The sequence below is a fragment of the Butyricicoccus sp. OF27-2pH9A genome (assembly GCF_027693185.1).
Lineage (GTDB): Bacteria > Bacillota > Clostridia > Oscillospirales > Butyricicoccaceae > Agathobaculum > Agathobaculum butyriciproducens.
The window spans coordinates 1-48523 of sequence record NZ_JAQEXK010000018.1 but is presented as its reverse complement, the minus strand read 5'-3'; the positions used below and the strand labels follow the sequence as shown (position 1 = coordinate 48523).

Sequence of the window (48523 nt, the reverse complement as noted above, 5' to 3'; positions counted from 1 at the left end):
GTTCGGCGGAGCACAGACGTACTTATATGTGCAGTTCGGCGGCTCGCTCATCATCATTGCGTACAATATGGCGGCGGCCGTGCTGCGCTGTCTGGGCGACAGCAGAACACCGCTGTTTGCGATTATCGCGGCGAGCTTTGCTAATATTGCGCTCGACCTGCTGTTCGTGATGGGCTTTGGCTGGGGCATTTTCGGAGCTTCGTTCGCAACCGTGCTGGCGCAGTTGATTGCGTTTCTGCTGTGTCTGCGTTCTCTGCGGCGGCTGCCGTTCGTGCAGCTGACAAAGGCTGACTGGAAGACCGACCCTGCCATTCTGCTGCACCTGTGCCGCCTCGGTATTCCGACCGGTCTGCAGATGAGCATGATCACACTGGGCGGCATGGTGCTGCAGTCCGTATTGAACGGCTTCGGCGTGGTGTTCGTAGCGGGCTATACGGCGGCAAATAAGCTGTATGGCATACTCGGAAGTGCATCGGTGGCGTTTGGCTATGCCATGACAGCTTATATGGGTCAGAACCGTGGGGCACGCAATGCCGCACGCATTGATGCGGGCATTCGGGCGGTGCTGGTACTTTCCATAGGATTTACTGCCGCTATTGTGGCGACCATGCTGCTGGCTGGCAAGCCGCTGCTGGGACTGTTCCTCTCGACTGAGGAAGCGGGCGCAGCAGATGCGCTTGCGGTGGCACACCGGTATCTTATGGTGCTGATGGCGTTTTTGTTTGCACTGTTCGTGCTGCAGGCGTATCGCTCCTCTCTGCAGGGGGTGGGCGAGATGACTGTGCCGACGCTCTCCGGCTTTGCGGAAATGCTCATGCGCATGGGCGCGGCGCTCGTGCTGCCGGTTTTCATTGGAAAGAGCGGTGTGTTTTTCGCGGAAGGCGTAGCATGGGTGTGTGCGGCGGCGCTCAATCTGGTCTGGTATTATATGCGGATTGGGAAGATCAAACGGGAGATGATGCAATAGCCTCTCGATCGAAACTGCACTTTTGATCGAAGCTCGATGAAAAGCCGCGCCCTGCGGGCGCGAAGGCTTTTCGACAAACCAAAAGACAGCGAGAGCTGTCTTTTTTGTTTGCAGAGCGGGTGATCGGTCTGGTCAGCCCTGCTCCTTTACGGAACAGCGCAGGGAAAACGACAAAAGGATGCCCTGCGCACGCATTGCGATACGCAGGGCATGAAAAAATGGGAATAGATTCAGGCAGAAACCATTTAGTAGATGGACGGCTTTTCCATCAGCTCGATCGCTTCCGGCTTGCCGGTCTGGCGGGAGAGAATGAGTGCATCGCCGGTGACACAGGCAACGTAGCCATCCCATGCGGACGGACCGTCCGGTGCACCGTTCAGCAGAGCCTTGGCCCATGCATCGAACTCAATGTCATACGCTTCGATAAAACGCTGCGACCAGTCGGTCATGATCGGGAAGCTGCAGGCTGCGCCCGAGCGCTTGACCACAGCCGACGGATCGGGCAGGCTGACCGTGCCGTCCTCACCGACTACCTGACACTGGATATCATAGGCATATGCGCCGTCGGTCTGTACCTCTACATCGATGCGCTGTCCTGAACGGGTGGTCAGCATCATGATCTGCGGGTTGAGCCAGTCCCCCTGCGTGTTTTTGCTTTGACGGACTGCCAGCACCTGCGCCTCAGCGTATTCATCGTCCAACAGCCAGCGGGAAATATCAATTTCGTGAATTGCAACACGCGTTACTGCGTAGTCGGTCGCAAAGCCGGGCGCCTGCGACATATTACGATGGCACGAGTGGATCATCAGCGGAGCGCCGATCTCTCCGGACTCGATCGCTTGCTTCATGGCAGCATAGCCGCGGTCATAACGGCGCATGAAGCCAACCTGCACCAGCCGTCTGCCGCCTGCAACCTCTGCGCGGATGATCTCCTCACATTCCTGTGCGGTCTGCGCCAGCGGCTTTTCACAGAATACGAATTTGCCCGCCTTGATGCATTCGAGCACATAGCCCGCATGGGACGGGTCTGCGGATGTGACGAGCACAGCATCTACTTCGGGGAGTGCGATTAGTTCTTCGCCGGTGGCGCAGCAGGTGATGCCGTACTGCTCTGCAACCGCTTGCGCAGACGGCTGATAATAATCCGCAACGGCAACCACGCGCGTTTCGGGAATCGTGTTCATCAGGCGTGCGATATGCTGTCTGCCGATCGCACCGCAGCCGATGACACCGACTTTGATTTCTTTGCTCATGTCAGAGTCCTCCTTCCGGTCTCTTGGGAAACAGAATGAATGGCGGTACCGGGCGGACAGATGCGTTCTCTGCCCGCCCCGTGATGCAACGATGATTATTCGTTCACCAGCATTTCGCCGGTTTCAAAGGATTCCTTGCAGCGGTATGCCGCCTGAGAAACCTTGGTGCCGTCGTAAACGGTAACACCGGGCTTGCGGCCCTCGTTGATGCAGGATACGAACTCCTGGATCTCATTGATATAGGCCTGATGCCAGCGGCTGAGGAAGTCCGGATAGTACTCCTCGCGTGCGCCGGAGCCGTCTACAATCTGAAGCAGGTTCTTTGCGCCGACATTTGCAATGCGCAGCGTGCCGTGCGTGCCGATGATCTCGGTTTCTACGTTGCAGCCTGCACCGTGGGTGCGGTTGGTGAACATGAAGCCCATTGCGCCGTTGTCCAGCTGTACGGTTGCGCAGCAGTTATCTGCGTCGTTCAGCTCACGGTACAGGTCAAACTCGAATACGCCGCCGATCGCCCAGACGCGCTTGACCTCTGCGCCGGTAAACCAGCGGATCAGGTCGAGGTCATGCACGCACATATCCAGATACTGGCCGCCGGAGTGCGGTGCAAACTTGAGCGTACCCTCGATGGTGGTGCGGGGGTCCTGCGTGTAGGAGCGGACGAGAACGACCTTGCCGATGTCGCCTGCATCGATGCGGCGCTTGGCCTCTGCGTAGGAATCATCAAAGCGGCGCATGAAGCCGAGCATGAACACCTTGTCCGGATGAGCCTCCACAGCCTTTTCTGCCAACTTGCACTTTTCAACCGTCGTGTCGAGCGGCTTGTCGCAGAAGCAGTGCTTGCCTGCATCCAGTGCGAGCTTGATGTGCTCGGCATGGAACATGGAGGGCGAAACGACAACGATCGCATCCAGATCCGGGTTCTTGACCATCTCAGCTACGTCCGTGTAGGTGTAGGGAACGTTCAGCTCCTCGGCTACCTGTGCTACGCGCTCTGCGTCCGTGTCGCAGATGGCGGTCAGCTCTGCGCCGGTGACATAATTTGCGATATTCTTTGCGTGCTCATAGCCCAGACGACCCAGACCGACCGAACCGATTTTTAAAGTTTTTGCCATGGTAACAGCATCCTTTCTTTGTTTACAGAAATTTCAGTATGTTTTTTGTTGGTGTTTTAGGTTGCCGCCTGTGCACCGCTGTGGAAAACAGTCAGCGGTGCGGGCGGCTCTATCTCATCACCCGGCAAGACCGAGAGGAGAGAACAGCAGGTAAACGCAGCACATCAGGCACAGTGCGCCGATGGCAGCAATCTTGCGGTATTTCCACGGTGTCAGATCGACAGCGCCGACATCCTGCATGACGTACGGCGTTGTACGCGGGCTGATCTTGCCGATCAGCAGCATGACCGCAACATTCAGTACGAACAGTACCGCAAGAACGTACAGGTAGTGCACATTCTGGAGTGCAGGGATGAATTTGGAAATGGAGTACAGAACAACGTGCATCACGATCGATACCTTGGCGGCACGAGCGGGAACGTTTCTGGTGAACAGACCGACGATGACCGCCGCCAGAATCGGCACGTTGAAGAATCCGAAGCAGGACTGGAGGAAGTCATACAGACCGGAGGGAGCAAAGCTGACGACCGGTGCCACGCAGATCGAAACGATGGCAAGCACGGTGCCGAAGATTTTGCCGATGCGAACCAGCTGTGCGTCCGTTGCCTGCGGATTGAACAGCGGGCGGTGAATATCCAGCGTGTACAGCGTGACCGAAGAATTGAGCGCCGAGTTAAAGGACGACAGGATCGCACCGAACAGCACGGCTGCGAAGAAGCCGAGCAGCGGCTTGGGCAGGACGTTCAGGATGAGCGTCGGATAGGCAAGGTCGCCGTTCTGTGCCAGATTTGCGATGTGCTCCGCGGAGAAGAAGCCCTCGGTGTGGTCCATCGACATACGGTAGCAGATCAGGCCGCAAATGGTGATGAAGAACGGGCCGCAGCACTTGAGGAAGCCTGCAAAGATCGCACCGCGCTGTGCTTCACGCAGGTTCTTTGCACCCAGCGTTCGCTGAATGATCGCCTGATTGGTACACCAGTAGAACATATTGTTGACGACCATGCCGGTAAAGAGCACCGGCCATGGGATCATCGGCGCCATTGCGTTGGCCGGATTGATGGCGTTGAACTTTTCTGCCGGTACGACCGAGATCAGATCGCGCAGACCGGCGAGGAAGTGGTCATTGCCGAGTAGCAGCAGACCGAAGATCGGGATCATAAAGCCGCCGATGATCAGTCCGATGCCGTTGATGGTATCCGATACCGCAACCGCCTTCAGGCCGCCGAAGATGGCGTAGCAGGCGCCGACGATACCGATGGCAACAGCTGTGATGATAACACCCTGCATCTGCGATACACCCATGCGCTTATCGACCTCGAAGATCTGGTTGAATACCAGTGCGCCCGAATACAGAACGGTCGGCAGATAGGTGAGCAGGTAGCCGAGCAGGAACATGATGGAAACGATACGCTTGGTTGTGCTGTCGTAGCGGTTTTCGAGGAATTCCGGTACGGTAGTCAGTCCCATCTTGAGATAGCGCGGCAGGAATACCAGCGCCAGAATGACAAGTGCTGCTGCTGAGGTGACTTCCCAGGCGATCGGTCCCATGTTGGTTGAAAAGCTCTGGCCGGTCTGACCGATCAGCTGCTCGGTGGAAAGGTTGGTCAGCATCAGGGAGCCGGCGATTACCGGTCCGGTCAGGCTTCGGCCTGCAAGGAAATAACCGTCCTGTGTACTCAGGTCATCGTCGCGCGTGCGCCACCATGCAATGACAGCGACGAGCGCAGTGAACGCAATGAAGGTTACAGCAGTAAAAAGCATATGTTGATCTCTCCTTCTTTCTCTACAATTTTACGCTTTATTATTTTGTGCTTACTCTTTTCGCCGCCTCGCAGTCTTTCTCAGGAAAATTTTATAGGCGCTTGCGACTGCGTATTTGTTTGGGGTCCTCCTTTCCGCTCCGGCGACAGATAGCTTTTTAATATTAGAAATATAAAATTAATAGGGATTTACGATATGATTTTTCTGCTTACAAACACATTCTATCATATTATTTTTCAATGTCAAGCAAGATGATTCTTGTGAAAAATGGCGAGTTTTCATACGAAATAACTCCGATCAAGGGCGCGATTCAGCGAAAGAACGGTAAAAAACAAACTTTTATGCAGATTATTGAGATTTAATATTAAAAAACTTTGGCTAATTCGTACATTTTCCTAATACTTTAATATAAGATTTACCGATACATAATATGATAAAAGCGCAATAGTAATCGGTAGCTGCGCAGAAATCCGGTCGCAGTACCGATAAACAACACGCGGGAACCGCAGATCCGTATCCACGGCGGCAGGATCCGTCTGCGGTTTGGATGCCCCTTGACATCAGCGGCACAATACTTTAATATGAAAGTGACCTGATAACGGTTTTACTTTTTCAAACAAATGGGGAATGCGTCATAGCAAAGGTTACACTCAAACAAATCGCGGAGCGGGCAGGGGTTTCCATCAATACCGTATCGCTGGCACTGCGGGATATGCCAAACGTCAATCATGATACGCGCGCAAGGATTTGCGGCATTGCGGCAGAGCTGGGGTATTATGCGCATAAAAGTCACCGCACACCGTCCCAAAAGCTGGGGCTGATCTCGACCGGCGCACATCTGAAGGATTCCTACTTCTATATGGCGTTCCAGAAGCTATTTCTGGGGATGGCGTATGAGCACGGCTATCAAATGATGGTTTTTGATAACGAATACTGGGATCGCGATTCGCAGGCACTGCGTCGGTGGCTGACGGAAAGCGAGATCAGCGGTGTTTTGATCCTCGGTGACATGGAAGAAACGCTGGCGGCCAATATCGTATCGTGCGGGCTGCCGGTCGTAGCGGTGGGAACACGCTATCATAGCTTGCGTGTGTGCACCTATATTGAGGACAACACAGAGGCGGCCTATCAGGCGGTGCAGTATTTGTATACCTGCGGCTGCCGCAAAATGGGTTTTATCGGTGATCCGATGTATTCCACGGCATTCGGAGAACGGTATGACGGCTTCTGCAGCGCCTTGCGGCGGTTCGGTCTGCCGTGTGATCCGCAGCACCTGCTGCTGACACCCAGAGCGGATGACGCGGATATTCCGCGGACGATTGACCGTGCACTGGATCAGGTGGACGAGTTGCCGGATGCGTTCTTCTGTGCGAACGACTATCTGGGCGTCGGTGCGGCAAAGGCGCTGTTCCTGCGCGGGGTTTCGGTGCCCGGCGAGGTTTCGCTGGTTGGCGTGGATAATAATCCCCTTGGAAAAATAGCACTGCCGTCCCTGACTTCGATTGATGTGCACTGCCGTCAGCAGGCAGAGCTGAGCATCCGCAAGCTGATTTCGTTTGTCTGCGGAGAGGAATACGATCCGCTGCGCTTTCTGGTTCCCACCGAGCTGGTGCAGGGGGATTCGGTGAAGCAGGCGTAATCAACGCAAAAACGACAGACAGGAGCGCTGTTTTCTTTGGAAAACAGCGCTTTTTTCATAGGATTCAATCCAGATGTCACCGTACACAGTACGTCACCTCATACCCGCCCTGATGACCGGAGCGCGGACGCGGAAAGGTCATTTTCAGCGGTGCATCTGAGGCTTGTGATGCGGCGGGAAGCACCGGATCCGTGCAGGACTCTCGGCCGGCGGTGAGGAAAACATCCAGAGAAATATAGGTCTTGTTCTCGTCTGCATCCACAACGATGCGGTTCACCAGCGCCTTGGACATTTCACGCGAAAAGCCGCAGTTCGCCTGCCACTGTTCCTCGATCGTGCGGCGCAGATTTTCCACACGCCGGATGCGTTCCGCAAGGGTTTGCTCTGCGTTCTGCAGGGAGCTGCGCCGCTCCTCGAGTGCGGCAAGCTGCTCGTTGCAGACTTCGTTGCGCTGCTTGAACTCCTCATTTGAGAGCGCTCCCGCAAGCACCAGATCGAGCAGCTTGTCCTTGCGCTTTCCGAGTGCCGCCATCTCCTGCTCGACTTGGGCGAGGGCGGGGCCGCTGTCCTGCCGGGCGGCAAAGGCATGGAGCGTGTCGATGTATTCCTGCACGGCGGCGGACTGTTCCTCGGTCATCAGCGCAAAGACACGCGCGAGAATACGGTCCAGCTCGTGGCTGTAAACCGTAGGAGAGTTACAGCCGCCGGTTGGCCTGCTCCCACAGCGCCTCCGACACGATGGCGGGGATGCGGTCATCCTCGTGTACGAGCCACTTGTCCTCACTCAGGCGGTAGCTGCGCTTGTCACGGTAATCACGGGAGGCGTACCGCCGTCCGGCATAGCAGCCCTTGTATTTCGGGTTGCGGATCATGCCGTACAGGGTGGAATAATGGAACGGACGGCCCTGCCGTCCGCGTATGCCGCGGCTGTCCAGGTCGTTGGCGATCGCCCGCAGACCGAGTTCTCCGGCGGCGTAGCGCTCGAATACCTCACGGACGATGGCGGCTTCCAGCTCAATGATTTCCAGCCGTCCATCTGTCTTGTTGTAGCCGAACAGGTTGTTCTGTCCGAGCAGAACGCTGTTCTCCTGCGCCCGCTTGAATCCGAAGCGTGTGCGTTCGGACAGCTTACGCACCTCATCCTGTGCAATCGAGGACATGATGGTGAGCCGCAGTTCGGCGTCCTTGTCGAAGGTGTTGATGTTGTCGTTCTGGAAGTACACGCCCACGCCGAACCACAGCAGCTCGCGCGTGTAGCGCAGACTGTCAAGCGTGTTTCGGGCGAAACGGCTGATCTCCTTGGTGATAATGAGATCAAATGTTCCGCGTTTGGCATCCTCGATCATCTTGAGGAACTGCTCGCGCCCCTCGACCGACGTGCCGCTGATACCCTCATCCACATAGCCGCCGGCAAACCTCCAGTGCGGATTTTCGGCAATGCAGTCCTCAAAATAGCGTTTCTGGTTGCTCAGACTGTTGATTTGCTCGTCTTTGTCGGTCGAAACGCGGGCATAATATGCCACGGCAAGGTCGGTGTCGAAAATGCTGCGGCCCTGCGCCTGCATTTCGTCCAGTCAGCGAATTTCAATAGCCCGCGCTAATAGCCCCATCCTGCTTTTGGATGAAGCAACAGCATCTCTTGACATTGAAAATGAGCTTGCCGTAAAGCAGGCCATCGCCAATCTGTTAAAAGAGAAAAAGACAGTGGTAATGATTGCTCATACCCTTTCCATTGTCAAAAATGCAGACCAAATCCTTGTAATGGGTGATGGTGGGATTGCTGAATCGGGAACCCATGAAGAATTGCTTGCGAAAGGCGGAAAATATGCTGCTATGTGGAACGCAGAGCAAAAAATATCAGCTTAATAGGAGCTAAAGAAGAATAATTGCATAGCGCATGAACCTGCCCCGACTACGGGGAAAGAAAAAAACCGCTGGCTGGGGCAGGTGATTTTGCGCGCTCATTTTAAGTTATTACCCTAACGGTGGTTTTGAGAAATCAGAGCCGCCGTTTCTTTGCGTTTACACAAACCAATGACGACTTGCAGGGACACGGTAGCCGATTGGAGGTTATTTTGCCGTGTCCTTTTCTCTTTTTCGCAGTATCCATGATCGGCACCAGTTAAAAAAAGCGTAGCACCTCCGTCGGAGTCGTCCGGCTTTGAATATGAACTATACCATGTAAGCAATCTTCTTTATAAAACATTTCTGCGTCCAGCAGGTCCGTTGCGACTTGCTGGGCGCTTTTTGCTGTTTTCCGAGGACAAGCCCGCCTCGAAAAAAATTTTTAAGAAATTTTCAAAAAGGAAGCTTTTAGCGGGTAGCGAGCGGCTTTGCGTTCGCCTTGTTAGCGGAAAGGGAGAAACCCACCTCATTCCCCCAAGAAAGGGGGTGAAAAGATGGATATGATCCCCCACAATAACTATGGCGAGCGGTGCCAGTTCGATGCTTACTGCAAGCTGGTACTGTACCATGAGGCAATCGACTACCTTCGGGAAATGCAGAGGCGCCGTGACAGGGAACTGTCATTCAGCGACCTTCCGCAAATGGAGATGGACAAGCTCTGCGTTGTAGATCATTACCCCAGTGACAGATTTACATTCTCGTCCCACGGGTATGACCTACATATTGAAAATGAGCTTGTGGCTGATGCCTTCGCCGGTTTGTCCGTTCAGGAGCAGAGTATTTTGATCCTGCATTTTGTTCTGGACCTGCCAGATCAGGAGGTTGGCAGCCTTGTTGGAATGTCTCGCAGCGCCGTTCAGCGGCGAAGGGCAAAATCACTCAATGAGCTGCGGATCAAGTTGGCCGCACTCATGCCGAAGGGAGGTTGAAGGTATGAAGAACCCCACTTACAAGGGCAAGGAGCTTCTTCCTCTTTCGGTGATCGACGCCGCCCGTAACGGGGACTCTCAGGCTGTGGATCAGGTACTCCGGTATTATGAGGGCTATATCAATAAGCTCTGCACCCGGACGCTTTACGATCCTGACGGTCAGCCCCATGTTCGGGTGGACGAGTACATGAAGCGCCGATTGGAGATCAAGCTCATTCATTCCATTGTCAGCATGAGTTGACAAGCCCGGTCTGAAAGCGGAAACAGCTTACCCTTTCCCTGTTTCTCTCTTTCGTAGCCGGAGGCAGCACCTTGACAAAGAAAGCCCGTTGGGAGACCAACGCCGCAGTATAAGGCAAACGGATACATTCCTGTTTGTGCCGAGCCATACGACCGGTGCGCCATGACCTCGTTTCAAGTCCGCAGGACGGGACCACTGTAACGGGCGAGCGAACAGCACCAGGCCGCAAAGCAAGCGTGGCGGCTTGCGGGCGATGACACACGGGCAGGGTCAAAGATACTCGCGCATTGAACGCCCACAAAGCATTGTGCGCCGCACCCATCAGCATGGGCCGGGGTTAGACTCCCGTGGAGCTGTGCCAGCAGCCGTCCGTAAGCCTACTTTTCTTTTTTGAAAGTTTATGGATAGATCGTAAACTTTTCAATTAGCAGCAGACAAGCACGGAGCAGCACGGTAAAATAATAGTGGAAGTTATATTACCCACACATATTCGTGCTGTTCCTTTTCATAACTGAAAGGGGGTTCTCATGTCTCAAACATGGAACGGCACGAAGAAAGAAACCCCTGAAAGAAGGACGTATACGGTAGACGATATTGCTCAAATCCTGGGCATCGGAAGAACTTCCGCATATATCCTTGTAAAAGAAGGGCACTTCAAAATCGTGCGAATTGGTAACGCTATACGAATTTCCAAACGGTCATTTGATGAGTGGCTGGATTCTCTTGACCTGTGATCGGAGAAGGGAAGTAATACTATGGCATCTATTATCAAGCGCAAGAAAAACTATTCCGTCATTTACAGCTATGTAGACGAGAACGGAGAAAATAAACAGAAGTGGGAAACATATCATACCCACAATGAAGCTTTGAAGCGCAAGGCGGAGATTGAAAATCAGCAGTTCACAGGAACTTTTCTTTCGCCGAGCAATCAGATTATCACAGATTTTCTGCGTGATTTTGTACATCTGTATGGTGAAAAGAAGTGGGGCGTATCTATGTATGACGGACAGACGTCGCTCATCGCAAATTATATCAATCCGATTATCGGGAATATGCAGGTGCAGGAGATTACGCCGCGTGTAGTTGACGGTTATATCCAGACCTTACAGAAAACCAAGTCGGTGTCTACCAAGACCCGAAAGGCCGTTACCACCTATGTCAGCGACAAGACCATTGAAAAGATCATCAAGCTCCTGCGGTGTGCGTTTAAGCAGGCAGTACGATGGGAAATCATTGCAAGAAATCCCTTTGACAATGTGATCCTCCCGAAAACGGAGTATGCGAAACGGGATATCTGGACAGCGGATATGATCCGTCTTGCCCTGGACAAATGCACGGACAGCAAGCTCTATGTAGCAATGAATCTTTCCTTTGCCTGCTCTCTGCGTATGGGTGAAATCCTGGGGCTGACCTGGGAGAACGTCCATATTTCCGATGAAGATATTGCTGCGGATAATGCCTATGTCTACATCGACAAGGAGCTGACACGGGCTTCCAAACGGGCGATTGAAACACTGGGTGAGAAGGATATCTATTACATCTTCACTCCGCTCATGCCGAACACCAGCACAAGAATTATTCTGAAAAAGCCGAAAACCGATTCCAGTATCCGTAAGGTGTGGCTGCCAAAAACACTGGCTTACATTCTGCGGGAATGGAAGAAGTCCCAGGACGAGCTGAAAGGCTTCCTGGGCGACGAGTATCAGGACTTCGATCTGGTTGTGGCACTTCCCAATGGACGGCCCTGCGAGGATCGTATCATCAACAAGGAGTTTGAAAAGCTGCGCGAGAGTACAGGTCTGCCGAAGGTTGTTTTTCACTCGCTCCGTCATTCGAGTACCACCTATAAGCTGAAACTGAACCACGGCGATCTGAAAGCGACACAAGGCGATACGGGACATGCCGAAACTGACATGATTACCAAGGTATATGCTCATATTCTGGACGAGGATAGAAAGGTCAATGCGCAGAAATTTGAAAAAGCGTTTTATTTCGCGCGTGACCTTCATAATGTTCGTCCGCCGGAAGAATCGGCAAAATCTGAGCCTGCAGCACCGGATATTGCAAGTCTTGTGGAGCAGCTGCAGAAATCACCGGAGCTGGCAAGTGCACTTGCAGCCCTGATAGCAGCGCAAGCCCCGGCAAAGTGATCCGAAAAATCGAATTAGCAAAACGCAGAATTTTCTTAGCAAATTTCTGAAAAGCGTTCGAGTCCAATTAGCAAATATACATCATGCGGCGCATAAAAATCTCCCGGTAACGGAAGTGAAATTACCGGGAGAAGGAGGAACAAAAAACGCTGCAAACCCCGAAAAAAGGCTTGCAGCGGTGCTTTCTGGCGTCCCAGAGAGGATTTGAACCTCCGACCCCACGCTTAGGAGGCGTGTGCTCTATCCAGCTGAGCTACTGAGACATTTATAAGTTTTATGCAATTTTCAAGGCTCGAAGGAATCGAACAATCTGCCGCTTAGGAGGCGAACCCTCTATCCAACTGAGGTACTGAGACAAATGAAAAAAATATGAAGTTTTCACAGGAAAAAGAACAAGAAGCATCCGATAATTAGGAGGCGTGTGCTCTATCCAACTGAGCTACTGAGACATAAAAAACAAAAGTTTTTGCGAGCGGCTCCTTCGCGCAGAGTCGCAACACGCGATATATCTATCTTACTGCATTGGAGCGAAAAAGTCAATTCCGAATGCGGTGAAAAAAGTAAAGTGCAGCTGTGCAAAATTAGAAAATCATAATCTTGCAAGCGGGTGCAGAAAGTGATATGATACAATTATATATATGGGGTTAATGAGGGGAATCACGACACCCATTTATTTCCCGAAGGAGGGGGCATACTTGTGAAACAAATGCACATCACCGAAACGGTGCTGCGTGACGCGCAGCAGTCGCTGATTGCGACGCGAATGCCGTTTGAGGATTTCGAGGGCATTCTCGATGAGATGGATCGGGCCGGCTATCACTCGATTGAGTGCTGGGGCGGTGCGACCTTCGATTCTTGCCTGCGCTATCTGCATGAGGACCCGTGGGAGCGTCTGCGCAAGATCAAATCTCACATGAAGAACACCAAGCTGCAGATGCTGCTGCGCGGTCAGAACCTGCTCGGCTATCATCACTATTCGGATGATACCGTGCGCCGTTTTGTCCGCAAGTGCATCGAGAACGGCATGGATATCATCCGTATTTTCGATGCGCTGAACGATCTGCGCAACATCGAGACCGCTGTGGACGAATGCCTCAAGGCAGGCGGCCATGCACAGGGCTGTATCTGTTACACACTGAGTCCGATCCACAATCTGGAGATGTTCGTTTCGCTCGGCAGGCAGATCGAAGCCATGGGCTGCAACTCGCTGTGCATTAAGGATATGGCGGGCATCATGTCTCCGCAGGAGTGCTATGACCTGGTTACCGCACTCAAGCAGAACATCAAAATCCCGGTTTATGTGCATACACACGCGACCACCGGTCTGGGTTATATGACTTATCTGAAGGCAGCGGAAGCCGGTGCGGACGGCATCGACTGTGCGACCTCGTGCATGTCGGGCGGCACCAGCCAGCCGGCAACCGAGTCCATGGTCTACGCGCTCCAGCAGATGGGCTATGACTGCGGCGTGGATTCCAAAACGTTGCATGAGATCAACGAATTTTTCGTGCCGGTCAAGGACAAGTTCGCGGCGAGCGGTATGTTCGACCCGTATGTCCTGTCCACCAAGACCGATGCGCTCGTGTACCAGATCCCGGGCGGCATGCTGTCCAACCTGGTAGCACAGCTGAAGGCACAGAACGCAATCGACCGTCTCGACGAGGTACTCGCCGAAACGCCGCGCGTGCGTGCCGATATGGGTTATCCGCCGCTGGTAACGCCGCTTTCGCAGATGGTCGGCGTACAGGCAACGGTCAACGTTCTCCTCGGCGGCCGTTACAAGTCGATCGGCAAGGAGATCAAGAGCTACATCCGCGGCGAATACGGCAAGGCACCGGGCGAAGTCAATCCCGAGCTCGCCAAGCAGGTGCTCGGTGACGAGCAGCCGATGACCGGCCGCTTTGCCGATACGCTCGAGCCGGAATTTCCGGCTGCACGCGAGCATCTCGGCACGCATGCCCGCAGTGAAGAGGACGTCCTGTCCTATATCGCATTCCCGCAGCAGGCAGAGCAGTTCTTTGAGCGTCGGGAACAGACCTTCACCGCAAGCTATTCGTTCAAGGAGGTTAAGTGAGCATGGTACACGATCCGATCAGCGTACTGGACGCGCTCATGATCGCCCTGTCCGGTATCGTTATTGTATTTTTGATGCTGGCACTTCTCTGGGGTGTCATCGCTGTTATTTCCCGTGTGATGGGCGCGCTCGAAAAGCACACCGCGCATCCGGCTTCGGTCAGTGCAGCGGCTCCGGCGGCTGCGGCTCCGGCAGCAGCACCTGCACCGGTTCCGCAGGTCAAGCTGGAAGGCGTCAGCGAGGTGGAGGCGGCCTGCGTTATGGCTATTGTCAGCCACGAAACGGGCATTCCGCTCGATCAGCTTGTATTTAAGTCCATCAAGGCGGTTTAAGGGGAGAAAGAAACATGAAATATCAGGTATCGCTTAACGGAAAGCAGTTTGAAGTAGAAGTAGAAAAGGGGTCGGTAAGCGCAGTTCCGACCGGCGCGGCTCCCGCACCGGCACCGGCTGCAGCAGCGCCGGCACCCGCGGCAGCGCCGGCTCCGGCAGCAGCACCCGCACCCGCAGCAGCGCCTGCAGGCGGCGAGACCGTTGCAGCGCCCATGCCGGGCACCATTCTGGATATCCGATGCACGGCAGGTCAGGCCGTTAAGGGCGGCGATGTGCTGTTTATTCTCGAGGCCATGAAGATGGAGAACGAGATCTGCGCACCGCATGACGGCACGGTCGGCTCTGTCTGCGTACAGAAGGGCTCTTCCGTACAGACCGGCGCAGCACTCTGCACGATGTAACGGGAGGCACGTACTATGCAATTTTCGTTTTTCGGTGCATTAGGCAGCATTCTGGCAAGCTCGGGCTTCGCGTCCTTTGCGGAGGATCCGCGCAGCCTGATCATGATCATCATTGCATGCGTGCTGCTGTACATGGGTATCGGCAAGAAGTTTGAGCCGCTGCTGCTCGTTCCGATTGCATTCGGCATGCTGCTGGCCAATCTGCCGCTGACCGGTTTGCTCAACGCACCGGTTGACGGTTCCAGTCCCGGTATGCTGTGGGTGTTCTATCAGGGCGTCCAGCATGCGATTTATCCGTCCATCATTTTCCTCGGCATCGGTGCCATGACCGACTTCGGCCCGCTGATCGCGCGTCCGTCCTCGCTGCTGCTGGGTGCAGCGGCACAGCTCGGCATCTTCTCCGCATTTCTGCTCGCGCTTGTGCTCGGCTTCCCGGGCAAGGTTGCGGCAGCCATCGCCATCATCGGCGGTGCGGACGGCCCGACCTCCATTCTGGTCGCATCCCGTCTGGCAGCGGATTATCTGCCCGCCATCGCTATTGCGGCGTACTCGTATATGGCGCTTATACCGCTTATCCAGCCGCCGATCATGCGTCTGCTGACCACCAAGAAGGAGCGCGAGGTCAAGATGGAGCAGCTGCGTCAGGTCTCCAAGACCGAGAAGATCGTATTCCCGATCGCAGTTGCCATCATCGTTATCCTGCTGATTCCGGATACCGCTCCGCTGATCGGCATGCTCATGCTGGGCAACCTGCTGCGTGAGTGCGGCGTGACCGACCGCCTGAGCGACACCGCGCAGAACGCGCTGTGCAACATCGTCACCATCTTCCTCGGTCTGTCGGTAGGCTGCAAGGCGATTGCGTCCACCTTCCTGACCTGGGAGACAATCAAGATCATCATCCTTGGCCTGATCGCGTTCACGTTCTCGACCGTCGGCGGCCTGCTGTTCGGCAAGGTTATGTATAAGCTGACCGGCGGCAAGGTAAACCCGCTGATCGGCTCGGCCGGTGTATCTGCCGTTCCGATGGCAGCCCGCGTTTCGCAGGTTGAGGGCCAGAAGGCCAATCCGGCAAACTTCCTGCTCATGCACGCGATGGGCCCGAACGTAGCCGGTGTTATCGGCTCCGCTGTTGCCGCAGGCTTTGTCCTCAAGGTATTCGGCGCGTAAGTGCAAAGCAAAAGAACCCGAATTTTCGGGTTCTTTTTTTACGCTTTTTGGTTGAGAAGAATTGAAAATAATGGCCGTCTATTTGTAACGGTATGCATACGATATCCCGCAGGGAGAGCACATTGTGCTCCCACGCAAAGGTAAAACATCACGCTGATTCTACATTTTCCATTCTCAATTTTTTATGCTTTCTTGACAATTTATGTCGCCCTGTTTTATAATAAATGTAAGAAATGAACGGGTGGTCCTTATTGTGCAGGTACTAAAAGACGAACTTCGACACAAAATTCTGCTCGAATCCGAGCATTTATTCCTGCAGCGTGGGTACGACCGCACCTCACTGCAGATGATCGCGGACAAGGTAAATATCAGCAAGAGCAACCTCTACCACTACTTCAAAAACAAGGAGGAGCTGTTCTACGAGCTGACCGACAGCGCTGCAGACGGCCTGAAGCGCATGATCCTGCGCTTCCGCAGCATGCGGTTTGACTTGAACATGGACGCGCAGGAATTCCGGATGCTGCTCACCGAGGAGGTACTCTCACTGCTGCTGGCGGAGAAATACGGCCTTCTTCTTATCATGGAGCAGGCCAACGGCACTCGATATGAAAACCTGCGGCCGGTAATGATTGAGCTGATTGCGTCCAAGATCGTGCCCATGCTGGCTGACGAGGAGAACAGCCCGATGATGGCGCAGATCATGGCACGCAATCTGGTGGACGGGACGGTACATATCCTCAAGAACCGCGTTCGCCCGAGCGAAGTCCGTGCCGGACTGAATCAGCTGATCACCTATCACACACAGGGAATGCACGCGCTGCAATAGCAGCGCTGAGGCTGTCGCGAAACTACAGTTTCGCCGACAAGCAGGAACGGACCGTGGGCCGTTCCAAAGTCGTCCGAAAGTTCCTATACAGAAACTTTCTCCCTCCAGAAGTTCAAAAAGGGTGATACATGCTCACCCTTTTTGAGCATTTGCAGAGCAAATGCTGTTTCGTGCGCGCTGCCGCGCGAAATGCTGACTATACGACTTTTTCGACAGACTGCGCGCTGCAATAGCAGCGCGTTTTCTTTTGCCCTTAAACGGATACAAATGCGTTCTAACCGTCCCCGAATCCACATACACTGTCACAGATGAAACCTCATCAGGCAGGAGGGAAACAGCGGTGAAGGGCTTACCGGAGGAGCGCACGATCCGTCTGGCGCAGTACATGATCGAGCAGAAGGCCACCGTGCGGCAGACTGCGGCACGGTTCGGAATATCCAAGTCAACCGTACATAAGGATATCACAACGCGCCTGCAAAAGCTGAATACCGAGCTGTATGAGCGCGTACAGACCGTTCTGCAGGTGAACAAGCAGGAGCGGCACATACGCGGCGGCAGAGCAACACAGGCGAAATACCGCGCCGAAGCGGCACAGCGACGCGGTGAAAAATAAAAAAACCGACTTTCCAAGCGGAAAGTCGGCAAACAGAAGCAGCGTGACAGTGTTGCTATGTAAAGGCTTAAAGCAGGCCGAGCTCATGCGCGCAATCGCTGCAGACATTCTTACCCTTGAAGTGGATAATGTCCTTTGCGTTACCGCAGAATACGCAGGACGGCTCGTACTTCTTGAGGACGATATGATCGCCGTCAACGTAGATTTCCAGAGCGTCCTTTACTTCGATGCCCATAGTGCGGCGCAGCTCAATCGGGAGCACGATGCGACCAAGTTCATCAACCTTACGAACAATACCGGTGGATTTCATTTTCAACACACTCCATTTCTTTATCATAAAAAATGTATTACCAAATCCCACTCACTCGGGATGTTGGACGGAAGGGGGGGAACACGATATGCTGTCCGTTATCTGGACGGTGTTCCTTTGTATGGCGCTGCTATGCGGTGCGGTCACGGGCAGGCTGGCAGAGGTTACGGCAGCGGTACCCACAGGGGCTGCGGAAGCGATCACGCTGGCAATCAGTATCACCGGGCTGATGTGCTTCTGGAGCGGTGTGATGGAGCTGCTGCAGGCTTCCGGACTGGCAGAGCGGCTGTCCCATCTGATGGCTCCTGTTCTGCGTCCCTTGTTCGGAAGCGCATCGCAGGATAAACAGGCGATGGAAGCAGTAAGCGCCAATGTAACGGCAAATTTGCTGGGGTTATCCAACGCGGCAACGCCGTTGGGATTGCGTGCGTCAGAGCGGCTGTATGTTCTTGCAGGGCGGAGCGGAGCGCCGGATACCGTGCTGACGCTGATCGTGCTGAACGCAACCTCAATTCAGCTGATTCCGTCTACGGTGGCGGCGGTTCGTGCGGCTTGCGGAGCACACGCGCCATTTGATATTATGCTGCCGGTGTGGGGAGCTTCTGCGGCTTCCGTTGCGGCGGTGCTGCTCAGCAGCAAGCTGCTGCGTCCTTTTTTTCCGGATGGGGAATAGCGGGACAGGTAAGTGCGCCTTACAAGTAGTATTATCACACATGAAAAGCAAGAAATTTGTCGAATAAGCAAACAATCATCAAAAAATTTCCAAGCAAGGGAAATAATACAAGGAGGGAGATTGTTGCAGATTTTGCAGAACGCGCTCATTCCGGCACTTTTGGCGGGAATCAGCCTGTATGCGCTGTGCAAAGGCGTGGACGTATTTCCAACTTTTCTGCGCGGTGCAGCCGTCGGTTTGAAAACCGCGGTGCAGATACTGCCTGTTATGGTCGGGATGCTGACAGTCGTGTTCATGCTGCGCGCCTCAGGTGCCGTTGATATTGCGGCAAGCGTGCTCGCGCCCGCACTGCGTATACTGGGCATACCGAAAGAATGCACAGCCCTGACCCTGCTGAAGCCGATCAGCGGAGGAGGAGGACTGGCAATGGGCAGTGAAATTATACGACGCTGCGGACCGGACAGCTATGCCGGACGCGTGGCCGCAGTGATGCTGGGAGCCTCGGAAACCAGCCTGTACACAATCAGCGTGTACAGCGGGCACCTTGGTTTAAACCGAACCAGATATGCTGTATTTGCGGCATTGTGCGGTGATCTGGCAGCATTTACCGCCTCTGCAGCATTGGTTAGAATATATTTCCCATACAGTTAATATTATATCGTGTATGTTAAAAAATTACCATAGCTTATGTCAAAAATTAGCGAATTAAATAAACATTACTTGTATTCTTTGTGCAATATGCAAAAAATACAGGCTGAGAAAATAAAAAGCATCTATGCCGAAGCACAGATGCTTTTCATATTGCAAAGCGATTACTTCTTTACGATCTCCTTGCCGAAAGGACCATCATAGTCGAAGAAGCCCTTGCCGGTCTTAACGCCCAGCCAGCCGGCACGAACCATCTGACGCATCAGCGGATGCGGACGGTACTTCGGATCGCCGGTCTCGCGGTACAGCGTCTCCATGATTGCGAGGTTTACATCGTGGCCAACAAGGTCAGCGGTGTGCAGCGGGCCGGACTTCATGCCTGCGCCAAGCTGCATAGCAACGTCGATATCAGCAGGGGAAGCGATGCCATCAGCAACGATACCCATTGCCTCGTTCATCATCGGGATCAGGATGCGGTTTACAACGAAACCGGGACCTTCCTTAACGGCAACCGGGGTCTTGCCCAGGGATGCCATCAGGTCAAATGCGGTCTGGAAGGTTTCGTCCGAAGTCTGGATCGCGCGGGTAACCTCAACCAGCTTCATGATCTGAGCCGGGTTGAAGAAGTGGCAGCCGATGAACTTGTCCGAACGGTGCGGGATGCAGGCAGCCATCTCGGTGATGGACAGACCGGAAGTGTTGGAAGCGAAGATGGTGTGAGCGGGGCAGATCTTGTCCAGATCCTCCAGCAGGTCCTTCTTCAGATCCATGCGCTCCAGAATAACTTCCATGATGAAGTCAGCATCGGCAGCGTCCTTGCGGTCAACCGAGGTCTTGAGGGAAGCGAGCAGCTCGTCCTTGCGCTCTGCGGTCATCTTGCCCTTGCTTACGAGGAACTCGTAATCGTGTGTGATAACGGTCTTGCCGCGCTCGGTGAACTCCGGCTTGATGTCGATCATGGTAACGTCATGACCTGCGTTCAGGAATACCTCAGTGATGCGTGCGCCCATGTTGCCAGCGCCGAATACACAAACTTTCATGCTAAATTAACCTCTCTCTCACTCTTTGCGGATGGATGAACAGGTATTGCGAATATTGATTAGTCAAAACCGCACAATCTGGTTTTGAATTGTGCGGTCCGACTGTCTCAATGCTTACTTATTCTTGAATTCCTTAGCCGGCTTGTCGCGGTTCTTGTCCAGGAAGTAAGCCATGCCGTACTTCTGATCCTCGGTAGCGAAGCACTGTGCGAAGCAGTTGCCCTCGAACTTCAGAGCGGAGTTCAGGTCGGTCTGCATGCCAACGTTTACAGCTTCCTTAACCAGAGAAACAGCGATCGGAGCCTGAGCAGCGATCTCCTCAGCCAGCTTTACAGCCTCATCGAGCAGGTTCTCCAGCGGATATACGTAGTTAACCAGGCCCATGTCCAGAGCGTCCTGAGCGGTGTAGTTAGCGCGAGCGGTGTACAGCATTTCCTTAGCCTTGCCTGCGCCTACGAAGCGAGCCAGACGCTGGGTGCCGCCGCAGCCCGGGGTGATGCCCAGACCAACTTCAGGCTGACCGAAGGAAGCGTTCTCGGAAGCGAGACGGATGTCGCAGGACATAGCCAGCTCGCAGCCGCCGCCGAGGCAGAAGCCGTTGATGGCAGCGATAACCGGACGCTTGAAGTTCTCGATCTTCCAGCAAACGCGGTTGGACTCGTTGCCGAACAGCTTGCCTTCTGCACAGGTCTTGGTAGCCATCTCGGAGATGTCAGCGCCTGCAACGAAGGAGTTAACGGTCTTGCCCTTCTTGTTAACGGTGGAAGAACCGGTCAGAACTACTGCATAAACGTCGTCCAGATCCTTAGCCAGCTCGTCGAATGCCTCTTCCAGCTGTGCGTACATGTCGGTGGACAGAGCGTTCATAGCCTTCATGTGCTCGATCTTAACGATCGCAACATGACCCTTTTTTTCGATTACTACGTCAGTCATTTTTAAGACTTCCTTTCAGAATATGTGCTATGAGCGTAAAACGCTCAAAAGCAATCTCCGTTCGGAGATTACCAAACATCCAAAGGATGTTTGCAGTCAAAATAGAACAGAAGCGAGCTTCTGTTCGTAAAAACCGGGGGCGTGTACCTCGGTTTTTACACCTCGACTCAGCCGCCTTGGGCGGCGTCATTCGGGTATCACACTTCAGTTTCTACGGAACTGAAGTGTGTATCTAGGGGACTTTTGAAGTCCCCTAGAGTGCAAGGCGAAGTTACTTGCACAATTCGTCGCGCTCAACGATGATAGCTTCGCCCATACCGCCGCCGATGCACATGGTAGCCAGACCGATGGTCAGGTCGCGCTTGATCATTTCGTGGATCAGGGTGGTGGTGATGCGGCAGCCGGCTGCACCGATCGGGTGACCCAGAGCGATTGCGCCGCCGTTTACGTTAACCTTGTCCATATCAAAGCCAAGCTCACGGTTAACAGCAGCAGCCTGTGCAGCAAATGCCTCGTTGGACTCGATCAGGTCGAGGTCAGCAACGGTCAGACCTGCGCGGGACAGAGCCTGACGGGTGGACTCGATCGGACCTACGCCCATGATGGACGGATCGCAGCCTACAGAGCCCCAAGCACGAACCTTAGCCAGCGGCTTGAGGCCGTTTGCCTTAACGAACTCCTCGGAAGCGATGATCATTGCAGCGCCTGCATCGTTGATGCCGGAAGCGTTGCCTGCGGTTACGGTGCCGCCGTCCTTCTTGAATGCCGGGCGCAGCTTGCCGAGAATCTCCAGAGTGGTGTTCGGCTTTACATGCTCGTCGGTATCAAAGATAACGGTTTCCTTCTTCTTCTTAACCTCGATCGGAACGATCTCGTCCTTGAAGCGGCCGTTAGCGATGGCAGCAGCTGCCTTCTGCTGGGAAGCGAGAGCGATCTCGTCCTGCATTTCGCGGGTGATGCCGTACTTTTCAGCTACGTTTTCTGCAGTGATGCCCATGTGGTACTGGTTGAATACATCAAATACGCCGTCGTATACCATCATATCGACCAGCTTCTTGTCGCCCATGCGAGCACCCCAACGGGTATCGCGGGAGATGTACGGAGCACCAGACATAGACTCGCAGCCGCCTACCAGCATCATCTTGTTCTCGCCGGAACGGATGATCTGGGTGCCGAGGGAGATGGCACGCATGGAGGAAGCGCAAACCTTGTTCAGGGTCATAGCCGGGGTGGTGATCGGCAGACCGGACTTCAGGCAAACCTGACGTGCTACGTTCTGGCCTACGCCGCCCTGCAGTACCTGACCGAACAGAACCTCGTCGATTGCTTCCTTGTCAACGCCTGCACGCTCGATAGCTGCCTTTGCAGCAGCGGTGCCAAGCTCGGAGGAGTGTACATCGCGGAGGGTGCCGCCGTAAGTGCCGATTGCGGTACGGGCAGCGGAACAGATGTAAACGTTCATTTAGCTGTTTCTCCTTTTCTACTGATGCGGCGAAAAAACTATGCCGCCGCATGGTGATGGAAACTCGATTTTCTTGAGTTCGTTAATATTTTATCAAACTATTCTGCAGAATGCAAGGGGAATTGGTCGATTCTGTAAAATTATATGAAAAGTCCAGTTCCCGTTTGCGTAATCTGCACAAATAGAATTGATTAGTCGTTAGCCAGACCCATCAGCTCGTCACGGAAGATGCGAGCGTCCATGGTCTTGATCTCGTCAGCCATCTTCGGAACGAATTCCATCTGGTCGAGGATCTGGGTCTGCAGGTCGATGCCCGGAGCGATCTCGGTCAGGGTAACGCCTTCCGGACGCAGCTCAAATACGCAGCGCTCGGTGATGTACAGAACCGGCTGATGTACTTCGTTAGCGTAATCGCCGGAGAAGGTGATGTGCTCAACCTGCTTAACGAACTTCTTCTTAGCGCCTTCCTGGGTGATAACGAGCTTGCCGTCCTTGCACTCAGTCTTGAGGCCCTTTGCAGTGAAGGTGCCGCAGTAAACAACCTTCTTGGCGTTCTGGGTGATGTCGATGAAGCCGCCTGCACCTGCCAGACGGGTGCCGAACTTGGATACGTTCAGGTCGCCGTTCGGAGCAGTCTCAGCCAGGCCGAGGAATGCAACGTCAAGGCCGCCGCCCTGATAGAAGTCGAACTGTACGTTGTGCGGGATGATGCACTGTGCGTTAGCAGCAGCGCCGAACTGGGTGCCGCCGTACGGTACACCTGCGATGGAGCCTGCCTCAACGGTCAGGGTCATCTTGTCGGAGATGCCTTCTTCAGCAGCTACGTTAGCGATCTTCTCCGGTGCGCCGGTGCCGAGGTTTACGATAGCGTCCTGCGGCAGCTCCATAGCAGCGCGGCGGGCGATGATCTTCTTAGCGTCCATCGGGATCGGCGGGATAGCGTCAACCGGGATGCGGAACTCGCCGGTCAGCGCGCCGTCGTACGGCATGCCGAGGCACTGCATGTTCTCCTCCTCGGTGCCGACTACAACAGAGTCAACATAGATGCCCGGGATAGCAACCAGCTTCGGGTCCAGAGAGCCGCCCTGTACGATCTTCTCAACCTGAACGATTACCTTGCCGCCGGAGTTCTTGCAGGCCTGAGCCATAGCAGTTACGTCCAGAGGACCGATCTCACGATGTACGGTGCAGTTGCCGTACTCATCGCAGTAGGAAGCACGCAGGAATACAACGTTGATCGGGAAGCCCTTGTACAGCAGGCGCTCCTGACCCTCGATGTTAACGATCTTTACCAGATCTTCCTTGGTAACGTCGTTCAGCTTGCCGCCGCCGTTGCGCGGGTCAGCGAAGGTCTTCAGGCCAACGTGGGTGATGGTGCCGATGTTGTGAGCAGCGATATCGCGGTACATGTGCGAAATAACGCCCTGCGGCAGGTTGTAAGCCTCGATCTTGTTGTTCAGAGCCAGCTCGCCGAGCTTTGGAGCACGGTCCCAGTGGCCGCCGATAACGCGCTTAACCATGCCTTCATGGCCGTAATGGTCACCGCCGGTGCCATCGCGGTGGCCCTGACCGGCTGCAAAGAACAGGGTCAGGTTCTGCGGGTGGCCGGTCTCAAGAAAACGCTTCTCGAGAGCCTTGGACAGGGTCTCCGGGCAAGCACAGGATACGAAACCGCCGGTAGCAATGGTATCGCCGTCCTGAACCTTCAGAGCAGCTTCCTCCGGGGTGATGATGCTTACTTTCTTCATGTTTATCAATCCTCCTGATAATAGTGCGACCGGTTTTACAGTGGTCACGCCTGTGACGTGAAAGACCTGATTCTATCTATCGCCTGCGGAATCTCATCCGCTGCGGCAACAACAACACGGTGCGCGGCTTCGATCTCCTCATAGAGATACGGGCAGCCGGTGCAGCCGCGCAGGATCAGCAGTACGTCATAAGGAACACCGTCCTCCGGATAGGAGAATGAGGCGGTGTCCTGAAGGGCAGCGCAAATCGCCTTGTAGGCGTCTCCGCGCTCATAGCGCGGATTGCAGCCGCCGCAGAATTTTACCGTGCAGCGCAGCAAGGCGCACAACCCCTTTCAAGATGTTTCCATATGGGAACAGTATGGTATAACGCAAACACAGGCACTCACGGGTGCTCCATGAGTGCCTATAGTTTGCTCAGAGATTACTTGATGCGAGCAATCTTCTTTGCCAGTTCCTTCTTCATTTCAAGGTTGGACTGACGGGCAATCATGATGCGCTGAGCCTGCGGCGAGCCTGCACCGTGCATGGACTCCGGCAGATAGCCGACAGCTGCAGTACCCATGGTCATGTTCTCGATCAGGCGCAGCAGACGCATACGGTCCTCGGTCGGAACGGAAGCAACGCCCTTGAGGTACTTCTCGATGTACGGCTTGAGCTCCGGGTTGCGGTAATCAGCCTCGGACGGCTGGGTTACCATCAGGCCGCCTGCCAGATCCTGTGCCAGACGAGCGATCTCGTACGGGAAGCGGGTAACGTTCTGCTTGCAGACGTTTGCCAGCAGCAGGTCGATCAGGTAGTTGCCTGCCTTGGTCTTGGTGCCCTGAGAGGAGCAAGCGATACCGCAGCAGTACAGGGTCTCGTTCAGGTGGGTCATCTCGATCAGCTTGTCCTTAACGTGGGAAGCCTTGGAGGAGCCAGCCATCTCGCCAGCCAGAGCGGTAGCGCCGATCAGAACGTCGCCTACGCCGACCTTGCAGCCGCCGTAAGACTGACGGTGATAGCCTGCGAAACGCTCTACGATCATGCCGGCAAACTTAACTTCGCCGTTGAGGAAGATGCGGTCGTTCGGAACGAATACGCGGTCGAAGATAACGAGAACTTCGTGGCCGCCGTATACCTTGTTGCCTACGTCGATGTCGTTGTACTCTTCAATCTTGCGGGTGTCGCAGGACTGACGGCCGTAGATCAGGGTGATGCCCTTGGAATCGGTCGGTACAGCGAAGGAGATCGCGTAGTCCTCGTCGCCCTCGCGCATGGAGATGGTCGGCATTACCAGAACCTCGTGAGAGTTTACAAAGCCGGTCTGGTGAGCCTTAGCGCCGGTAACGTATACGCCGTCAGCGGTGCGCTCTACAACGTGCAGGAACAGATCCGGATCAGCCTGCTTGGACGGAGCGAGGGAACGGTCGCCCTTAACGTCGGTCATAGCGCCGTCAACTGCGAGGTCCTCATCCTGCACGCGGGTCAGGAACTTGAGGAAGTTCTCGTGGTACTTGGTGCCGCAAGCCTCGTCGATCTCGTAGGTGGAGGAGAATACAGCGTTCATAGCGTCCATGCCTACGCAGCGCTGGAAGCAGGCTGCAGTCTTCTGACCGAGCAGACGCTGCATCTTAACCTTCTTGATCAGGTCGTCAGTGGACTGATGCATGTGGGTGAAGCGGTTGATCTTCTTGCCGGAGATGTGGGAGGTAGCAGTCATCAGATCCTGATACTGCGGGTCCTCAGCCAGCTCGTAGGTAGCGGCGAAGGAGTTCAGGGAAGGACGGATAACCGGGTCGTCAACCGGATTCTCTACCTTCTTACCGAACATATACAGATTGAGGTTCAGCTTGCGCAGGGACTCAATGTACTGGTCTTTGGTCATCATAAGTGATCAAGTATCCTTTCTCATTACAATTTGGTACACATAACATGAATAAAGAAAATAGGGCGGGGAGACGGGACTCCCCGCCCTATTCAGGCGTTACATGCGGAAATTAGAAGCACTCTTTGTATACGCGCTCGCTGAGCTCGATGCTCCACGGACGGTAAGAGTTGGTGATCAGACGCTGCTGGTTTGCATCAACAGACAGTGCAAATGCCTTAACGTCCTCTTCCTTGAAGCCGTACTCATGCAGCGGCTTCAGGTGCAGAACCTTCTCCAGGGTTACGTTCAGGGTACGCAGAGCGTCGTCCTTGGTGCAGCCCAGGCAACGAGCAACGATTTCCTTGAACTTGCCCAGCTCGCCAGCCGGCTCGTACTCGTCGTACATCTCGAGGATCTTGCCGAACAGAGCGTAGTTGGATTCGCCGTGCGGAACATGGTAGGTGCCGCCGAGCGGGAAGGACATGCCGTGTACGGTTGCACAGCCGGCCTTCAGGAATGCGATGCCTGCGAACAGGGAAGCGTGAACGAACTCGCCGAGGTAATCCATACGAGCGTCCGGGCCTTCCAGAGCGATGCGACGGAAGCCCTCGAGGATCATCTCCATAGCCTTAACGGAGAACATCTCGGAGGTAACGGTCTTGCGGTGCGGGGACAGGAAAGACTCGGTAGCGTGGATCAGAGCATCGATAGCGGATGCTGCGAACGGCTTGTACGGCAGGGTCTTAAGCAGATCCGGAACCAGGCAAACCTTGTTCGGGATGATGTCGTCGGAAACCAGGCCGAGCTTGGTATCGCCGCCGGTCAGCTTGCCGTCCTTCTCGTCCTTAACGATAGCAACAGAAATGTTGGTAACCTCAGAACCGGTACCGCAGGTGGTCGGGATAGCGATAACTTCCTTCTCATGTACAACAGGCTCGCGCTTGAAGTACAGCTCATGTACGGAGGTCGGGCGCTTGCAGCCGAGCAGCTTGCAAAGGTCCATAATAGCACCGCCGCCTACTGCGATTACGCGGTCGTAGGAATCGTACGGAATAGCCTCGTACATGGTCTCGATCATAGCCTCGGAAGGCTCGCCTGCACCGAACTTCTCCTGGAATACGAACTTGCTCTTGAGGCCAAGCTCTTCCATGAAGGGCTTGTAGATGAATTCGTTGGTCAGAACGACGTCGCGCTCGCCCAGCTTGAACTCCTCAGCGAAAGCACCAAAGGTGTCAAACTTGTAAATAGTCGGGGCAATGACGATCTCTCTCTTGTCCTTCATCAGGGAGGCGCTGAAAGCATCCATAGCCATAGTAGAAACATCTCCAATCAAAAATTTTATAAAAGGCCGTGCGGCTTTTTATTACATGATTTTACAGGGTGGTTTTTTCCTGTGTTCTTATTGTAGCAAATTTGCGCCAAAACTTCAACATAAACAAACAATAATTTCATCAAAAATTGACCAACTAAACCTGTACAAAAAGACAATAAAAAGTCCCGCAATCTTATTACGGGACTATTTTAACGTATTTATTGTGATTTGTAAATGGGGTAATGGTGAAAAGTACCGAAAAGTTTTTGCATAATTTTCCGTTCTTTAGCTGTTTTGTGAAAAACGGCTCAAAAATGCGCGGGTTCGCTCGTTATGCGCATTTTCAAATACCTCTGTCGGCGTGCCCTCCTCAACGATGGTGCCGCCGTCCATGAACACGACATGATCGGCCACATCGCGGGCAAACGCCATCTCGTGGGTGACGATGATCATGGTGGTGTGCTGGTCCGCCAGTGAGCGGATAACGCGCAGCACCTCGCCGGTCAGCTCGGGGTCGAGCGCCGAGGTCGGCTCATCGAAGCACAGGATATCCGGCTTGAGCGCGAGCGCACGTGCAATGGCAACGCGCTGCTGCTGACCGCCGGACAGCTGGTGCGGATAGTGGCTCATGCGGCCCTCGAGGCTCATCATCTCGAGCAGCTCGATGGCGCGGTGCTCGATCTGCTCGTGAATCTCGCGCTTGTTCTGCTTGTAGTCCGGGCGTTCCTTGGCCTGCAGCAGGGGAGCGAGCATGACGTTCTCCAGTGCAGTGTACTGCGGGAACAGGTTGAACGACTGGAACACCATGCCGAAGTGCAGACGGTTTTTGCGAATCTGCGCATCGCTCTTGGCGGCATGGTCGGCAGCGTCGAGCAGTGTCTCGCCGTTTACAATGATCTTACCCTCATTCGGGGTTTCGAGAAAATTCAGGCAGCGCAGCAGCGTGGTCTTGCCCGAACCGGACGAGCCGATGATGGCAAGCGCCTTGCCGCGCTCCAATGTAAAGCTGATGTCTTTGAGCACCTTGGTAGAGCCGAAGCTCTTATAAAGGTGCTGTACCTCCAGAATAGGCATAACGGCTCCTCCTTATTTAAAGTAATCCATTTTCTTTTCGATCCAGCCGAACAGCAGGGTCAGAATACCGTTGAACAGCAGGTAGAATACGGCAGTGTAGAACAGCGGCCAGATGATACCGGCGCTCTTGATGAACTTTTCGCCCATCCACAGCACCTCGTATACCGCGATGGTACGCGCCAGTGCGGTATCTTTAACAAGGTTGATAAACTCGTTGCCCATCGGCGGGATAACGCGCTTGATGACCTGCAGCAGCGTTACCTTGAAGAAAATCTGGCTTTTGGTCATGCCGAGCACCTGACCGGCTTCATACTGGCCGCTCGGAATGCCCTGAATGCCGCCGCGGAAGATCTCCGAGAAGTAGCAGGCGTAGTTGATGACAAACGCAACCAGCGCAGCGGTGAAGCGTGGCAGGGAAATATCCCACAGCAGGGCAGGACCGTAGAAAATGATGATGATCTGGAGCATAAGCGGCGTGCCGCGGACGATCCAGACGATGATTTTGATGAGTGCGCGCAGCGGTGTAATGCGGCTCATCGAGCCGAAGCTGATAAGCAGACCGAGCGGCAGAGCGAATACCAGCGTCAGGCAGAAAAGCTGTACGGTGGTAACAAAGCCGCCCATCAGGCTGAGTGTTACATTGGCAAACATGTTGTTTCCTCTTTACCTCTTTTTTACTTTATTTCCTGTGACACATAAGGCAGAAGACGGTAGTCCGCCTTCTGCCTTATATTGAACTGAGGGGATGGGAGATTAAGCCTCCGGATCTACGATTGCTTCCTGTACGCCGTATTTCTGAGCCAGAGCCAGAACCACGCCGTCCTTGTAGGCGCCCTTGTAGAAGTTGTTGAATGCTTCGGTCAGGTCAGAACCCTTGCGGAAGCCTACAACGTAGTTCTCGTCCTCCTCACCGTTGGCCTCGTTGAGGTTTACGGTGTAGGTCAGGTTCGGGTAGCTGGTGCCCTCGCCAATCATAGCGCCTGCCATCAGCAGGTCGATCACGCAGGCATCAGAGGTACCTGCGGCAACCTCCATCAGTGCGTCAGCCTGAGACTGAACTGCGGTTGCATTCAGACCGGCAGCCTGTGCAGCAGCCTCACCGGCAGAGCCGGACTCAACCGCGAAGGTCATATCCTTGATAGAGTCGATGTCCTTGGCAGCGTCCGCCTTGTCGGACGGAACAACAACAACCTGTGCGTTGGTCGCATACGGGTCGGAACAGTTCATGGAGGTCTTGACCTCATCGGTCAGGGTCATGCCGTTCCAAACGGCGTCAACGCCCTTGGAATCCAGCTCCATGATCTTGTTGTCCCAGTTGATCTCAATGAACTCAGCTTCTACGCCGAGGCTCTCGGCGAAAGCCTTTGCCATGTCCGCGTCAAAGCCGACCCACTCGTCCGAGCCGTCTTCCTTATAATCCATCGGTGCGAAATCCGTGATGCCGATGACCAGCTTGCCGTTGCTCTTTACATAATCGATATCGCTCTCAGCGGAAGCTGAGGTGTCAGCCGCATCGGCGCTCGAGTCGTCGGCCTTGGCAGCAGAGCCGCCGCAGCCGGACAGCATGGATACACTCATTGCGCCTGCCATCAGCAGTGCAAGAAGTTTCTTCGTCTTCATTTTTAGAAAACCTCCTGTAATTCAGTTCATATCTTGTTTACTATTATAACACTTTAGCGCAGAAAATCAACCCCTGATTTTCATGCGGATTTTCAGTATTTTTGAAGGATAAATGGGCGGTATTTTGTGCAAAATCTAAAATAACAGGATGAAATATAAGGAAAAGAGGGCGGGGAGCGGTTTGAATGGATTCTCACTCTTTTTTGCGAACCTGTGTTGACCTGTACCCCAAAAGAGATTATAATCATAAGTAAGCATGATTGTTAAAGAATAAACAATGAAGAACAAGTAAGACGGAGGGAATCAGCGTGGATTATACTGCACTGTATCAGCAGAAGCTGACAACGGCGGATGAAGCCGTTAAGGTTGTTAAATCGGGTGACTGGGTAGACTATGGCTGGTGTACGGGTACGCCTGTTGCACTGGACAAGGCACTTGCTGCCCGCATGGGCGAGCTGGAGGATGTAAACTTCCGCGGCGGCGTACTCATGCGCCGACCGGCGGTATTCGATATTCCGAATGCAGCCGACAAGATCACCTGGAACTCGTGGCACATGTCCGGCATTGAGCGCAAGGCCTGCATGGAGGGCTTCGGCTTTTACAGCGCACTGCGCTACTCCGAGATGCCGCGCTGGTACCGCGAGAACGTCCGTCATGTCAATGTAGCCATGATTCAGGTGGCGCCGATGGACGCACACGGCTGGTTCAGCTTCGGTCCGCAGGCTTCGCACCTCAAGGCGATCTGCGATGTATCCGATGTTATCATCGTTGAGGTCAACAAGTATATGCCGCGCTGCCTTGGCGGCTTTGAGGACGGCATTCACATTTCGCAGGTGGATATGATCGTTGAGAGCGACACCGAAATGCCGCAGATGGGCGCAGGCGGTGAGCCGACCGAGGTTGATAAGGCGGTTGCAAAGCTGATCGTGGAGGAAATCCCGAACGGCGCGTGCCTGCAGCTGGGCATCGGCGGCATGCCGAATACCGTAGGCTCGATGATCGCGGAGTCCGACCTGAAGGACCTCGGCGTTCATACCGAGATGTACGTTGACGCTTTCGTTGACATTTCCCGTGCAGGCAAGATCAACGGCTCGAAGAAGGCCATCGACCGCGGCCGTCAGGTGTTCGCGTTCGGCGCAGGCACCCAGAAGCTGTACGATTTTGTAAATGATAATCCGGAGTGCATGTCTGCACCGGTATCCTATACTAACGATGCGCGCACCATTGCACAGATCGACAACTTCATTTCCATCAACAATATCGTGGATGTGGATCTGTTCGGCCAGATGAACGCAGAAAGTGCCGGTATCAAGCAGATTTCCGGTGCAGGCGGCCAGCTGGACTTCGTTCTGGGCGCATATCTGTCCAAGGGCGGCAAGAGCTTCATCTGCTGCTCGTCCACCTTTAAGAAGAAGGACGGCACGCTCGAGAGCCGAATTCGTCCGACGCTTGAGAACGGCTCGGTCGTTACCGATGCCCGTCCGTGCGCGCACTGGTTCGTCACCGAGTACGGCAAGGTAAACCTCAAGGGTCTGACTGCATGGCAGCGTGCGGAGGCTCTGATCTCGGTTGCGCATCCGGATTTCCGCGAGCAGCTGATTCAGGAAGCGGAGAAGATGCGTATCTGGAAGCGCTCCAATAAACGCTAAAATGCTGTCGGCGGAACTACAGTTCCGCACGGTGTTTGCTACTGTTTATAAGAAAACGCTCTGTGAAAACAGAGCGTTTTTTCTTATGCAATTATTAAAGTGAAATTCGCAGGATAAACTGCTGATTCTTAACCGAAAAGCTGTACACGCCGCCGTATCGCTCGACAATGCTGCAAATGCTGTGCACGCCGATGCCGTGTCCGGCGCGGTTGGAGACCGGCACGCCGTGGCTGAACTGCACCGGCTGCGTGCAGTCGTTGACAATCTGCAGGAAGAACTTTCCGGATTTTTCGTAGGCCTGCACCTCAATATGTCCGGGAACACCGTCTGCGCGCGCGCTGCATGCGTGAATCGCATTCTCAAGCGCGTTGGAGAGCAGCACGCACAGGTCGCTCTCGGCAAGCGGCAGCTGATTGGGCAGCACGGCATGCACCGCAAGCGGGATGCTCTGCGCCTTGGCGCGGTCGGCAAACGATGAGAGAATCAGGTTTGCGGCCTCGTTTTCGCAGTAAACGGTCACGCGGCTGGCTTCGATTTCCTCGCTGATGGAGTGAATGTACTGCAGTGCCTGCTCATACTGCTTATTCTCGATGCAGGCGGTGATGTACTGCAGATGATGCCGCAGATCATGCCGGTAGGTGCGGGTTTTCTGCTGAGAGATACGCAGTGCTTCAATCTCACGGACGGCCTGATGCACCTGCAGGTCAAGATTGCTTTTCAGCTCCTCCAAATGCAGCCGTGCGTGCTGCTCTCTGGAAATGTGAATCAGGAACAGCAGGTACGCCGCACTGCACACGAACGGCATGAACTCCACGACTACGGCCGAACCGGAGAACAGCAGGTCGGTGTAAACGCGGGTGGCATAGTCAAACGCATAGTACACCGCGGGCACAATGCCGAACTGACACTGCACCGCCCGCGAATACTGCGACACCGACCGGATGGCAGGTGCGGTCTTGAGCAGCAGAATGAGCAGCGGCACGGTGACGATCATTTCCACAGCGTACTGCATGGTGTCTCCGCCGGAGAAGATGGCGACCGCGATCAGCGCCAGCCAGCGCCGCAGCTGACAGCACAGGTACGCCGTCAGCACAGAAATCACCGGCCACAGGCGTTCATGACTGAGCGAGCACAGCGCGAGCACAAGCGGCAGGTGGGTGTGCAGCGGATACAGATAGCGTCCGAAGCCCGGGTCCACACCGAGGTAGGCGATGCCGGACAGGCAGAAGATCATCAGCGTGTACAGCAGCATGCGCTTTTTCGCCTTGGGCGTCCAGTGGATATTGCAGAATGCCGCAGAGAGCGCGATGCCGAACAGCGTAACGGCAACGGAGTTGCAAAGGTCAACAGCGAGTGCGATCATGTCAGGAACACCTGCTCTTTCTGAAAGGCGTGTTCAAGGTACGCATCCTTGATGTCGTTGTAGCGTCCGCGCGGAATGGGCAGCTCGGCGCGGCTGGACATGATGAGCGTTTTCGGCGTGATCGTCTGGATATGCTCTAAATTTACAAGGTAGGAGCGGTGAATACGCAGGAAATTCCTGTGTTCGGCAAGGCTTTCGCACAGGCTGTCCATGCTGCCGGCGGCTTCGAGCACGGTGCCGTCCGTCTTGTGCAGCAGCAGGGAACGGCGGATGACCTCGCAGTATTCCAGCTTGTCCAGTTCAACGCGCGTGATGCCGGTTCTGCAGCGCAGAATCAGGCTGGCGCTGCTCTCACGCGAGCAGGCGGCAATGACCGAATCCATCAGCCGGAAGAAGCTTTCCGGCCAGATCGGCTTGAGCTGATAGAAATACGCGCCCACCGTATACGACTGCACGGCAAACTCTGCGGATGAGGTGAGAAAGATGATCTTCACGTTGGAGTCGTACTGACGGATCTCACGGGCGGCTTCGATGCCGTTTTCGCCGGGCATGAGCACATCGAGCAGCAGAATGTCAAAGCGTGCGCCCTTTTCGATGGACGCCAGCAGCTCGAACGGGCTTTGGAAGGCCGTCGGGGCGATATCGGCGTTGTGTTCCGCACGGTAGCTGCCGAGCAGCTCGTGCAGTTCATCGAGCACGCTGAGATCGTCGTCGCAGAAGCCAATCTGGATCATGGTTCTCATCTCCTTTCTTTTTATATAGGGAACAGATCATTTGTAATCGCGGCGGGTCTTGTCCGGTTCCCAGCCCTCGAGCGGGTAGCGCTGCATGGCGCCGAAAATGCGCTCGCGCACACCGGGCATGGTCTTTTCGAGATTTTTCAGCAAATCCTTGATCTCCTGCCGCTTGGTGTTGCCGTCCGCCGGACACGGATTGTGCACGATCGGCAGCTCATGCCGTTTGGCGAACGAGCGCACATAATGCTCCGGCACATACAGCAGCGGACGAATGAGCGTGATGTCGGCGCGGTCGAGGTAGGTTACCGGCGAAAAGCACGAAATGCGGCCTTCATAAAATAGGGAAAGCATGTAGGTCTCGACCACATCGTCAAAGTGATGGCCGAGCGCAACCTTGCTGCAGCCTGCCTTGCGGGCGGCATCGTGCAGGGCACCGCGGCGCAGCTTGGCACAGAGCGAGCAGGGGTTTTCCTCATGGCGGATATCAAACACGATAGGGCCGATCTGGGTGGGGACACGGATGTACTCGACGCCCAGCTTGTCGCACAGCGTCTGTACAGGGGAGAAGTCCATCTCATCATAGCCCATCTCCAATGTAATAGCCACGACTGTAAAATGGTGCGGATAAAAGCGACTCAGCTGGCTGAGCGCCACGAGCAGCGCGAGTGAGTCCTTGCCGCCGGAAACGCCGACCGCAATCCTGTCGCCCTCATCTATCATATGGTAATGGTCCACCGCACGGCGGACATAGGAAAGCATTTTCTGCATAACAGTCTCCTTTTTGATCGTACATATTAAAATTTATCAGAAAACGCCAAAAATCGCAAATGCAAAAAATGAAATGCAAAGTGAGTATTCGAGAGTATGAGAGAGATTAAAAGAGAAAACAAGAGAATGTGTTGGATTGAAGATATTTTTTCAAAATTTCGCTTGACTTGCGCAAAATGATGTGTTTTAATAAATATGCTCGTTTCGAGCGATCAATCAGTTGTCAAAGTATTTTTGATATATATAAACGGAGGAAAAAACCATGTCTACTTTTATGGCTAAGGCAGAAAATGTCGAGCGTAAGTGGTATGTACTGGACGCAGCTGGCAAGCCGCTGGGTCGTACTGCTGCAACCGCTGCAATGCTGCTTCGCGGCAAGCACAAGACCACGTTCACTCCCCATGTTGACTGCGGCGATTTCGTAATCATCGTCAACGCTGACAAGGCGGTTCTGACCGGTAAGAAGCTCACCCAGAAGTACTATCGTCATCACACCGGCTGGGTCGGCGGTCTGAAGGAAGTTCAGTACAAGACCCTGATGGCTGAGAAGCCGGAGTTCGCTATGCAGCTCGCAGTTAAGGGCATGCTGCCGAAAAATTCCATCGGCCGTCAGTCCGCTACCCGTCTGAAGGTATTTGCTGGCGAGAACCACAATCATCAGGCTCAGAAGCCCGAGAACTGGGAAAAGTAAGGGAGGATTAACTGATGTATACACCTAAGAAGGCATATTTCTATGGCACCGGCAGAAGAAAGTCCTCTGTTGCCCGCGTTCGTCTTTTCCCGGGCGGCACCGGTGAGATCAAGATCAACAACCGCACCATCGACAACTACTTCGGTCTTGAGACCCTGAAGATGGTTTGCCGTCAGCCGTTCGAAGTAACCGGCACCGAGGGCAAGTTCGACGTAGAATGCACCGTAACCGGCGGCGGCTTCACCGGCCAGGCTGGCGCAATCCGTCACGGCATCGCTCGTGCTCTGCTGCAGGCTGATTCCGACCAGTACCGCGCAGCTCTGAAGGCTGCCGGCTTCCTGACCCGCGATCCGCGTATGAAGGAACGTAAGAAGTACGGTCTCAAAGCAGCTCGTCGCGCTCCGCAGTTCAGCAAGCGATAATCGACTGCTCAGACTATATCAAAATGGTTCAAAAAGCCCGGAAAATCAAGGTTTTCCGGGCTTTTGCTATATCTAAACGGGCTGATATGGTTTGACCAAATTTGGCAAAACGAGAGCCGTTTTCACCCAATTTTTAGTGGTTAAATATAGGACAACCGGCAAAAATGGGGTCAAAAAACGGCCTTAGTGGTTAAAAAATAGGACAACCAGAGAGCAATTTCGGGGGTATTTTTGAGGGCGATTTGGCACTCTCAGACACCGGATTTTTCGCTGGAGGGTTTGGCATAATCTGACCAAATCTGAACAATTAAATACGATTCTAATGCAGGCACTCAGTAACAAATAACTGGGTGCTTTTTTCATTTCAGGGAAAAAGATTCCTGCATTAGAAAGGGCCGTCACTTTATGATTTTGAAGTGGCGGCTTTTTCTATTTCCAGAAGCAATAGCAACAATTAGAAATGAGGTGAAGTCAATGAACACGCAAATCATTGCCATTGCCAACCAGAAAGGCGGCGTTGGCAAGACAACGACCTGTGCCAACTTGGGAATCGGGCTGGCGCAGGCCGGAAAGAAAGTCCTGCTGATCGACGGGGACCCGCAAGGAAGCCTGACAATCAGCCTGGGCCATCCCCAGCCGGACAAGCTGCCCTTTACGTTGTCAGACGCTATGGGGCATATCCTGATGGATGAGCCGCTTCGTCCCGGCGAGGGTATCCTGCACCACCCAGAGGGTGTAGACCTGATGCCTGCGGACATCCAGTTATCCGGTATGGAGGTATCCCTGGTAAACGCCATGAGTCGCGAGACTATCTTGCGGCAATATCTGGACACGCTGAAGGGGCAATACTCCCATATCCTCATCGACTGCCAGCCCTCCCTGGGTATGCTCACAGTCAATGCGCTGGCCGCTGCGAACAGGATCATCATTCCCGTTCAGGCGGAGTATCTGCCCGCCAAAGGGCTGGAACAGCTGCTCTCCACGGTAAACAAGGTAAAGCGGCAGATCAACCCCAAGCTCCAGATAGACGGTATCCTGCTGACGATGGTGGATAGCCGAACCAACTTTGCCAAAGAGATTTCCGCGCTCCTGCGGGAGACCTATGGCAGCAAGATCAAAGTATTTGGCACAGAGATCCCCCATTCTGTCCGGGCAAAGGAAATCAGTGCAGAGGGAAAAAGTATTTTCGCCCATGACCCTGGCGGCAAGGTGGCAGAGGGGTATCGAAATCTGACGAAGGAGGTGTTGAAACTTGAAAAGCAGCGCGAAAAAAATAGAGCTGGCCTCGGTAGATGATCTGTTCTCCACCGAAGAAGGCCGTCAGGATGCAAAGCTGGAAAAGATTCAGGAGATTCCGCTGTCTGAACTGCATCCCTTTAAGAACCACCCATTCAAAGTCAAGGATGACGAAGCCATGATGGAGACCGCTGACAGTATCAAGCAGTATGGCGTTCTGGTTCCGGCGATTGCTCGACCGGACCCGGAGGGCGGTTATGAGCTGGTAGCCGGACACAGGCGGCACAGAGCCAGTGAGCTGGCAGACAAGGAGACCATGCCGGTCATTGTTCGGGATTTGGATGATGATGCCGCCACAATCATTATGGTTGACAGCAATCTGCAACGGGAAAGTCTGCTCCCAAGTGAAAGGGCTTTTGCTTACAAGATGAAGCTGGAGGCTATGAAAAGGCAGGCTGGCAGACCGAGTAAAGAAAATTGTTCCCAAGTTGGGAACGATTTTGGGAAGAAGTCCAGCGAGGTTTTGGCAGAGCAAGTAGGTCAGAGTAAAAACCAGATTTTTCGTTATATCCGTCTGACTGAACTGATTCCTGAATTGATGGATATGGTCGATGAGAAGAAAATCGCCCTGAACCCTGCCTATGAGCTGTCCTTTCTCAAAAAGGAGGAACAGGTAGACCTGTTGGACGCGATGGACAGCGAACAGGCTACCCCTTCTCTTTCTCAAGCCCAGCGGCTCAAAAAATACAGTCAGGAGGGGCATCTGACTCTCGATATGATGCGTGTCATCATGGGTGAGGAAAAGAAAAGCGATCTGGACCGAGTGACATTTACCTCTGACACCTTGCGGAAGTATTTTCCTAAAAGCTATACGCCCCAGCGGATGCAGGAAACCATCATCAAGCTGCTGGAGGCATGGCAGAAAAAGCGTCAGAGAGACCAGGAACGATGAAAGGAGCCGCCTATGATGGATATTTCAGCCCGTGAGCTGAAAGGACACAACATTCTCGCCGTAGAGAGGTTTTGGGATAACACCCGCTGGATGATTGAGTTTTCCGTCCTGCGTCCCAGCACAGCTTACGGCAGCCCCGGAGAGGAAATGCGGCTGTTTTTGACCGAGGACGGGTATCAGGCTGCCCTGCAAAGCCAGCAGCGTCGGGAGATTAAGATCAAGCGTTACGCTCGTGTGATTGAGGGACATATCCTCGATTTCAAACCGGGAAAACGCCGCCGCTCATAAACCCATACAACGAAAGGAAAGGAATGACTATGTGTACGGTAAAGGAAATTCAAGAAGCAATCCGGGAAGATTGCAAATCTCAGCATGACATGGAATCAACGGATATTGACCGAGTGATGCAAACACTTCCTTTCGCCCAGGAGGAGCCATTTACAGAGGCGCGTCCTCGAAAGCCGCTGTTTTGGTTCTATGCAAGAAAATTTGAAAAGTGTTGAACACCGCAATTCTTTGGAATGAGGATTGCGGTTTTTTTGTACCCAAAATTCGGAAGGAGTGAGGTCGATGGCCGTTTTTCGCATTGAACGGACCCGTGATTATACCGTGATGAGCAATCATCATTTACGAAATGCAAACCTGTCGTTAAAAGCCAAGGGACTGCTTTCCATGATGTTATCTTTGCCAGAGGACTGGAATTACACCACCCGTGGTCTTGCAAAGATCTGTAAGGAGGGCGTGGATGCCATAGGCGCTGCGTTGCGGGAATTGGAGGCTGCCGGTTACATTGTGCGGCACAAGCTGCGTGACCGGCAGGGACGCATCAGCGATACAGAGTATGTCATATACGAGCAGCCACAGCTTAGAAAACCGGATACGGATTCACCAGATACGGAAAACCCGTATATGGATAAACCGGATACGGAAAAGCCCGCAGAATTAAATATAGAGAAATCAAATACTCAAAAACAAAATATTTATGGATCAAGTACCGATTCCATTCCCTTCCGGGATTGCGCGGCAGATTGTCTGCCGGAACGGAAAGGAAGGGATGCGATGTCACTCACAGAGATAGAGAGTTATCGGGAATTGATTCAGGAGAATATCGGGTATGAATACCTGTGTCAGCAGTATGAAACTTATCGGGAGGATTTGGATGAGATTGTGGAGCTAATCGTGGAAACGGTCTGTGCAAAGCGAAAGACCACCCGTATTGCAGGAAGCGATTTTCCGCATGAAATCGTTCGTTCCAGGTTCTTGAAGCTGGATAACTCGCACATTGAGTTTGTCATGGACTGTTTACAGAAGAACACCACGGAAATTCGCAACATGAAGCAGTATCTTCTGACCGTTCTGTTCAATGCACCGACCACGATAAGCAATCATTACACCTCACAAGTAAATCACGATCTGTATGGCGGCTGGTAAATGGTCGCTTTTTTATTGCCCGGAACTGCCGGGAGAAAGGAGCAAGCATGATGTCTGAGGGAAAGACCATAGGACAGCTGATGGAAGAAATGCGGGCAAAGGCAGGAGCGCAGAATTATCACGGTCATGGATATATGGACCTCCAGCGTTTTGCGGAGGACACCCGGCACATGATTATTTTTGATGTGCTGACGAACGATTCCCCTGTTGGCTGGAAAGGCGAACGAACCCGCCTGTTCCTGTCGGATACCGGTTATAAAAAAGCACTGGATAGTCAGGAAAAGGGGCAGATTAAGATTTTGAGCCACGCAAAGGTACGTCAGGGCAATCTGCACTATGACCGTTCTGACCAGTTACGCTAAGGAGGGCGGTATGAAGCGTTATCTTCTGCGGCGGTTGGTGGTTCCGCCTTAGCAAAAAAAGAGATTCCCTGCAAACTTCGTGGAAAGGAGGCGAGAAAATGCAGGAAGAAGTGGAAAACAGAACTTTGACGCTGGTTGTCAGTGGAACAAAGTTTACCGGCAGAATGTTTAAGGCTGCCATAAGCAAGTACATGGCACATCGCAAGGAAAAGAAGCTGGAAAAACAGAGAAGCCGTGATGCGCCGGTTGTTCCGCATGGAAAACAGACTGTGAAGCAGCTTGTCGGGCAGAATCAGGGAATATCCAATATTGAGATTACAGACCCCTCTATCAAGGAGTTTGAGAAAATCGCCCGGAAATATGGTGTGGATTATGCGGTGAAAAAGGATCGCAGCAGTTCTCCGCCAAAGTACCTGATTTTCTTCAAGGGTCGCGATGCGGATGCGCTGACAGCAGCCTTTACAGAGTACACCAATAAAAAGGTCAAAAAGACAACGAAAACAGAGCGCCCGTCCGTACTGGCAAAACTTAACCAGTTCAAAGAGATGGTTAAAAATGCTGTGGTGGACCGCACCAAGCGAAAGGAGCTGGAACGATGAAAAAGCAGTTTGACATCAAAAAGCTCGTTTTGCTGAATATGCCGTATATCCTGCTGGGGCTGTTTGCTACCAATTTTGGAGAGGCATGGCGAATGGCACAAGGGGCGGATGCTTCAGAAAAGTTTCTTTCGCTGGTTGCGGTTCTGCCTGGGGCGTTGCAAAGTTTCTGGCCAAGCCTGCATCCATTGGACTTGTTGGTAGGGCTGTGCTGCGGTGCTGGTCTGAGGCTGGCGGTGTATCTTAAAAGCAAGAACGCCAAGAAATATCGACATGGTTTGGAATATGGTTCGGCCCGCTGGGGAACCCGTGAGGATATTGCACCTTATGTTGATCCTGTATTTCAGAACAACGTGATTCTGACGAAAACGGAGAGCCTGACCATGAACAGCCGCCCCAAGGACCCCAAGACTGCCAGAAACAAAAATGTACTGGTGATTGGCGGCTCCGGTTCCGGTAAGACCCGATTCTGGCTGAAACCCAACCTGATGCAGATGCACAGCTCCTATGTTGTGACGGACCCGAAGGGAACAATTCTGGTGGAGTGCGGAAAAATGCTCCAAAGGGGTGCGCCCAAGCTGGGGAAGGACGGAAAGCCCATGAAGGACAAGCACGGAAAGGTAATCTATGAGCCATACCGGATTAAGGTGTTGAATACCATCAACTTCAAAAAAAGTATGCACTACAATCCTTTCTCGTACATTCACAGCGAAAAGGACATCTTGAAGCTGGTTACGACGCTGATTGCCAATACCAAAGGCGAAGGCAAGGCTGGCGACGATTTCTGGGTCAAAGCGGAGACGCTGTTGTACTGCGCGCTCATTGGCTATATCCACTATGAGGCTCCGGTGGAGGAGCAGAACTTCTCCACTCTCATTGAGTTCATCAATGCGATGGAAGTCAGGGAGGATGACGAGGAGTTCAAAAACCCCGTAGACCTGATGTTTGATGCACTGGAAGCCGAGAAGCCAAATCACTTTGCGGTGCGCCAGTATAAGAAATATAAGCTGGCCGCCGGTGATATATGCTCTAAGTGACTTCTTAATCATGATTTTGTCATGGTTAGTGAAGCAATCACTTAGAGCATTTTTGTTTCAGGAGGTACAGCTATGAGAAACGAAAAAATCACCCCACTGTACGAGCGCCTGAGCCGGGACGATGAGTTACAGGGCGAGAGCAACTCTATATCCAACCAAAAGCAGATGTTAGAGGATTTTGCCCGCCGGAATGGGCTGCCAAACCCTACGCACTTTACCGATGATGGTATCTCAGGCACCCGTTTTGACCGCCCCGGATTTTTGGCGATGATGGAGGAAGTGGAGGCAGGGCGTGTAGAGGCGATCGTCATCAAGGACATGAGCCGGTTGGGGCGCGACTATCTAAAGGTCGGTCAAGTTATGGAAGTTTTGCGGCAGCGAGGCGTTCGTCTGATTGCCATCAACGACGGTGTGGACAGTCTGAAAGGCGATGACGATTTTACCCCGTTCCGCAACATTATGAATGAATTTTACGCCCGTGATACCAGCCGGAAAATCCGCTCTGTGTTTAAGTCAAAAGGCATGAGCGGCAAGCATCTGACCGGCACTGTGATTTACGGCTACCTATGGGACGAAAAACGGGAGCATTGGCTGGTAGATGAGGAAGCTGCCGAAGTGGTACGCCGTATCTTCTCCCTCACGCTGGAGGGATATGGGCCTTACCAGATCGCTTGCAAGTTGTCCGCAGACCGGATTGAAATTCCTGTCGTACACCTTGCCCGATTCAACGAAGGTGTGAACCGTTCAAAGCCGGTCAAAGACCCCTATGGATGGGGATCATCTACCATCGTGAACATTTTGAAAAAACGAGAGTATTTAGGGCATACCATCAATTTCAAGACCCGCAAGCACTTTAAGGACAAGAAAAGCCACTATGTTTCTGAGGACGAATGGACGATCTTTGAGAATACCCATGAAGCCATTATCGACCAGCAGACCTTTGATTTGGCGCAGAAAATCCGCAGCAATGTACGGCGTTATCCAAACGGCTGGGGCGAAGCGGCTCCCCTCACAGGCTTGCTCTATTGTGCCGATTGCGGCGGCAAGATGTATGTCCACCGCACCAACAATGGCAAGCGGATTTCTCAATATACCTGTTCCAATTATACCAAAGTTCCGTGTGGGACACTATGCCCCACTCAACACCGTATCAATGAGAGTGCCGTTCTGACATTGGTTTCCGACACGCTCCGGGCTATCGCTGAATATTCCAGAAATGACCGGACGGAATTTATTCACACCGTTCAGGAAACGCAGGTTGCCCAACAGAGTGCCGATATAGCGAAAAAGCGCAGGCGTCTGGCTGCTGCCCAAAAGAGAGTCGGAGAACTGGAAAAACTGATTTGCAAAATCTATGAGGACAACGCCCTCGGCAAGCTGCCGGATGCACGATATAGGGCACTTGATGCACAGTATGCCAAAGAGCAGGACGCACTTGAGATTGAAATTGCAGAGCTGGAAAAGGCTGTTACCGGCTACGAGCAAAGCCAGAAATCAGCGGAGAAATTTATAGCCTTGATTGATAAGTACGAGAATTTTGACACTATGACAAACACCATGCTCAACGAGTTTGTAGAGAAAATCCTTGTCCACGAACGCGCCCGAAAAGGCAGTCAGGACACCACGCAGGAAATTGAAATCTACTTCAATTTTTTAGGACGCTATATCCCACCATCCTTACAGCCGGTTCCTTTAACCCCGGAGGAACAGGAAGAATTGCGAAAAAAAGAAGAACGCAAGGACAGGCTCCATCAGAACTATTTGAAACGAAAAGCCAGCGGCGCACAGAAACGGTATGAGGACAAAATCAAGGCGAAGAAAAAAGCGGAAATGGACGCTAAGAAAGCCCTGATTCGGGCTGAGGATATGAAAAAAGGTGTTTTTTCTACTGTCGGGCAGCTACCAAAAAAAGAACCGCGCAAAGGCGGCATAGCAGCCAGCGCAGCAGTCTAATCATCACGGAGCAAAGGAGAATGAATATGAGTAAGTTGACTTACATTCGTTGTGGAGATTATGATATACTCAACCTAAAACTTTCTGAACGGCCGGAAACTTCTATCGGCAAGTACGGCAGGATGAGAAAGTCCTACCTGAAGGAACACCGTCCTATTCTCTACAACCAACTGCTGATGAGCGAGAAGCTGTATCCGCACCTGTTAGAGATTGACCGGACAGCGCAGGAGCGCGTGGACACCATGTTGCCTCAGATGATGGAGACTGCGGGTGTCACGGAAGAACTGAAAGCCTGTGACCCTATGCGCTGGGTGGGGCTGATGAACACATTAACGGCACAGATTGAGGAAATTTTAATCAGGGAACTGATTTGCAGATGAATGGGAGGTGCGGGAAATGCTGACCTTTGAAAAGATTTTGAAAGTGTTTCAGGCATATCTGGATGATGATCCACTGTATGAGGTGGTTCAGACCAGCCACGGTTATACATTGATGGCATGGGAACCCCACCGGAATGACTGGTACAGCGCTGAAATACAGAAAACCCCGGAGGATTTACGGAACGCTTTGTTGGGTACATACGCTAACTTTCTGGAAGATAAGATTACCGGAAATGACCGTGACCTGACTGCGACAGAAACCGCAGAAATCCAGCAGAGGTGCCGGGAACTTTGGGGAAAGTGCCGGGAAACTTGATATAGAAACGCCAGAAGGAGGCCGCGATTATGCGTCCTCCTTCTGCTTCGCAGTCTGTTCCATTTTGAGCGCCCCGTCTATGGCACCTTCAATAATCGGCAGGTATTGTTCAGGACAGAGCTTCAGCTTGTGGCTGACCCGCTGCCGCTGATCGCTTTCTTCCCGCATGATCTCCGGGTTAAAATATCGCTCTACGGGAAGTCCGCAGACCTTAATCAACTGGATCATCACGGGCAGGCTCGGAATCGCACCTTGATTCTCAATGTTGGCAAGATACCGCCATTCAATCCCAACCATTTCTGCCAATGTTTTTCGTGCCAGACGCTTTGCTTCTCGTGCGGCTTTGACATCTGCACCGAAGGTTTCAAAACCGGGACAATCTTCAACCTTTGCCATATAGCATCACCCTGTTACATTGTATAATTCATACTTTGCCCGTGGAATGTTACTATATGCAGGTTGATTGAAGTTTATAATTCATATATTACATCTTATATTTTTCAAGAACAGGAATTACAATAGAAGGGAAATGAAAAAAGTAAAAGAAAAATTTCTAAAGTTAAATCCTTTTGGGTTACTCAGTTGTATATTAAGTGTAAGGCGTTTTACACATGGAAGGCGGTGACACGGTATCGAAGATTTCATACTAATTAAAAAAATCCAGTCGGGTGACACAGATGCATTTGAGATGATTGTCCGAAAATATTATCAGTCAATTTATCTATTTTGTTGTCGGCGATTGAACGGCGATCCAGATACTGCCGCAGATATTACACAAGATGTTTTCTTGAAACTGTTGAAGAATATTCAATCAGTACGAAAGATAGGGAAATTTCAAAACTATCTGCTAACGATTGCTGTTAATACCTGTAACAATTATGCTAAGAAAGCAAAACCCCTGTATATGGATTTAGAAACTCTTGAAGATATAGAAGATACAGATAATGCCTTTGAAAAAGTTGAGCTTAACGAACTTAAAGCGGAAGTTCAATATGCAATCAACACATTACCGGACTATCAAAAAGAGGTCATCATTTTACGATTTTATTATGATTTGAAAATCCGAGAGATTGCAACCATTACAAAAGCTAGTGTTTCTACTGTAAAATCTAGGCTCCAACAGGGGATTAAAAAACTGGAACGATATTTGGCTGATTTTAGAGGAGGCGATAATGTATGACCCAAAAACAAAATGATGTATTAGAATGGTTGCAGAGTTGTGAAACGCCTGCTCCATCTGAACCTAAAATTAAAGCAGTAATCGTAGCTGGAAAAAGTTACATGAATAGTTCTGAATTCAATAAAAATTCAATGCGAGATATTATATTGAACCAACTTCAATTTCTGCCGCTTTCTTTCTGGATTGTTCAAATAATACTCACTATATGTGCAGTATTATTAGCATGTATCCTGGGCCAATGGAGGGTTCCATTTTATTATCCATTGACAATCCTTGCAGTTATGGTTCCATTCCTTGCGTTATTAGGTGCAATAGAAATATCTAAAAGCAACATCTATGGTATGTGGGAAATTGAACAGTCTAGTAGAACAACGCTGGTAAAAATTGTAGCAGGTCGTATGCTGATTATTGGAGTAATCAACCTTTTCCTAATAACAGTCATTTTAATTTCAATGGCATATATTTACCAGAAATCAATGATTGAAATGGTGTTGTATGGTTTGATTCCATTTAATATTTCTTGCACTTGTTATCTTTTTATATGTGCGAAAAGCAGGACAAACGATAGCTTGTATCATTTAATCGCTTGTATGATTTTTCTTTCTGGAACATTTTCTCTTGTACTCCATCAGCGATTTATATTTGAAGCGTCTATGTTCTGGGGATGGATTGGATTTTATGTGTTATCTATTATCCTATTAGGGAAAACACTTCAACTGTACTTGAAAAAAGAAAAAATGATTGGAGAATTGATATGGAACTTACAATAAATGATCTTTCAAAAGAATATGGAAGAAAAAAAGCTGTAAATCATTTCAGCGCAAAATTAACAAATGGTGTTTATGGTCTACTCGGGGCAAATGGTGCGGGCAAGACAACTTTGATGCGAATTATTTGCGATGTCCAAACTGAAACGAAAGGAACCATTTTTTTTAACGGGAAAAACATTCATGATTTGGGCGAGAAATATCGTAATATCTTAGGCTACCTGCCACAAAATTTTGGCTATTATCCTAACTTTACAGCGTATAAATTTTTGATGTATATCTCTGCAATAAAGGGGCTGCCGCCTAAAAAAGCCCATAATCGCACAATGGAGCTGTTGCAGGTTGTTGATCTGCTCACACAGAAAAACGAAAAAATCAAAACTTTTTCCGGCGGTATGAAACAACGCTTGGGAATTGCTCAAGCATTACTAAACGATCCCCGTATTTTGATTTTGGATGAACCTACAGCTGGACTTGACCCGAAAGAGCGGGTGCGGTTTAGGAATCTGATTAGTTCTTTGGCAGAAAATAGAATTGTAATTTTGTCCACTCACATTGTTTCTGATGTTGAATATATCGCAAATGAGATTCTGATTATGAAAAATGGCGAGTTAATTCAACATGGTTCTCCAGAAGAAATTATGAAGCCGATTGAAAAATGTGTTTGGGAATGTGATGTATCTCGAAAAGAGGCCGAAGAATTAGAATTGAACTATGTAACAGCAAATCTGAAACATAATAATGGTGCAGAACGGCTGAGGATTATTTCTCAAGAAGCACCATGCAGAACCGCTTGGAATGTTGATCCAACATTGGAAGATTTGTATTTATACTATTTTGCGGAGGTATCCGAGCATGAATGAAATGATAAAAGCAGAACGAAATAAAATATGTTCGAGAAAGCAAACACGAATGTTGTTTTTAGCTGGTGTGGTTCTTATCGTTGCCTATTTTTTCTTTTTTCAATTTAATTATCAAAATGTTTTCTATGATTATGACCTTGAAAAAATGGCATTAGCAAGCGGTTTTACAGCCATTGAACAACGGAAGGAAGTAGCAGAAATATTTGAAGGAAAACTCTCTCAAAATACATTACTTACTATGCAAGAAAAAATCGACCAAGCAAAACAAGCAACTGTTGGACAAGATGAAAATTCTGCTTTTTCTGCTGTTCATGTTTATCGTGACCAAGCGGCGATTCTGGAATATTTGACAAATTCTGATGGTAGTTTTAAGTCACTCGAAACAGCATATCCAAATAGTCCAACTGTGACTTTAGGATATTGTGATGGCTGGGATAAGCTATTATCTGGAATGGGGAGCATCTTGTCCATAATGATATGTTTAATTGTTGTAATCACTCTATCTCCTGTTTTCTCAGAAGAGTATGCACTTCATACAGATAGCATTATTTATTCGGCTCGGTATGGCCGAACCAAACTCACAACTTCAAAAATTATAGCGGCCTTGGAAGTTGTAATTGGCACATACCTCTTGTATTTACTGCTAAATTTAGTTCTGTATGGCTGTACCTATGGGTTACAGGGGTGGAATGTAAGCATTCAATCTTCATTACATTATGCTTCTTCAATATATAATTTGACCTTTTTGCAAATGTTCTTTATCTCTGTAATATTGAATATTTTTGGGATTGTAGCCTTGACAACTATTACATTGTTTTTAAGTGCTCAAATGAGTTCTCCTGTTACAGCGCTTATTACTTCTTGCGTCATCTGCTTCTTGCCAGTTGTGTTTGATTTTAATGATAGCCTTCCTGTTTTACAAAAAATGCAGGAAATTTGCCCGATTTTTATGCTTCATACAAACGGTATATTTTCTGATATGAAAACATATTTCGGTATGAGCCAGCCGGTCTTTATGATCATCCTTAATGTTGGATTGATATTCGTGTTTTATAGACTAACAAAAAATATATCAAAGAAACATCAAGTTACGGGGTAATTTTGATGAAAGAGACAAGTTGGGTTAGTTGTCCTATATGCCATAATAAAACCCGAATAAAAATACGAATTGACACGGAATTAAGGAATTTCCCCTTGTTCTGTCCAAAATGTAAACAGGAAACGCTCATTCATGTAAAGCAACTGAATATATCCGTTATTAGAGAGCCAGACGCATAGACGCAGAGCCGATAACACGCAGGCTAACATGACTGCTGTTATCGGCTTTTCATATTCTTTTAAACCTGCCCCGCCTAATGGGGAAAGAAAAAAACCGTAGCTGGGCAGGTTGATTTTGTGCGCTTACTCTAGATACCCTGGCGGCGGTTTTGAGAAATCAGAGCCGCCGTTTCTTTTCGTCTACCCTAAACCATCGACGCCCCAACACCGTGTAAATCCACGGCGGCATATAGGAGGATGCCGCCGTGTCTATGTTTGCGTCTTTTCACAGTACCCATGATCTGCACCAGCTAAAAAAAGCCTGCTCCCGGCAGCGGAGCAATGTGGTCAGCAGTATGCACTATACCATGTAACTAAACAGCAAAATATTCTCTATTACGCTCGTATGGCTTTATGCCGTCCGGGCGCTTTTTTGTCCCTATGGAGCCGGAACATCGGGTCAGCATGGCCCGAACTTTATCCCCGGTGCCGTTCTCCGCCGCCCCATTCAGATTTACCCA

General features: G+C 52.0%; 52 protein-coding genes, 1 tRNA gene and 2 pseudogenes. 34 read left to right on the top strand and 21 right to left on the bottom strand.

Annotated features, from left to right (window positions below; all coding sequences use genetic code 11):
- Positions 1 to 967: MATE family efflux transporter (locus PG722_RS12100; protein ID WP_270580686.1), on the top strand; the 967-nt coding region annotated here is incomplete at its 5' end.
- A 245-nt stretch (positions 968 to 1212) separates the two neighbouring features.
- Here PG722_RS12100 and PG722_RS12095 read toward each other — a convergent pair.
- The 3 genes from PG722_RS12095 to PG722_RS12085 form a co-directional block, all read right to left on the bottom strand.
- A complete protein-coding gene (locus tag PG722_RS12095) occupies positions 1213 to 2220 on the bottom strand; it encodes a Gfo/Idh/MocA family oxidoreductase (RefSeq protein ID WP_270580685.1) in 1008 nt (335 codons plus the stop codon).
- 95 nt (positions 2221 to 2315) lie between these two features.
- Positions 2316 to 3335 carry a Gfo/Idh/MocA family oxidoreductase gene (locus PG722_RS12090; RefSeq protein ID WP_118360166.1) on the bottom strand — a complete coding sequence of 340 codons (1020 nt, stop codon included), beginning with the start codon at positions 3333 to 3335 and terminating at the stop codon, positions 2316 to 2318.
- A gap of 117 nt (positions 3336 to 3452) precedes the next feature.
- Positions 3453 to 5096, bottom strand: coding sequence for a solute:sodium symporter family transporter (locus tag PG722_RS12085; protein ID WP_270580684.1), 1644 nt, complete (start codon positions 5094 to 5096; stop codon positions 3453 to 3455).
- 592 nt (positions 5097 to 5688) lie between these two features.
- Here PG722_RS12085 and PG722_RS12080 point away from each other — a divergent pair.
- The gene (locus PG722_RS12080; RefSeq protein ID WP_330674698.1) at positions 5689 to 6735 is read left to right on the top strand and encodes a LacI family DNA-binding transcriptional regulator; all 1047 of its coding nucleotides are present in this window, start codon (positions 5689 to 5691) and stop codon (positions 6733 to 6735) included.
- A gap of 76 nt (positions 6736 to 6811) precedes the next feature.
- On the opposite strand, the gene PG722_RS12075 is transcribed toward PG722_RS12080, so the two are convergent.
- Positions 6812 to 7372, bottom strand: a complete 561-nt coding sequence (locus PG722_RS12075) for a hypothetical protein (RefSeq protein ID WP_270580683.1) — start codon at positions 7370 to 7372, stop codon at positions 6812 to 6814.
- Between the two features lie 58 nt (positions 7373 to 7430).
- A complete protein-coding gene (locus PG722_RS12070) occupies positions 7431 to 8300 on the bottom strand; it encodes a recombinase family protein (protein WP_270580682.1) in 870 nt (289 codons plus the stop codon).
- Between the two features lie 10 nt (positions 8301 to 8310).
- Here PG722_RS12070 and PG722_RS12065 point away from each other — a divergent pair.
- The 5 genes and pseudogenes from PG722_RS12065 to PG722_RS12045 form a co-directional block, all read left to right on the top strand.
- Positions 8311 to 8601: pseudogene (locus PG722_RS12065) on the top strand (ABC transporter ATP-binding protein); the annotation flags it as partial.
- Positions 8602 to 9134: 533 nt separating this feature from the next.
- Positions 9135 to 9569 (top strand): sigma-70 family RNA polymerase sigma factor, encoded by a 435-nt coding sequence (locus PG722_RS12060; RefSeq protein WP_270580681.1) that lies wholly within the window; start codon positions 9135 to 9137, stop codon positions 9567 to 9569.
- Between the two features lie 4 nt (positions 9570 to 9573).
- Positions 9574 to 9810 (top strand): helix-turn-helix domain-containing protein, encoded by a 237-nt coding sequence (locus PG722_RS12055; protein ID WP_270580680.1) that lies wholly within the window; start codon positions 9574 to 9576, stop codon positions 9808 to 9810.
- 527 nt (positions 9811 to 10337) lie between these two features.
- Entirely contained in the window at positions 10338 to 10544 is a 207-nt protein-coding gene (locus PG722_RS12050) for a helix-turn-helix domain-containing protein (protein WP_005541444.1), read from the top strand.
- A gap of 21 nt (positions 10545 to 10565) precedes the next feature.
- Entirely contained in the window at positions 10566 to 11960 is a 1395-nt protein-coding gene (locus PG722_RS12045) for a site-specific integrase (RefSeq protein ID WP_270580679.1), read from the top strand.
- Between the two features lie 186 nt (positions 11961 to 12146).
- On the opposite strand, the gene PG722_RS12040 is transcribed toward PG722_RS12045, so the two are convergent.
- A tRNA-Arg gene (locus PG722_RS12040) sits at positions 12147 to 12223 on the bottom strand.
- A gap of 443 nt (positions 12224 to 12666) precedes the next feature.
- Here PG722_RS12040 and PG722_RS12035 point away from each other — a divergent pair.
- The 6 genes from PG722_RS12035 (at position 12667) to spoIIID (ending at position 17373) form a co-directional block, all read left to right on the top strand.
- Positions 12667 to 14034, top strand: coding sequence for a pyruvate carboxylase subunit B (locus PG722_RS12035; RefSeq protein WP_243105701.1), 1368 nt, complete (start codon positions 12667 to 12669; stop codon positions 14032 to 14034).
- Positions 14035 to 14036: 2 nt separating this feature from the next.
- Complete coding sequence (locus PG722_RS12030; RefSeq protein ID WP_118360156.1) at positions 14037 to 14366, top strand: OadG family protein; 330 nt, start codon at positions 14037 to 14039, stop codon at positions 14364 to 14366.
- Positions 14367 to 14380: 14 nt separating this feature from the next.
- On the top strand, positions 14381 to 14767 hold the full coding sequence (locus tag PG722_RS12025; protein WP_270580678.1) for a biotin/lipoyl-containing protein: 387 nt from the start codon (positions 14381 to 14383) through the stop codon (positions 14765 to 14767).
- Positions 14768 to 14782: 15 nt separating this feature from the next.
- Positions 14783 to 15934 carry a sodium ion-translocating decarboxylase subunit beta gene (locus PG722_RS12020; protein ID WP_110437381.1) on the top strand — a complete coding sequence of 384 codons (1152 nt, stop codon included), beginning with the start codon at positions 14783 to 14785 and terminating at the stop codon, positions 15932 to 15934.
- Positions 15935 to 16187: 253 nt separating this feature from the next.
- Entirely contained in the window at positions 16188 to 16760 is a 573-nt protein-coding gene (locus PG722_RS12015) for a TetR/AcrR family transcriptional regulator (protein WP_158557297.1), read from the top strand.
- Between the two features lie 340 nt (positions 16761 to 17100).
- The gene (gene spoIIID, locus PG722_RS12010; protein ID WP_117492171.1) at positions 17101 to 17373 is read left to right on the top strand and encodes a sporulation transcriptional regulator SpoIIID; all 273 of its coding nucleotides are present in this window, start codon (positions 17101 to 17103) and stop codon (positions 17371 to 17373) included.
- Positions 17374 to 17440: 67 nt separating this feature from the next.
- Here spoIIID and PG722_RS12005 read toward each other — a convergent pair whose 3' ends face one another.
- Complete coding sequence (locus PG722_RS12005; protein WP_110437393.1) at positions 17441 to 17683, bottom strand: AbrB/MazE/SpoVT family DNA-binding domain-containing protein; 243 nt, start codon at positions 17681 to 17683, stop codon at positions 17441 to 17443.
- Positions 17684 to 17771: 88 nt separating this feature from the next.
- Here PG722_RS12005 and PG722_RS12000 point away from each other — a divergent pair, with 88 nt between their 5' ends.
- On the top strand, positions 17772 to 18356 hold the full coding sequence (locus PG722_RS12000) for a nucleoside recognition domain-containing protein (RefSeq protein WP_270580677.1): 585 nt from the start codon (positions 17772 to 17774) through the stop codon (positions 18354 to 18356).
- A 123-nt stretch (positions 18357 to 18479) separates the two neighbouring features.
- A complete protein-coding gene (locus PG722_RS11995) occupies positions 18480 to 19007 on the top strand; it encodes a spore maturation protein (RefSeq protein WP_330417200.1) in 528 nt (175 codons plus the stop codon).
- A 161-nt stretch (positions 19008 to 19168) separates the two neighbouring features.
- Here the strand turns inward: PG722_RS11995 and PG722_RS11990 are convergent, their stop codons facing one another.
- The 10 genes from PG722_RS11990 to PG722_RS11945 form a co-directional block, all read right to left on the bottom strand.
- Complete coding sequence (locus tag PG722_RS11990) at positions 19169 to 20044, bottom strand: 3-hydroxyacyl-CoA dehydrogenase family protein (protein WP_270580676.1); 876 nt, start codon at positions 20042 to 20044, stop codon at positions 19169 to 19171.
- Positions 20045 to 20158: 114 nt separating this feature from the next.
- On the bottom strand, positions 20159 to 20977 hold the full coding sequence (locus PG722_RS11985) for an enoyl-CoA hydratase-related protein (RefSeq protein WP_118286159.1): 819 nt from the start codon (positions 20975 to 20977) through the stop codon (positions 20159 to 20161).
- 271 nt (positions 20978 to 21248) lie between these two features.
- On the bottom strand, positions 21249 to 22439 hold the full coding sequence (locus tag PG722_RS11980) for an acetyl-CoA C-acetyltransferase (protein ID WP_118481064.1): 1191 nt from the start codon (positions 22437 to 22439) through the stop codon (positions 21249 to 21251).
- A 191-nt stretch (positions 22440 to 22630) separates the two neighbouring features.
- Positions 22631 to 24187, bottom strand: a complete 1557-nt coding sequence (locus PG722_RS11975) for an acyl CoA:acetate/3-ketoacid CoA transferase (protein WP_110437398.1) — start codon at positions 24185 to 24187, stop codon at positions 22631 to 22633.
- Positions 24188 to 24231: 44 nt separating this feature from the next.
- Positions 24232 to 24507, bottom strand: coding sequence for a hypothetical protein (locus PG722_RS11970; RefSeq protein WP_110437399.1), 276 nt, complete (start codon positions 24505 to 24507; stop codon positions 24232 to 24234).
- Positions 24508 to 24611: 104 nt separating this feature from the next.
- Positions 24612 to 26057, bottom strand: coding sequence for a 4-hydroxyphenylacetate 3-hydroxylase family protein (locus PG722_RS11965; protein WP_110437400.1), 1446 nt, complete (start codon positions 26055 to 26057; stop codon positions 24612 to 24614).
- A gap of 109 nt (positions 26058 to 26166) precedes the next feature.
- Positions 26167 to 27348, bottom strand: a complete 1182-nt coding sequence (locus PG722_RS11960) for a 4-hydroxybutyrate dehydrogenase (protein WP_227109720.1) — start codon at positions 27346 to 27348, stop codon at positions 26167 to 26169.
- A 285-nt stretch (positions 27349 to 27633) separates the two neighbouring features.
- Positions 27634 to 28422 carry an amino acid ABC transporter ATP-binding protein gene (locus PG722_RS11955; protein ID WP_118564530.1) on the bottom strand — a complete coding sequence of 263 codons (789 nt, stop codon included), beginning with the start codon at positions 28420 to 28422 and terminating at the stop codon, positions 27634 to 27636.
- A gap of 12 nt (positions 28423 to 28434) precedes the next feature.
- A complete protein-coding gene (locus PG722_RS11950) occupies positions 28435 to 29073 on the bottom strand; it encodes an amino acid ABC transporter permease (RefSeq protein WP_117492066.1) in 639 nt (212 codons plus the stop codon).
- Between the two features lie 102 nt (positions 29074 to 29175).
- Positions 29176 to 30042, bottom strand: coding sequence for a transporter substrate-binding domain-containing protein (locus PG722_RS11945; RefSeq protein ID WP_270580675.1), 867 nt, complete (start codon positions 30040 to 30042; stop codon positions 29176 to 29178).
- A gap of 308 nt (positions 30043 to 30350) precedes the next feature.
- Between PG722_RS11945 and PG722_RS11940 the strand changes: the two genes are divergently transcribed.
- On the top strand, positions 30351 to 31691 hold the full coding sequence (locus PG722_RS11940) for a butyryl-CoA:acetate CoA-transferase (RefSeq protein WP_110437404.1): 1341 nt from the start codon (positions 30351 to 30353) through the stop codon (positions 31689 to 31691).
- A 94-nt stretch (positions 31692 to 31785) separates the two neighbouring features.
- On the opposite strand, the gene PG722_RS11935 is transcribed toward PG722_RS11940, so the two are convergent.
- Genes PG722_RS11935 through PG722_RS11925 form a run of 3 tightly spaced genes read right to left on the bottom strand, consistent with a single transcriptional unit; the run spans position 31786 to position 34559 of the window.
- Positions 31786 to 33054 carry a sensor histidine kinase gene (locus PG722_RS11935; protein WP_270580674.1) on the bottom strand — a complete coding sequence of 423 codons (1269 nt, stop codon included), beginning with the start codon at positions 33052 to 33054 and terminating at the stop codon, positions 31786 to 31788.
- Positions 33051 to 33788: a LytR/AlgR family response regulator transcription factor gene (locus tag PG722_RS11930; protein WP_270580673.1), complete on the bottom strand. Its 738-nt coding sequence runs from the start codon at positions 33786 to 33788 to the stop codon at positions 33051 to 33053. Before PG722_RS11930 ends, PG722_RS11935 begins: the two co-directional genes overlap by 4 nt.
- Positions 33789 to 33824: 36 nt before the next feature.
- On the bottom strand, positions 33825 to 34559 hold the full coding sequence (locus PG722_RS11925; RefSeq protein WP_270576634.1) for a tRNA lysidine(34) synthetase: 735 nt from the start codon (positions 34557 to 34559) through the stop codon (positions 33825 to 33827).
- Between the two features lie 262 nt (positions 34560 to 34821).
- Between PG722_RS11925 and rplM the strand changes: the two genes are divergently transcribed.
- The 13 genes and pseudogenes from rplM (at position 34822) to PG722_RS11860 (ending at position 43935) form a co-directional block, all read left to right on the top strand.
- Positions 34822 to 35250: a 50S ribosomal protein L13 gene (rplM, locus tag PG722_RS11920; protein WP_116704844.1), complete on the top strand. Its 429-nt coding sequence runs from the start codon at positions 34822 to 34824 to the stop codon at positions 35248 to 35250.
- Between the two features lie 14 nt (positions 35251 to 35264).
- Positions 35265 to 35672 (top strand): 30S ribosomal protein S9, encoded by a 408-nt coding sequence (rpsI, locus tag PG722_RS11915; RefSeq protein WP_110437409.1) that lies wholly within the window; start codon positions 35265 to 35267, stop codon positions 35670 to 35672.
- A gap of 474 nt (positions 35673 to 36146) precedes the next feature.
- Positions 36147 to 36968 (top strand): ParA family protein, encoded by an 822-nt coding sequence (locus PG722_RS11910; protein ID WP_270580690.1) that lies wholly within the window; start codon positions 36147 to 36149, stop codon positions 36966 to 36968.
- Complete coding sequence (locus tag PG722_RS11905) at positions 36925 to 37860, top strand: ParB/RepB/Spo0J family partition protein (protein ID WP_005335949.1); 936 nt, start codon at positions 36925 to 36927, stop codon at positions 37858 to 37860. The genes PG722_RS11910 and PG722_RS11905 overlap by 44 nt, the downstream gene beginning before the upstream one ends.
- A 12-nt stretch (positions 37861 to 37872) precedes the next feature.
- Positions 37873 to 38148 (top strand): DUF5720 family protein, encoded by a 276-nt coding sequence (locus PG722_RS11900; protein WP_005335947.1) that lies wholly within the window; start codon positions 37873 to 37875, stop codon positions 38146 to 38148.
- A gap of 29 nt (positions 38149 to 38177) precedes the next feature.
- Positions 38178 to 38363: a hypothetical protein gene (locus tag PG722_RS11895; RefSeq protein ID WP_009322017.1), complete on the top strand. Its 186-nt coding sequence runs from the start codon at positions 38178 to 38180 to the stop codon at positions 38361 to 38363.
- Positions 38364 to 38430: 67 nt separating this feature from the next.
- The gene (locus PG722_RS11890) at positions 38431 to 39291 is read left to right on the top strand and encodes a DUF6017 domain-containing protein (RefSeq protein ID WP_007886611.1); all 861 of its coding nucleotides are present in this window, start codon (positions 38431 to 38433) and stop codon (positions 39289 to 39291) included.
- A gap of 50 nt (positions 39292 to 39341) precedes the next feature.
- On the top strand, positions 39342 to 39653 hold the full coding sequence (locus PG722_RS11885; RefSeq protein WP_270580689.1) for a DUF5720 family protein: 312 nt from the start codon (positions 39342 to 39344) through the stop codon (positions 39651 to 39653).
- Between the two features lie 98 nt (positions 39654 to 39751).
- Complete coding sequence (locus tag PG722_RS11880; protein WP_118371686.1) at positions 39752 to 40252, top strand: PcfB family protein; 501 nt, start codon at positions 39752 to 39754, stop codon at positions 40250 to 40252.
- Positions 40249 to 41268: pseudogene (locus tag PG722_RS11875) on the top strand (type IV secretory system conjugative DNA transfer family protein); the annotation flags it as partial. The gene PG722_RS11880 and the pseudogene PG722_RS11875, both read left to right, overlap by 4 nt.
- Before the next feature lie 90 nt (positions 41269 to 41358).
- Entirely contained in the window at positions 41359 to 43239 is a 1881-nt protein-coding gene (locus PG722_RS11870; protein ID WP_270580672.1) for a recombinase family protein, read from the top strand.
- A gap of 26 nt (positions 43240 to 43265) precedes the next feature.
- A complete protein-coding gene (locus PG722_RS11865) occupies positions 43266 to 43619 on the top strand; it encodes a TnpV protein (protein WP_270580671.1) in 354 nt (117 codons plus the stop codon).
- A gap of 16 nt (positions 43620 to 43635) precedes the next feature.
- A complete protein-coding gene (locus PG722_RS11860) occupies positions 43636 to 43935 on the top strand; it encodes a hypothetical protein (protein ID WP_118392455.1) in 300 nt (99 codons plus the stop codon).
- Between the two features lie 27 nt (positions 43936 to 43962).
- On the opposite strand, the gene PG722_RS11855 is transcribed toward PG722_RS11860, so the two are convergent.
- Entirely contained in the window at positions 43963 to 44331 is a 369-nt protein-coding gene (locus tag PG722_RS11855) for a helix-turn-helix transcriptional regulator (RefSeq protein WP_107602795.1), read from the bottom strand.
- 292 nt (positions 44332 to 44623) lie between these two features.
- On the opposite strand from PG722_RS11855, the gene PG722_RS11850 reads away from it, so the two are divergent.
- Genes PG722_RS11850 through PG722_RS11830 form a run of 5 tightly spaced genes read left to right on the top strand, consistent with a single transcriptional unit; the run spans position 44624 to position 48023 of the window.
- Positions 44624 to 45115, top strand: a complete 492-nt coding sequence (locus tag PG722_RS11850; protein WP_270580670.1) for an RNA polymerase sigma factor — start codon at positions 44624 to 44626, stop codon at positions 45113 to 45115.
- Positions 45112 to 45885, top strand: a complete 774-nt coding sequence (locus PG722_RS11845; RefSeq protein ID WP_119297785.1) for a hypothetical protein — start codon at positions 45112 to 45114, stop codon at positions 45883 to 45885. Before PG722_RS11850 ends, PG722_RS11845 begins: the two co-directional genes overlap by 4 nt.
- Complete coding sequence (locus PG722_RS11840) at positions 45870 to 46745, top strand: ABC transporter ATP-binding protein (RefSeq protein WP_270580669.1); 876 nt, start codon at positions 45870 to 45872, stop codon at positions 46743 to 46745. The genes PG722_RS11845 and PG722_RS11840 overlap by 16 nt, the downstream gene beginning before the upstream one ends.
- Positions 46738 to 47844, top strand: a complete 1107-nt coding sequence (locus tag PG722_RS11835; RefSeq protein WP_016300381.1) for a hypothetical protein — start codon at positions 46738 to 46740, stop codon at positions 47842 to 47844. Before PG722_RS11840 ends, PG722_RS11835 begins: the two co-directional genes overlap by 8 nt.
- 5 nt (positions 47845 to 47849) lie before the next feature.
- Complete coding sequence (locus tag PG722_RS11830) at positions 47850 to 48023, top strand: cysteine-rich KTR domain-containing protein (RefSeq protein ID WP_081026450.1); 174 nt, start codon at positions 47850 to 47852, stop codon at positions 48021 to 48023.
- Positions 48024 to 48523 lie beyond the last annotated feature (500 nt).

Coding starts and splice junctions, on each gene's coding strand:
- PG722_RS12095 (WP_270580685.1), bottom strand. CDS start 2,220: ATGAGCAAAGAAATCAAAGTCGGTGTCATCGGCTGCGGTGCGATCGGC.
- PG722_RS12090 (WP_118360166.1), bottom strand. CDS start 3,335: ATGGCAAAAACTTTAAAAATCGGTTCGGTCGGTCTGGGTCGTCTGGGC.
- PG722_RS12085 (WP_270580684.1), bottom strand. CDS start 5,096: ATGCTTTTTACTGCTGTAACCTTCATTGCGTTCACTGCGCTCGTCGCT.
- PG722_RS12075 (WP_270580683.1), bottom strand. CDS start 7,372: ATGACCGAGGAACAGTCCGCCGCCGTGCAGGAATACATCGACACGCTC.
- PG722_RS12070 (WP_270580682.1), bottom strand. CDS start 8,300: ATGCAGGCGCAGGGCCGCAGCATTTTCGACACCGACCTTGCCGTGGCA.
- PG722_RS12060 (WP_270580681.1), top strand. CDS start 9,135: ATGGATATGATCCCCCACAATAACTATGGCGAGCGGTGCCAGTTCGAT.
- PG722_RS12055 (WP_270580680.1), top strand. CDS start 9,574: ATGAAGAACCCCACTTACAAGGGCAAGGAGCTTCTTCCTCTTTCGGTG.
- PG722_RS12050 (WP_005541444.1), top strand. CDS start 10,338: ATGTCTCAAACATGGAACGGCACGAAGAAAGAAACCCCTGAAAGAAGG.
- PG722_RS12045 (WP_270580679.1), top strand. CDS start 10,566: ATGGCATCTATTATCAAGCGCAAGAAAAACTATTCCGTCATTTACAGC.
- PG722_RS12035 (WP_243105701.1), top strand. CDS start 12,667: ATGCACATCACCGAAACGGTGCTGCGTGACGCGCAGCAGTCGCTGATT.
- PG722_RS12030 (WP_118360156.1), top strand. CDS start 14,037: ATGGTACACGATCCGATCAGCGTACTGGACGCGCTCATGATCGCCCTG.
- PG722_RS12025 (WP_270580678.1), top strand. CDS start 14,381: ATGAAATATCAGGTATCGCTTAACGGAAAGCAGTTTGAAGTAGAAGTA.
- PG722_RS12020 (WP_110437381.1), top strand. CDS start 14,783: ATGCAATTTTCGTTTTTCGGTGCATTAGGCAGCATTCTGGCAAGCTCG.
- PG722_RS12005 (WP_110437393.1), bottom strand. CDS start 17,683: ATGAAATCCACCGGTATTGTTCGTAAGGTTGATGAACTTGGTCGCATC.
- PG722_RS12000 (WP_270580677.1), top strand. CDS start 17,772: ATGCTGTCCGTTATCTGGACGGTGTTCCTTTGTATGGCGCTGCTATGC.
- PG722_RS11990 (WP_270580676.1), bottom strand. CDS start 20,044: ATGAAAGTTTGTGTATTCGGCGCTGGCAACATGGGCGCACGCATCACT.
- PG722_RS11985 (WP_118286159.1), bottom strand. CDS start 20,977: ATGACTGACGTAGTAATCGAAAAAAAGGGTCATGTTGCGATCGTTAAG.
- PG722_RS11980 (WP_118481064.1), bottom strand. CDS start 22,439: ATGAACGTTTACATCTGTTCCGCTGCCCGTACCGCAATCGGCACTTAC.
- PG722_RS11975 (WP_110437398.1), bottom strand. CDS start 24,187: ATGAAGAAAGTAAGCATCATCACCCCGGAGGAAGCTGCTCTGAAGGTT.
- PG722_RS11965 (WP_110437400.1), bottom strand. CDS start 26,057: ATGATGACCAAAGACCAGTACATTGAGTCCCTGCGCAAGCTGAACCTC.
- PG722_RS11960 (WP_227109720.1), bottom strand. CDS start 27,348: ATGGCTATGGATGCTTTCAGCGCCTCCCTGATGAAGGACAAGAGAGAG.
- PG722_RS11955 (WP_118564530.1), bottom strand. CDS start 28,422: ATGCCTATTCTGGAGGTACAGCACCTTTATAAGAGCTTCGGCTCTACC.
- PG722_RS11950 (WP_117492066.1), bottom strand. CDS start 29,073: ATGTTTGCCAATGTAACACTCAGCCTGATGGGCGGCTTTGTTACCACC.
- PG722_RS11945 (WP_270580675.1), bottom strand. CDS start 30,042: ATGAAGACGAAGAAACTTCTTGCACTGCTGATGGCAGGCGCAATGAGT.
- PG722_RS11935 (WP_270580674.1), bottom strand. CDS start 33,054: ATGATCGCACTCGCTGTTGACCTTTGCAACTCCGTTGCCGTTACGCTG.
- PG722_RS11930 (WP_270580673.1), bottom strand. CDS start 33,788: ATGATCCAGATTGGCTTCTGCGACGACGATCTCAGCGTGCTCGATGAA.
- PG722_RS11925 (WP_270576634.1), bottom strand. CDS start 34,559: ATGCAGAAAATGCTTTCCTATGTCCGCCGTGCGGTGGACCATTACCAT.
- rplM (WP_116704844.1), top strand. CDS start 34,822: ATGTCTACTTTTATGGCTAAGGCAGAAAATGTCGAGCGTAAGTGGTAT.
- rpsI (WP_110437409.1), top strand. CDS start 35,265: ATGTATACACCTAAGAAGGCATATTTCTATGGCACCGGCAGAAGAAAG.
- PG722_RS11910 (WP_270580690.1), top strand. CDS start 36,147: ATGAACACGCAAATCATTGCCATTGCCAACCAGAAAGGCGGCGTTGGC.
- PG722_RS11900 (WP_005335947.1), top strand. CDS start 37,873: ATGATGGATATTTCAGCCCGTGAGCTGAAAGGACACAACATTCTCGCC.
- PG722_RS11895 (WP_009322017.1), top strand. CDS start 38,178: ATGTGTACGGTAAAGGAAATTCAAGAAGCAATCCGGGAAGATTGCAAA.
- PG722_RS11890 (WP_007886611.1), top strand. CDS start 38,431: ATGGCCGTTTTTCGCATTGAACGGACCCGTGATTATACCGTGATGAGC.
- PG722_RS11885 (WP_270580689.1), top strand. CDS start 39,342: ATGTCTGAGGGAAAGACCATAGGACAGCTGATGGAAGAAATGCGGGCA.
- PG722_RS11880 (WP_118371686.1), top strand. CDS start 39,752: ATGCAGGAAGAAGTGGAAAACAGAACTTTGACGCTGGTTGTCAGTGGA.
- PG722_RS11870 (WP_270580672.1), top strand. CDS start 41,359: ATGAGAAACGAAAAAATCACCCCACTGTACGAGCGCCTGAGCCGGGAC.
- PG722_RS11865 (WP_270580671.1), top strand. CDS start 43,266: ATGAGTAAGTTGACTTACATTCGTTGTGGAGATTATGATATACTCAAC.
- PG722_RS11860 (WP_118392455.1), top strand. CDS start 43,636: ATGCTGACCTTTGAAAAGATTTTGAAAGTGTTTCAGGCATATCTGGAT.
- PG722_RS11855 (WP_107602795.1), bottom strand. CDS start 44,331: ATGGCAAAGGTTGAAGATTGTCCCGGTTTTGAAACCTTCGGTGCAGAT.
- PG722_RS11850 (WP_270580670.1), top strand. CDS start 44,624: ATGATTGTCCGAAAATATTATCAGTCAATTTATCTATTTTGTTGTCGG.
- PG722_RS11845 (WP_119297785.1), top strand. CDS start 45,112: ATGACCCAAAAACAAAATGATGTATTAGAATGGTTGCAGAGTTGTGAA.
- PG722_RS11840 (WP_270580669.1), top strand. CDS start 45,870: ATGGAACTTACAATAAATGATCTTTCAAAAGAATATGGAAGAAAAAAA.
- PG722_RS11835 (WP_016300381.1), top strand. CDS start 46,738: ATGAATGAAATGATAAAAGCAGAACGAAATAAAATATGTTCGAGAAAG.
- PG722_RS11830 (WP_081026450.1), top strand. CDS start 47,850: ATGAAAGAGACAAGTTGGGTTAGTTGTCCTATATGCCATAATAAAACC.